Here is a 57,671-nt window from a genome sequence, read left to right on the forward strand (position 1 = left end):
TCGAACACCTTGGTGAACGGGATGACCTTGCCCCGTGGACAGATATAATGGTCTTCTTTCCCTATATATCGGAACCCATCGGGACCGCCCTTGTACGTGCCATGGGGCGGAATGAAGCTCTTTAAACTTGTTTTCTCCAAAAAGGCATAGTTCTCGCCACTGCTATACCCGGTGTCCGCTACGCAGTTCTCCCAGACCAGTCCCTGTTGCCACAATCTTCTTTGCAGGCGTTTTACGATGTCGGGCAACTGTTGGTTGTCCTTCCCGTCCGCATGGTACGCCCTGATATCGGTGATCACATGGTTCGCCGTATCGACGCTCAATTGGCTCAGGTAGTTCAGCTTTCTGGCCTTGCCAGGTTTTACGCTGATCCTCGCATCGGGGTCCGTGGGGCTGTAATGTGTTTTGTTGCTCGTATACTTGGACCCCTTGTTCTTCGCCCCCGGACGCTGGTCCTGGTCCTTCGCCCATTTTTTGTTCCTGCCCTTTATCGCCGCCAGTTCGTTCTTGCCCGCACTGACACTGCGCTGAGCTTTGTCCGACCTGTCGCCCTTGCTCTTGCGGTGCGGCTCCCCTTTGTCCATTGCGCTCAGGACACGTACCTTTCGCAGGTGTTCGTCCAGTTCCTCCTCCGGAACTTTCAGCTCCAAGGTGTCCATACTCGCATTGGCCTTAACAGGTGCGGAATCTATGGCCTGGGTATGGCCGCTCACCATGCCCTTCTCCACGCACATTCGTAAAACCTTGGTGAAGACTTCCTCGAATACACTTTCCGGGAAGAGCTGGCGCGTACGGCTTATCGTACTGTGCCAGGGAAGCTCCTCGTCTATATCGTAACCTATGAAATAAAGGATGTCCAACCGCAGGGAACAATGGGCCATGAGCTTGCGGTCGCTGATGATGTTCTCCAGGTAGCCCACAAGGCAAAGCTTAAAGAAGACCACAGGATCTATGCTCTTTTGGCCGCTGTTACCGTAATAGCCTTCGGTAAGACCGTAAAGGGACCGGAGTTCCAAAACCTCCTTTAACCGCCTGTAGAAATTGTTCCTCGGAATACGTTCGCTCAACTGGAAATGGGCGAACAGCTTTTCTTGATACTCCTTTTTTCCCTGCATACCTAAAGTTAACCGCACAACGTTAAGATCATGTTCTCCCTATGTGGTTTTTTCGTTAACTTGTGCAACAGGCACAATACCTATAGCAAATAGGGCATAAAGTGCTAAATTTAATAACTTGGTCGTGTTTACTAAGTCCGCCAAATCTTTTGATTTGGCTTTTGGAGAAACAAAGATAAAAACAAAATACAAAAGCTACGGCTACGGGCTTTGGGAAATGTTCGGTGCGTGTCCTCCGCCCTTCTTGCCATAGCCTAGACGTTGTAAACAATTATGAAGAAACTGGGAATTTTAGTATTTGGACTACTTCTTTTAACCAATTGTGTTAAAGAAAAAGATACTGTAAATAAAAAATTTAACCCATTCCAAAATAATGATGGACTCAAAAGTCAATTCTTCGACCTAGACACTATTGGATGGAAGGAGGTAGTTGGAAAAAAAGGGACTATAATTTATTACAATCGGGATTACTTTAATGTTGATTCGACCGACAAAATCACTTTGGAATTAAGAGAGTACTACGAGCTTTCAGATTTAATAAAAAGTAATATCCGAACTTTGACAAACGACAGTGAGTTGCTTGAATCTTTAGGTGTTGTATTTTTGGAATTCAAAAAGAATGGACAAAAAATTAACCTAAAAGACAACAATAACATTAGCATACGATTTCCTCTAGAGTTTTCTGGACAAGACAAAATGTTTACTGCCAAAATTGACTCTATTGGACAAATCTCATGGTCTGAAACTAAAAGTTTCTTCACTGTTATGTATTATAATCAAGAATACGGTATAGATATGCCTCGTGAAATCACAATGGATTCTTTACCACATTATCAGGAACTGTGGCGTAAACAAGATAGTATATATCAGGCAAAATACGGAGCGTACGATAGAATTAAAGAATCGGTGGGCAATTCCGTTTCTATAAACAACTTAGGCTGGTTAAACATAGACAGATATGTGGAAAACCCGTCTAAAATGGATTTTGAAATTAACAATCCAAAAGAGATAGATGGTATTATAATTTATTTTGTTTATGAGGATTATAATTCTTTTGCAAGCTTTGTACCTAACAATAAGGACCATATAACTTTAAAAAGAATTCCAATTGTTCCAAAGACTTCTATTGTTGTAGTGGGTATTAAAGGCGAACAACTTTTCGCAGAGAAATTATCGACAGAAAAGAAGCAACCTATCAAATTGAAATTAAAAAAAATCAGTAGGTCTGAATTAGTGAAATTATTTGAAAAATAACTGGCTACAACACTATTAACCGTTGCATGAACCATTGACAAGACAAAAAAACAGATTCATATAAGCCTCTTTACGGGGCTTTTTTTATGTCCGAACAGAAACGGAATTCTAATTTTGGATGCTTGCTAGAAGCGCTTAGTGAATATTGATACTAGCTCCTAATATATCCAGCTAGGAGATTACCCTTCTACGATTTGCAGACAGGGCATTTGGTTATTTGTGCGGTTTGAAGGTTTACAGAAAACGATAGTAAGACATCAGTTTCTATATTTTAAAAACGTATCCTTTATTTAGACTTTCAAAATTCTGTATACCCTAAAAGATTGCCCCCTTATAAAAGAACTATATTAGCCTATAGTAAAGAATGTCTGCAAATTACATATTCGTAAATTTGCCTGAACTGTTTATAGGTTATACCATCAAGAAACATGCATACCTCCAATAACCTTGGTTTTTTTCGCCTCTATAAACTTGCCATAGCACTGCTTTTTGGGCTACAGTTTTTGCACGCTCAAGAAACCCCACCAATCGTTAAATTTTCAGCTTCGGAATACGGAGGGGAAAACCAGAATTGGGACGTAACCCAGAATCTTCAGGGTTATATTTACGTGGCCAACAATGAAGGATTGTTAGAGTATGACGGCTCTAGGTGGACTCTATATCCCTCATTTAACAATACTGCAATTCGCTCATTATCTTCCTATAAGGATAAAGTTTATTCGGGCAGTTATATGGAGTTCGGTTACTGGACCAAAAACAATAAAGGGGCAATGATCTACCACTCTATCTCCGAGTCTATAAAAGAAAAGCTCTTTGAAGACGAAATCATATGGAAAATTGAGGGACTTGATAGATACGTAATTTTTCAGTCATATGACCGCCTTTATTTCTACGATACCGATTCAAAGCAACTAAACTTTTCTACGGACAAAGAAAACAACTACAGAATATTCAAGGTTGGTCAGAAAATTTACCTTCAGAAATACGACGGAAGAATTTTCAATCTTGAAAACGGAACAGAAAAATTGATTGCGACCATACCGGAAAACCTCAACGTAAAATTTCTACTTAACATGTTCTCCGTAAATAAGGGACTAGTAGTATTAACACGTACCAAAGGGCTGTACAAAATAGAAGACCGCACTCTTAAAAAATGGAGCATTCCCGCCGATACCCTGCTTCAAAATGCCCGTGTATTTAGAGGTATTCAGTTAAAGGACAAAAGCTTTATGCTGGGAACCATCTCAAAAGGCATTATTTCAATGTCCACTGATGGACAAATTACAGGGGTAATCAATCAAAAAAATGGTTTAAGCAACAACACCGTACTCAATTTGTTTGAAGATGCCGACGCCAATGTCTGGGCAGCCTTGGATAATGGCCTAGATTGTATCAACAGGCAGTCTTACATAAGAGAGTACAATGACCGAGATGGCACTTTTGGTACGACTTACGCCTCCATCATCCACAATGAAAAATTATATATCGGCACCAATCAAGGGCTATTCTATAAAAATCTAGGTTCTGATGAAAGTCTGAAATTTATAAAAGGGACAGAAGGCCAAGTTTGGTCTCTTTATTCCGAAAACGACCAGCTGCTATGCGGACACAATAATGGTGTCTTTAGCATTACTGGGAATACGGCATCATTGGTTGCCCATATTGATGGCGTCTGGAACTTTAAGCCCATACCCAATAGGCCCCACAAACTTCTCATTGGTCATTATTCAGGATTGGCCATATTGGGAAAAGATAAAGGCTCATGGAAACTAGATCACAAAATTAAAGGATTCGAAATTTCATCGCGTTTTGTTGAAATTCTAGATACACATGAAATATGGGTCAATCACGAAACTAAAGGAGTCTATCGCTTAATACTGAACAACGACTTATTGTCTTTTGATTCTGCCACCTTGCTTCCTGACGTTGAAAAAAGCAAAGCTTCTGGAATAGTAAAGGTTAATAATGATTTGCTCTACACAAATCAAAACGGAATTTTCAAACTTCAGCCACGCACAAATAAATTTATAAAGGACTCTATTTTAAGCCCACTCATTTCAAATGGGGAATACCTATCAGGAAAATTAGTGTTTGATCAAAGAGAACGGCTATGGAGTTTTAAACAGACCCATATTGGCTATACCCAAAAAGGTCCGTTGAACAATATGGTAGACTTCAATTCCATTCCCATTGGAAATAATTGGAGAAAAATGACTCTTAGCTTTGAAAATATCTCCCAAATAGACAACAACAAATACCTAATAGGCAAAACAAATGGGTACTTATTAATAGACCTTGATAAGGTTCCAAACAAGCCCCATCAATTAATGTTAGACAAAGTTGGTGTTACGAAAAGTGAAAAGGAGACCAAGTATGTCTCTATACTTAAAAAAGGCCAATTTTCTTACAAGGAATCAACACTTGATTTTCATTATAGCGTTCCTCAATACGGTAAGTACACCAATGTTAGCTACCAATATAGATTAGAAGGACTGGATGATTCGTGGAGCGAATGGAGTCCAAAACCATCAGTAACCTTTGAAAAATTGCCTTTTGGAGATTATGAATTTAGGGTCCAATCAAAAATAGGAAACCATGCTTCACTTAATACGGTACAATACAGTTTTGCTATCGCCCGGCCACTTTACCTCTCCAACTTAGCCCTCTTGGCATACGCCTTGCTCATATTTGGCCTTGGTTTAATAGTCCACAAGTCATATAAGACCTACTATCGTAGACAGAATAAAAAAAATATGCTCGAAAGTCAACGAGAATTGCAGTTGAAGTACATCAAAAGCGAACAGGAAACGACACGACTGACCAATGAAAAGCTTAACCAAGAAATAGAAAGCAAGAACAGAGAACTGGCCATTTCCACCATGAGTTTAGTAAAAAGAAACGAATTACTAAGAAGGGTTAAAAAAGAACTTAAAAAAAGTAACGATCTATTTAATAAGACACATCCGGTAATAAAACTAATAGATAAAAATCTGAACAGTTCAAAAGATCGGAAAATTTTTATGGAAGCCTTTAATAGTACGGATAGGGATTTTTTAACAAGGGCAAAAGAACTGCATCCTAACTTATCTTCCAATGACTTAAAATTCTGTGCTTATTTACGATTAAACCTATCGTCTAAGGAAATAGCACCGCTTCTTAATATTTCCGTTAAAAGTGTAGAAGTACGGCGTTCTAGGCTGCGAAAAAAACTCAATTTAAATAGAGAAACGAAGCTTACAGACTATATTTTATCCATTTAAAAGTTAAAACAAACAAAATTTCACCTCTACATTACCCCTACAAATTACCAAATTCCTTTCTTTTAAACTCATTTTTCTCTTAATTACCCAAACATATAAATCGCCACGAACACCATAAACAGTGGGACTCCCCTAGTGCAATGCAAGTTCGTTTCTATATGTATGTTTTTGTAGTGCCGTATTTCGCTTTTCAAAAGGTAAATCTCTATACATTGGTAACAGCAGAACTCAATGTTCTTGTTTACATAAATATATAACTAGCTAAAATTTCAACTCTTAATCTTGAACAAAACCAACATTCTATGATTATCAAACTATTTAATCCCAGAAAAAAGCTACTGTGTCTTTGGCTTAATGTATTTTCTGCTATAGTCCTCTATTCGCAAGACCAGCAAAAAATAACTGGGTCAGTTCTTGACCAAAATGGAATTCCCTTAGCGGGGGCTTCCATCGTTGCCAAAGGAACCACCCAGGGCACATCTACCGATTTTGACGGTAATTTCTCTTTGAACGCACCCCAAGAAGCCACTACCCTGATTGCATCCTACATTGGATACGCTACTACGGAAGTACCCATTTCAAAAGGCTCTATAACAATTACATTACAGGAAGATTCCAGCCAACTGGAAGAAGTTATTGTAGTTGGGTACGGTACGCAAAATAAAAGTGACGTTGTCAATGCAGTTGCCGTAACCGATGTTGAAAAAGCCCTATTGACCCCTACTTCTGATGTGAACGAAATGCTTAGAGGTAGAATAGCCGGACTTCAAGTAAATGTAGGAGGCGGAACCCTAAGACCAGGTGGCACTTCCGATATCATCTTTAGAGGACAAGGTTCCATTGAAGGTAGTATTAGTGCCATTTACGTTGTTGATGGCATCATTAGGGACGGAGGAATTGAAGATATAGACTCAGATGATATTGAGTCCGTTGAATTCTTAAAAGATGCTTCTGCACAGGCCATTTACGGCTCAAGAGGGGCCAATGGTGTTGTTTTAATTACTACTAAGCGAGGTAAAACCGGAAAAGTAAGCGTAAACTATCATGGTTTTGTAAGCTCAAAAACAATAGAGCGTAATTTTGACGTCTACAACGGACAAGAGTTTGCCCAATTAAGAAGGGAAGCTGCCCGATCTAACATTGCTGATGGCTCCTACCCCAATGAAGAGGATATTTTTTCCGAGCTAGAATTGGCCTCTATAGCCAATAACGAATTCATTGATTGGGAGGATGAATTGGTAAAGAACGGTTATGTTAACAGTCATGCCGTGAGCATTAGTGGCGGTTCAGAATTTACAAAGGTTTTTGGTAGTATAAATTACTTTAAGGAAGAAGGTATTATTCCAACTTCAAGTTATACAAGAAAAACGTTACGATTAAACGTCGATCAAAAAATTAGCAACAAGTTTTCAGTGAATTTTGACTTAAACATTTTGAACGATGATACTGAAAGAGCCGCTAACGTGAACGTAATTACTACTTCCCCACTGGGCAGAGCTTATGACGAAGATGGCAACCTCACCCAGTTTCCAAGCGGTGAGGAATTATCTGCCGTAAACCCCATCTGGAACCTAAGAGAACAAGACAATGATGAAAAAGGGAACGACTATGTAATCAACGTCACCCCCATTTGGCAAATCACTAAAGACCTACAGTATCAATTAAAGACCAACCTTACCAGAAGAACTTCGGAGAGAGGACAATACCAATCTTCACTAAGTTCCGCTGGCGACGATGTCAATGGTATCGCCCGAATAGACAACCGTTTGACAGAGTCTTACTTAATAGAAAACATATTGACCTATAATAAGGCCTTTAACGAGAACAACAAGCTTAACCTAACCCTGGTTCAATCTTCCCAAGAAAACAAATACAGTAGAACCTTTACCGAAGGGCAAGGTTTTTCAAATGAAAGTTTGGGCTATGACGGTATATCTAACGCCGTGGGGAACGTTACAGTAGAACGTGACAAAAACCAGCAAAGGCTGGCTTCCTTTATGGCCAGGGCCAGATACAACCTTAATAATAAGTATCTGCTCACTGCAACAGCTAGGACCGATGGAGCTTCGGTAAACTCGCAAGACAATAAATGGAGCTTTAACCCGGCCGCTTCCGCTGCTTGGAAACTGCATAACGAAAACTTTTTAAGGGATGTCAATGCCATTCAAGAGCTAAAACTCAGGGCTAGTTACGGTTCTTTGGTTAATGATCTTGGCCGTGCCTATACCTCCTTATTTACTGCGGATGGACAAAACTATACTTTTGACAGGGAATCCTTCTCAGGATACTCGCCATCAGTTATTCTCCCTAACACTGATTTGAAATTTGAACGGATAACGACCCTGAACTTGGGACTTGATTTTTCTTTGTTCAATAGAGTCTTAACAGGTAACGTCGATTATTACGATGCTCGAACAACCGACCTGTTACTTAGACGGGGAGTACCTTCCATCACAGGTTACCAATACACCTTTTTTAATGCCGGAGAACTACAAAATACCGGTGTAGAATTAAATCTAACAGCCAATATTATCAATACGGATAATTTTAAATGGTCGGTTTCAACCAATTGGTCAAAGAACAAAAACAAGTTGTTGGAACTTTATAATGATGGCAACGGTAACCCCATCACTGAAGATGACACCTATGGGTACTACGTGGGCCAGCCGGTTGGCGTAATTTACCAGTATGAATTTAACGGCATTTGGCAAGAAGGTGAAGATTTTGCCAACGCCCCACAGGCTAACCCTGAGTCGGCGCTTCCACAAGAAAATTTAAGAGCTGGTGACATCAAAATAAAAGATACCAATGGCGTAGATGAAAATGGCGTCGAAACCGGAATACCGGACGGAAAAATAACCCCCGAAGACCGGGTCTTTAAAAGCCCTAACCCCGACTGGTTCGGTTCATTGTCCACTTCCTTAGCGTACAAAGGCTTTGACCTGTTCGTAGATTTCTATGCGGTTGAAGGTACAGCTAAAGTGAATCCTTTTTTATCCGATTTTAATAACGGCGGAACGCTTTCTGGAAAGCTTAATGGTGTTAAAGTAGATTATTATACTCCCGAAAATCCTTCCACATCGTTTCCTAGACCTGATTTTGATAGTACTCCTCTTTATTTAAATGCCTTGGCAGTAAAAGATGCGTCTTACGTGAGATTAAGGACTGTTAGTTTAGGCTACACATTACCCGATGCCATAACCTCAGATCTAAGTTTAGAGCAGATTAGATTTTATGTTACTGGAACGAACCTTTTTACAGATACTGACTATATAGGCTATAGTCCCGAAGTAAATATTAGAAGTACCTTTTCTAATGCCGACACCGGCTATCCAGATGCAAGAAGTTTCACTTTTGGTGTAAGGGTTAAATTTTAAAAAAATAAGAAATTATGAATACCGAAAAACTATACCTAAAATTAAAGAAGATATTTGCCCTACTAAGCTTAGTCATAATAGCTGTATCGTGTGATGACTATTTAGAGGAGCAACCAAGTACCTTGATTGATTCGGATTATATATACACTACCGAAGATGGTTTAAAATCTGGCGTGGTAAGCTTATATAAGTTCAATAGGGATAGATATGACAACAGTACCGAAGATTTTATGGGCGGCGTGTTAATGTCTTCACGAAGTGATCTTGCCTTTAGTAGAACTGGCTATACCGGATTAATGGGAAGGTATGAAAGAGGTGTTTCCCCTGTAGACCAAGGTGCCAACTTTGTATCTTCTTTATTCTGGAAACACTTTTACAACATTGCCAATAAGGCCACGGAGATTATTAATGCGGCCGAGGGCTTAGAAGATATTGATGAGGAGGTAAGAACCCAAGTTTTGGCCGAGGCCAAGTTTTTTAGGTCAAACTCTTATTTCTATCTATATCGCATGTTCAACAATATCTACGTCACCACCAATACGGTTACAGTAGACAATGCTTTTGACGTTATCAATGACAAGTCATCAAAAGAAGAGATTTTTGCATTGCTGAACAGCGATTTGGATTTCGCCGTAGAGCATTTGGAATGGAACGATACCTTTGGTCGCGTAACAAAGGGTACAGCAAAGCATTTAAAAGCTAAAGTAGCCATGTGGGAAGGTAATTGGGAAGAAGCCAAATACCAAGCCGTTTCCCTTATAGAAGAAGGCCCCCATAGCCTCGTGTCTACAACAGAGGAAGTCTTTTCCGGAGATAAAAACCACGCAGAGGCCTTATTCGTAATACAGTCTCAAGACGATTTATTGGGCGGTGGTGACAATACCATGATCAATGCCAACTATGTTACCCAGTATTTTCAGATTTCTGGAATAGAAGCCAATATAGCACAATCAGGCAGAGGATTCTCAAGAATTCTTCCTAACAAATATTTGCTGGACCTTCTTGCTGAAGACCCCAATGATACCCGGGATGATGATACTTACTTTAGACTAAAATATTATTACACCTCTGGAGATAGCATAAACCAAGAAATAAAAATCTATAAGCCGATTACAGATTTGAACAATCCTAGTGACACCTATACTTCATACTACCAAAGACTTCATCCCTCTTGTATAAAGTTTGCCGAAGAAGACGACAACCCCAATTCCTACCTTCAAAGAAGCAATATAATGGTATACAGGTTGGCCGAAACCTACTTGATAGCGGCAGAGGCCATAATGCGCTCTAGTGGAGACCCCCTACCCTATATAAACGCAATAAGAACAAGGGCTGGAGCAGCTCCTTTGAGCACTGTAAATGAGCAGACCATATTGGACGAACGCGCCCGTGAACTTGCCTTTGAAGGAGAAAGATGGTTTACCTTAAAAAGAATGGGGCAAGAGGTCATTAATAGGCAAATCACGAACTATGCAGGTGATGGTGAATACTTTCCCGCTAACTTGGGAGAAAAAGACCCACGCACAAACTGGAAGCCTTACTACATCAATTTTCCCATAGCACAAATCGACCTTGATTTACTAGGCCCCGGTTACCCACAAAACGACGGATATAATTAAAAGTTCCCCCAAATAATTATTAATTGAGTTGAGTAATTTGGGCATAGGTCTTAAGACCTGTGCCCAAATATTAATGTTTAAAATGCAAAGTATGAGATGTGTTGTTCTATTAATGACAATGATTCTAGTGGGTTCGTGTTCAACCACAAAAAAGACCGTAGATTTTTCACAAAACAAAGTAGTGGCCCACAGAGGAGCATGGAAGGCTAAAAATTTACCGGAAAACTCCATAGCTTCCCTAAAGGAAGCCATCCGAATGCAATATGCAGGTACCGAATTTGACGTACGTATGACAGCAAACGATTCTTTGATAATTACCCATGACCCAGATTACGCAAACCTGGAAATTGAAGAAAGCTCTTATGAAGACCTAAGCAAATTTCCATTGAAGAACGGAGAGATATTGCCCACCCTAAGGCAGTACATTTTGACCGGCCTTGAAAACAATACAAAAACCCACCTTGTGTGTGAAATCAAACCTTCTAAAGATAAGGAAAGGGGGCTTATAATCGCTGAGAAAGTCTATAATATGATAAACGAGCTCAACGCACAACATATGGTGGTGTATATAAGCTTTAGCTATGATATTTTAAAGCGATTGGAAGAACTGAATCCTGAAGTACATACACAGTATCTAGACGGTAGCAAATCTCCAGAAATATTGAAGCGTGACGGCATCGATGGGGCCGATTATTACTTATCCGTGTTTAAAAACCATCCCGAATGGATCATAAGTGCCAAAAAGAACAAAATAGCCCTAAATGCTTGGACCGTAAATGAAGAGGAAGACATGGAATGGTTCTTGAAAAACGATTTTGATTTTATCACCACAAATGAACCCGAGCTCTTACTTAAAAAAACAGCACGACCCTAAAAAACGATATCTTCCCTGAACAACCTAGTTACAACCATTACCTTTTCCCGAAGTTTCTTATCTTGTATACATAACTAAAACCCATGCAAAAGTCCCTAATTTCAAAACAGCTAATACCTCTTATTTTTATTGGCCTTATTACCCTTGGTAGCTGTAATGACAACAACAAGAAAACCATCGATACCGAGGCGGAAGAGGAATCGCCTACAGGCTATACATTGGTATGGGCCGATGAATTTGACGGGAATGGCGAGCCAAATCCTGCCAATTGGGCCTATGAAATAGGTTTTATCAGGAACAACGAAGCACAATACTATGTTGATAATCCAAAAAACATTCGTGTTGAGGACGGCTTTCTTATTATTGAGGCCCATAAGGAAAAGGTAGAAAACGAGGCCTTCATTTCCGAAGAGGACGATAACTGGATGAAAAAGGAGGAGTATGGAAAATATACCTCGGCCAGTATAACCACCAAAGACCTAAACGAATGGAAATACGGCAAAGTGAGCGTTAGGGCCAAATTACCTAAGGGCACAGGAACATGGCCAGCCATTTGGATGCTGGGCAAAAACTGGAAAGAGGTAGGTTGGCCCCAATGCGGTGAAATAGACATCATGGAGCACGTTGGCTATCAAAGCGATTCGATTTTTGGTACGGTGCACACCGAAGCTTTCAACCACATCAAAAAAACCGAAGTAGGCAAATCTGTTTTTATAGAAAACCCTTATGACGATTTCCACGAGTATTCCATTGAATGGACTCCCGAAAAAATTATATTTCTGTTGGACGGTACTGCGTACCATCAGTTTGAAAACCTCCACAAAACCGATGCCGAATGGCCTTTTGACCAGCCTTTCCATTTAAAATTGAACTTGGCCATTGGTGGTAGTTGGGGAGGATTAAAAGGCATTGATGACAGTATCTTTCCTCAGAAAATGATAGTTGACTATGCTAGGGTATACCAAAAATAGCACGTTACGAGTTAAGTAAATCCATAAAAAGCCTCCCCCGAAACTTTCCACGAAAAGATTCTGCTTATATTATTTATTAAACCCTATCCCATTTTCACTGTCTACTGGTTTAGGCTAAAGAGAATATATGGGGAACGGGGAATTAGTAAATACTATTTTTCTATAATGATATTATTTCTAATTCTAATTATTTAGATTCTCTAAACTTTCTTTCCCCTGTATGATCTACACCTTGCTCACGTTCTAACTGTATCATTTCTTGAGGCCTAAAATTTAAAATTAAAGCTCGCCGTGGGCCTTTGGTGCTATTGCCTTTGCTAAAGTGAAGGGTAAAACCATCATGAAATGTGCACCCCCCTGCTTTTAGGGGTACAGGTTTACCATTTTTAGGCCTTATAGCTATTGATAGCGCACCACCCTCTTTACTATGAGTATGTTTGAATAAATGATTGTCATATCTGGGAACAAACCACATACACCCATTTTCTTCATATACGTCATCTAATGCAATCCAACAACTTACAGATCTTTTGTCCGGTAAATCTATCCAGTACGCCGCATCTTGGTGCCAAGGTGTTTCTGTATTTGTAAGGGGTGCCTTATTTATAAGCATGTCAAAATCCAAAGCCATATCGTCGCCTAACAAACTCTTTGCTAATGCTAAGGCCCTTTTATAGGCTTGTTTTTCCAAAAGTTGCGGTTCAATACGGCTGGGAAGCATAATTTGTGTGATTTTCTCAATAGACTCGCCCTGTGCGGTATGGCCTGACAAATCACTTCGTAAACCGGCAGTAAGCTTCTTATTTTCTAAAAGCTTATCGTACAGTTTTCTTATATCAAAAACTTCGTCAATAGGCAACAGCTCTTCTAAAGAAGTAAATCCATTATTTACAAAATCCTTTTTCAACATAGCAAGGTTAAATTTTATTTAAGGATACTTCTAAGGAATCACCCTCCTGTATTAAGGAACTCTTAAAGACATGTCCGTCATTTCCAACTACTCTAACACGAATCTTTTTCCCCTCTCTAAGAACTTTAATATGGAAATCAGCCTTAAAAGCTTTTATATGATTTAGTTCCATCTTATCCCATGTACTAGGTAATCTAGGAGTTAATCTAAAACTCTTTAGACCTATAGGTACAATACCGAACATACCTTCAGTAAAAACACGACAATACAAACCGCTCTCCGCTGATAGGTGCGCCATATTTCCCTCTGGAAAGGCCTCCACTACATAAGGTACTCTGTCTCCTAATAAGCGTTTTTCCGAAAACTCTTTCAATTTTTTCAGTGATTGATCAGTAGCCCCAGCAAGAAAAGTTCCTCTGAGTGCGTATAATGTTCCTCTATCCCAAAAGACTTTGGATATTTCTAAGTTTTTTTCGTTTTTCTCTACATGAACTCCATTATCCGTCCATAACTTTTCAAAAAGAGATTCTATAGTTCCTTCTTTTCTGTCAAAAATTTGCACAACCAACGGAAGACAAATCCAATGTCTTAGGTTTTCATGCTCTTTGTAATATTTGTAAGTTTCCAGACCATCAATAGTTTCCCCAAAATAAGATTCAATGTTCTTTCTTAATTTAACCGCAGCCTTTTTATATTCACGGATTTTACTATTAGATTTTCCTAATGAAAGCCCGAGGTCAACGGCTAGATTTAACGCTCCATAATATAAACAAGATGTAGATAAATTAGCATTACCTGTTTCAATCCTTCCTTCCATTTCATCGGACTCCGAAACTACCACGCCATTTTCATTTAGGTTTCTCCTATTATACTCCAAACACCATTCTATTAAAGGCCACAGCTTTCGAGCACCCTCTTTATCTCCCGATGCCAAGGCAAACTGTGCGGCACCATAGGCTATCATTGCCGCATCACCACGGTCCAAAGTACTGATAAGGGCATCACCTTCCATTTCAAATGAATATCTTATATTTTGATACTCCGGATTAATTTCCTTCGTATACAGGTTGTACATATTCATTGCCGCCCGATTGCCCAAATCATAACCTAGATACGGAAAAAAAGGATTTACGTATTCTGCTTGATCGTTAGCCCAAAAACCAACATAGTAACGCCCACCTCCCGGAGAATGAACCATGCCTAATTTTGATTCGAATATGCTCTCAGAAGCACGAATTTTAGAAAATTCAAATAATGTATTTAAAGTTGAATCTGGTGTTACAAGCTGCAACGAGCTTTTCATTTTATTCAAAAAAATTATACGCTGCTGATAATATTCATCCTTGTGAATAGTTAATTTTGGTTCGTCATTCATCCTTGCGGATACATATACTGAAAATAGATATGATTCCCCTCCAGCTATACGGATATCCTCTGTGAGATTGCTTGTGCCATTTATTTCATATTCTCCCTTCACCCCTCTTAAGTAACGAGTGTTTTGGGTGTTTCTCCCAACAAAATGTACCGTTGAATCAGTAGTATTAATAAGCTCCCATTGTTCAACGAATAGACGTTGGTCCGTTGACGGAAAAAATGTGCGAACCAAAGCTACTCCCTGTTCGGGCTCATGCTCTATTACCAGTGTTCCGTTAATTCTAACATTTCTGACCGCGCCTGGTGTATAAATTTTTTCTTTCAATATTAATGTAGGTAAAATATCATCAGAAAAAGTATGGGATAAATAAGCCCGGTAATGCTTCCAATCCGGGTCATTGGTTTTAATAAATGTCCTTAGTTGAGGAAAAAATACCTGCCTTGAAACCGACAACTGTTTTTCCTTATCTATACTATAGGAAACTATGGCCGATACACGTTTACCAGACATTTCAATATTATCGTCATACGGTATATTTTTTCCCTCGGAAAGATTTAACTTAATCTCATTCTTATTTTCTATTGTCCAATGTTGAGAAAATTGAGCAAACTGAAATTGAACAACGAGCAGAAAAACCAAGGTCACTAAATTATTATTCATCCTAACTATATTATCTATATTGAATTATTTTATTTCCAGTAACATCCAATTATTGTTTACCACCCCATCAAGTACATTTTCAATACATAAATTCCAACTAATAAAACCCACAATATTTCCGTCTTCACCAACATGGTCATCACTTGGAGCTAATGGTTGGCCAGTATCCGCATTATAGTTCTCATGGGTAGTTTTGTACTTTTTAATATCGGTCAATAACAAATTGCCCACCGTTTGTGCCAACCAAGCCACCTCATGGTCATATCCATAATTTTTTAATCCTATTGAATAGATATAATTGGCTATAGGCCATACAGGTCCTTGCCAGTTTGAAAAGGGTACAATAATATTCTTGTTGTTATAATCAGGGTCTTGTGCAGAAAGAGTTCTAAAGCCATACTTCGCCTTCATATGATTCTCATTTAACAAATAAGTCTCTATCATTTTGCTCGCGTTGGGTTTTGAAACAATGTTGGTCACCAATGGTAAAAAAGAGGAAAACGTAACCCTTTTATAGAAATCACCTGTTTCTCTATCTACCGTATAAAAAATTGAATCGTCTTCTGACCATAGGATTTTATTAATGGCCATCTTTAGTTCTGCAGCTTTTTGTTCATACAAAATAGCGTCTTCCTTAATCCCTAGCTTTTTTGCTATTGCAGACTGAGCCAAATATTCTTTGTATTGCCATGTGCTTGCATCCGGAGCCAAAAAAGAACGTTTATCTTCTATGAAATAATTAAGCGCCGGGTTATTGTCCGCTCCACTCTGCATGGCTATATCCCAGAAAAATAAACCGGTAACACTATCTCTCTGTGTTTTCTCTCTATACTCCAAAACCCTTTTAATCTGATTATAGTGAGGTTTTATCCATTCAAAGTCATTCAACTTTTTAGAGGCCAGGTAGACTCCTTGAGACAAAAAAGGTTTCATTGCAAACTTCCCAAATATAGGGCGAGGTCCGTTTATTGTTGCGCAGCCGGATACATAGCCCTCTTCATCAATTCCCTTTATTAAATTCAACGCCCAAAACTTTAGATATTCAGGTTTATCTTTACTAACAAAATAATTGCCCATAAAAAACCCATCCCAATCCCACATTTGTTTATAGAATCCGGCCGGTATCAGGTATGGATACTCTAAATAGCCTTCTGCTGGCTGTATGACCTTATTGCTTAAATGCTTGAAATTTTCATTTAAATGCGAATAGATATTCTTCAGTTCTTGCTCGTTAGAAGCAGATAATGCTATAGTTTCTTTTTGCGCTATATGCTTTTCGGGTTTTTCTCCACAACCGTTTAATAGTATTCCAAATACACAAAACATTACAAACAATGTGGAAGCATATATTCTTTGTTTGACCAAATCTGTCTTTCTATAGCGTACACTCATATTTATATCAACTTTATTTTAAAATTCTATCGAAACCTGTTTATTACAGCTTCTAAATTTTTCACAACTGCAGGATTTTCATCAGCTATATTTTTTGTTTCCGATACGTCATTATCAAGATTATACAACTCAATACTAGTTGAATCAGTCTTAGAATCTTGGATAGTTACCAGTTTATAACTTCCTGAACGAACTGCATGTCTTGAAATACTTGTCTTAAACTCCCAATACAAAAAAGGATGTTGTTTTTGTTGGTCAACATCACCCAACAAAGTAGGCAAATATGATATTCCATCCGTTGACATGGGTATCTCCTGCCCTGACAATTCACATGCAGTTGGCAAAAAATCCCAAAAAGTTGTTACCTGCCCCGTTTCTCCCGCCTTGATCTTTCCTGGCCACCTTGCTATAAACGGCACTCTAATGCCACCTTCGTATAAATCTCTTTTCATCCCCCTTAGTTGCCCATTACTGTCAAAAAAATTCAATCGCCAACCGCCCTCTTGGTGCGGTCCATTATCGGAAGTGAAAACGACAAGTGTATTTTCTTCAAGATTATTTTTCTTCAAGAATTTCAATATTTGTCCCACATAAGTATCCAACCTGGTTATCATTGCTGCTCCAGCTTTTTTTTCTGAAGGCCATGGTTCTTTATCGTAAATTCCAAAATCCGGTACTTCCATACCGTGCTCATCAATTAAAAAACTTTCATTGTTCGCATGGGGTATGGTGTAAGCGAGGTATAGAAAAAAGGGGGTATCCGCATCCTTTTTTATAAAATCCAAAGCCTTTTGAGTAAATAAATCATTAGAATACTCTTTCTTTTCTACAGCGGCATTACCAATACCTACAGCGTAATTGGTACTATCTGAAACATAAATCACCTTATTTTGTAAAGGGAACTTTTGGCCATTCTCCATAAGATAGTCCGGATAATAGTTATGTGCCCTAATCTGATCATAGTATCCAAAAGAGTAGTCAAATCCTTGTGCATTAGCATAACCAGTTGTACCTACATTGCCCAAACCCCATTTCCCTACTACTCCTGTTCGATAACCTGCATTCTTAAGTACCTCGGCTACGGTAAGATCATCATCTTTTATAGGCTTTTCCATAGATTTTATTGTTGTATTACCCATATGCTGACCAGTCATGAGACTATTTCTAGATGGTGCACATACCGTAGCACCTGCATAGTGTTGGGTAAAACGTAATCCTTGAGAAGCCATACGATCAATATTTGGTGTTACCATCGTTTCTTGACCGTAACATCCTAGATCTCCGTATCCCAAATCATCTGCAAGAATGAAGATAATATTAGGCTTTGACCCCTCTACTTGCCCGTACACAGAACTCGTAGTTTTGCTTGAACAAAGACAAGCCATAATCACTATGTATACAAGAATTATATTTTTCATACTAATTTTTTAAAGGAGCAACCAATTTTTCAAAAGGCAGAAAATCTTTCATTTTATCGGTTTTATATTTTACGTTCAATTGATTCTGAATCTTTCTATAATAGTATTCTATCTTCACAGTATGTTTACCTTTAGATAGCTTTATCTGAAAATCCTCAGCCACCTTACTTAACTCACTTCCTTTAGCTACGAGGTTGTCATCTATGAAAATATTGCAAAGACCATCATCTGTGGTAAGTCGCAAGGTGTAATTCTCATTCTCTGGAATATATATTTGTCCTTTAAGTCTTACCGCATAAGGATTGTAAAGTCCATAAAATCTAGTATCTATATGCCCATCTCTTTCTACTTTGGCAAAGAGTTCTCCATTTATTTTATCTAGACGATTACTACTCATAAAGCCTGTGACACCCTCTCTAACCACATTCAATCCCGAAAAATCTGGTACACTTTCCCAACCTTCCTTGGGAATGGGACTAAATACTTCATACGAATAGGCTGGCTCTATTTTTTGAAAGTACTCCTGCTGAGGATGCCCCAGTGGTGCTCCTGAACTAGTAAAGGCCTGCACGGTAAGAACTCCACTTTCTTTAAGTTCAATGGAATCTTTATATGACTTTGCTTCTCGCATTTTAGGCAGATTCCAAGAGTCCGAATAGTGCCATTTGAAATCCACTTTCTCCTTTGACTCAAACTTTATTGTGATTTTTTCGGTAAATCGTTGGTCTTCTTCATTTGCCAGACCACTTACTTTTGTTTTTACTGGATTAAAAAGACTAGAGTACAACTGATCTGTATTTTCAAGTGTTTTTAAAAAGTTATTGTAATTCGTATCTATATGCCCGTTCCAAAGATGAGCGGCCAATACTGGTACTCTCTTTCTTAAAACAGGAATAACCTTGAAGTGATTTTGCTCCCAGAAAGAGATCTGTCCTCCCATAATTCCTTCATCACTATCCACCTCAATATCTTCTATAGAATCATTCCAATGCGACCATTTTTTCAGATTCCAATCATATGCTTTTCTAATCGTTGGGGCAAAGTTCATAGCCCCTACCATATACCATGGCACCCATGTAGAGTTGACAATTTTATAACCGTTGTCCAATAAGTTTTGAGGATGATTATACGTAGTATTCCAAACGATAATCATAATATCCTTATCCACCGTAACATGTTTGGACCCCGTACCATGAAAACCTTCCCAAATAATAGTCTTTTTCCCCGTTGCCTTTACCATATGGTTCATTCGGTTTATAAAGTGGCAAAAAAGTTCGTTTGCATCCCCATTGGCCGCTTCCTTTAAGTTGTGTTTTAAGGTATACTCATCGTATTCCGGGACCTTTTTTAAGTTTTCCAAATACACCTCATCACCACCAACATGTATATATGGACTCGTATAAAACACCTCAGCAACTTCATTAATAATTTCGTTCATAGCCGTGTAAGTAGATTCTTTGGCCATATTAACCACATATAACGGTTTTGCCTCGTTAGTTTGCTCATCTACGCTTCCAAAAACTTCGGGATAAGTACTCCACAAAATACCGGAATGACCAGGAACCTCAATTTCAGGAATAACTGTTACTCCCCTATCCTTTGCATATTCCACTAGATCTTTCAGTTCTTCTTTGATATAGAACTCTCGACTACCATCCGAATTTGTTTTATTTACTTTTGAAAATTTTTCCAAAGGAAATGTAAACCGCTTGTTATCCGTTAAATGAAGACTTAGATACTTTATTTTATAAAGCCAAAGCAAATCTATGGTCTCTTTAATAGTTTCTATAGGATGCCAGAACCTAGCGAGATCTAACATTACAGACCTAAAGTCAGAATTGGGACTATCCGTAATAGAAACTCTTGGTATTACACTTCCACCCTTAGAAACCCTAACCAATTGTACTAAACTAGCAATAGCATTGGCCACCGCTTCATAATTTTGCCCTTCAACTTCAATTTTCCGGCCTATCCTAATCGTATGGGTGTTTTCATTTAGTTTCTTGTTAATGCGAAGAAATATCTTACTACTATTATCCGAGCCCGTTCCCAGTTTCAAGTCTGAATCAGAAATATGATTTACATAATTGACTAATATTTCAGCTAGTGGTTTTAATTCAGATTGATCAGCATGAACTAGAATTGGCCCGCTTAATTTAAAATAGCCCTTTGGTTTGGTAACTTCTTTAGGGCTAGGAACCAAATTCAAAATTTCATTATGTGAATTTGTCGTTTGAGCTTCTCCAAAAAGAGTCCCAAAGAGCAAAAAGAATAGACTTAAAAAGAATGTGTTTTTCAGTATCATGTTTTATTTTTTGAACAAGTGAGCATACTCTGTTTGTAACCTACGGGCTACATCTATAGTCTTACCCATAGGGGCAGTAGGGTATATTTGATGAGAACGAGTCCACTTATAATCCATCTTCCTTACTTCTGCGTCAAAGGCCTTAGAATCAAAATCCATACCCATGGTCAAGGATTTTTTTAAGTAGTTAACAAATAGCTCCCATCTAGGTTTATAGTACCCACTAAAAAGACCATTCCACTGTTTACCCGCATAATCCCTTAGTCCACCCTCTGGATAAGGCTGCCAAATTGTAATTATGGTTCTCGCATTCCATTCATAGTATGATTTCTCTTCAGAGGTAGCACCCCAACTTTTGGCATCTTCCAACCATGTTCCTAGTAAGAAGTTTTCATTAGTTCCGGTAATGGCCTCGAGATCATCCAATAACTTAAACAAGTGCAGAGCACTTTTGTTAAGCCTTTGCAGGTCCTTTTCTTGATAGGACACACTTAAATCATTGATATATTTATGCGTTAGACTAAATAGCAATTCTCTATATACATTGGTAACATCAAAATTATAAGTTTCAACAGCCTGTAGTTCATCTGCTGCATCAAGCAGAAAATTACCAGCCTTGGCCAATTTGTAGACATCAAAATCCCATGCAAATGGGTCTTCTTCAGTTATTTTAAAATCTTTTCGTACATGCCTAATATCTTCTTCACTACCTGCCTCAAAAATCATCAATCTTGGGGTAGTGATCAATGGAGACCACATAGTTCTGGTTCTTCCGTAAACCGACTCTTCCAAAAGTTTCCAGGCCTCTTTTATGGATTGATTTTTTGTTCCGTAACGGACTGCAGCATAATTCTCAACCCACTGTTTTACGTTAACCCTTTCAGTGTTCCAAGCCTTTTCAAAAATAAAATCCTGTACTATGGGGTTATAGCCCAAACCTTCTGGAATTACTCCAATACCCTTAAGATTGTTATCTATTTCCGATGTAAAAGCTACTTGAAACTGTCTCTGCATCTCTTCAAGATCACCGCTCATATTTACTTTCTGATCTTCATTACATATTACATTCCATATCCAAGGTTGCCCAAAAAAGGAATCGGTTTTGTTCCATGTTGGATTTTTTTCTCCATAAAGATCTAGTACCAAGGCCTTGTTTTTTGGAATTCCGTTTAAAAACGCCTCCCCTCTTTCTTTAGTCCAGAATTGTTGTCTGAAAAAAAAGAACCAACCTTGTAGAACCCATGTTGCTTTGGGATCAGCTTGGGCCATAGAGCTATAGACACTTTCGCTAACTTGTTTTAAGAATTCAGGATCTTTAGAAGGAGGATCTACCTCTATAAAACAATCTGCATCATACAGATGGTCTGTTCCATAAAATTCAGTCTGTTTCTTTATAAATGCTGTTCCTATTTTTTGAAAAAGTTCATCTGTTGGATCCAAGAAATAGGTTCCCTCCACACCGGCCCAGTCTTCAATTTGAAAAATATTGGCATCAGGATATAGTTCTTTTAGTGCCTGAGGAACGTGACCCGTAAATGCCTGAAGTACAGGTTTCATCCCAAGGGAACGCATTCTTTTCAATATTTTTAACTGCAACTGCTTTCGTTGCTCGATCCAATTTTGAGGTAAAGGCCCTCCCATACCATCAATGTTACCCATCCAACCCCATGGAAGGTGAGCAGGTCCTACAAAAAAGTCATCAATTTGTCTTTGCCCCATTCCAAGGTCTTTAAAAACTTCTTGCCAAACCGCTTCTTGCCCAATCATAGCCAAAGGCATATTTACACCCTTAAGAGCCATATAATCGATCATATCTTCCCACTTATCCCAATTCCACCATGGCATGGTATAGCCATAAGTGCAATAATTGAATAAATAGCGATAATCAAAGGGAGTCTCTTTTATAATTTTAGAGGTTAGTCTTGGAAGCCTTTCCGGTAAATTAAGTTGGTTGTAGTTTAACGAAATTTGGGCATGACAGTAATTTTTTAAATACCAGTCAAGACCAGATGCCATTGCCACTGCACTATTTCCAGAAATAATGATTTTGCCACTTGTTCCATTTTCTATTTCAAAAATATCTTTGTTTTCAGATGCAGTTATTTCCTTAAAAGCGAAAGATGTGATATGCTTGGGCAAAATGCGACTTAAAATACCATATGCGGCGTGTTCCGCATCTGAATTTCCAACTTGACCATAAGTAGTAATAGTAATTAACAGTAATAGTGCACTAACGAATTTTCTCATAAACTATAAAAACTTTAAAGCTATAGGCTTTGTAATAATGGCAATTTGGATACCCACAAACATTAAATCATTACAAAAGGCTCATTGACAGGCAACATAATATAAGTTGGGGAACCCCATGCAACAAGCCTTCTCAACTAACTAAACAAAAACACTAATAACTGAATAGAACAGGACCGTCTTGAATGGTCGGTTCCATTTTTACCGTAGGAGCATTCTTAGCAAACCACAATGGGTCTCCAAATACGTTATCAACTATATTCACTCCCTGAATAGCAGCTTCAAAATTGGCCTGATTGAAGTTTTGCATAGTCTCACGTGGATATCCGATTCGTACAGGGTACCCCTTTTCTTTGTTTATTCCTATGTCAAAAAAGTCCAATTTGGGAAACCCTGTTCTTCTAATCATTGAGAAGGTGTTTATACTTTGACCAAACTGAGCTATATATCGTTGGGTAATAATTTGCTCCAAAGCATTGGATGGATTAAAAATCACATCGGACGAAGTCAAATAAGTGTCAATCATAACTGGATCAATTTCTAGTTGTTCCATATGCGCCTTAATACCATCCTGATATGCCTGAGCTGCCGAAATCCCTGTCTCAATACCTTTACTGGCTGCCTCTGCCTTAATGAAGAGCAACTCAGAATAAGTCATAATAAATCTCTCTTGAGCTGTGGTATAGGTTTGGGATAATTGGCTTACCGAATCCAATGCAACCCTTGTATAACCACTAGGGTTCTCTTCATCAAAAGCGGGAGGAACGCCAGTGTATGTCTCACTGTCCGAATAACCCGGTGCCGGATCAAGAAACACCTTAATTCTTGGATCTTGAAGATTTCCAAGAGTATTGACAAAACCGGTAACAGCTATAGGTGAATTAGCGCTATTCTCGATATATTGAGCAAAAGGGTCTGAATAAGAACCAATAGTTGCCTCCCATGTCATACCAAAATTATCCTCGTTTCCTTCTAATAAAGGGTATTTTTGTGCATTCCCGAAAATGGTCTCCAATTTGGGTTTTGCAAAGCCGCTATCCACATCCGAAATTCTTAAAAGAATTCGAACTTGTAAAGAATTAGCGAATTTCTTCCATTTTAGTAAATCGCCGCCAGCATAAGCATCACTTTCTCCGTTTAGGGCTACACTAGCTTCACCGGACAAATCAAAGGTCTGGTTTGCTTCTTCTAAAAGACCCAATACCGATTTTAAAATTTCCTCTTGTGTATCAAACTTAGGCTTGTTATACCTTTCTTCCTCCGATATTTCACCGAATTGGGCATCTGAAAAGGGAATAGGGCCCCAAAGTTCGGTCATATTACCATATATCCATGCCTTAAGGGTCAACGCCACTGCCTTATAGTTAGGTTGCGGAGATTCTTCTGTATTATCAAGAATCCTTTCGATTAGAGGTATGGTCTGGGTAACCAAATTTTGGTAGACCCAAAAATCATTAATATCCTCTCTTGGATTAGAAGCTACAAAATCAGTAGGGGCCGTTGTATTGGTGTAATACTGTACCCATTTGGCCGCACCTTTGTTATTACTATTAATATTGTCTAACAATTCTCGAGCAGCAAGAATCTGGGCTCCCAATAATAAACTTTCGTTACTACCTACTACTTGTGCATTGGGGTTTGTATTTATTTCCTCGAAATCATCGGTACAGGCCTGCAGTAAAACCATTGTAAGACCGACCATCACTATATACTTTATATATTTCATATCGCTATATTTTAATTCTATTAGAAACTAACGGACAAATTCATTCCAAAACTCTTTGTGTTGGGCAAAGACCCCGTTTCAAAACCAGAGCCGTTATTGAGGCTTCCCATATTGGCCGTTTCAGAATCTATACCGTCTAAATTGTTCTTGATCAACCAAAGGTTTCTACCTATTAGGGAAATATTTACATCGGCCAATCCTAACTTTTTAGTAATCTTACTATCTAACCGGTACCCGATAGAAAGTTCTTTTAACTTAATGTTCGTAGCATCTCTCATTAAAGCCGATGTAGGATAATTAAAGTTGGCATAAAGGTCTTGTGTACTAATTGCCGTGGTATTTGGCTGACCGGTTTCTACATCTATTCCATCAAAAATAAAGCTTCCTCCATCATCTGTACTTTCTCTTACGGCTACACCATTAATGTTATCACCAGCACTATCCGGGTTTAATCCGTTCAAAGACATATACTGGTAAGTAGTAGAAATAATCTTTCCTCCATACCTGAAATCAAAAAGAAAATTAAGATTGAAGTTCTTGTAATTAAAACTGTTCCTGATACCTCCTGTCCAATCTAAAGGAGCCGAAACACCAAGGTCTCTAGTCCCTCTCCACTGGTTGTGCATAGGAAAGCCATTTCGGGTAAGCACCTTACCAGTTCCATAAATATTGTTCTCTGCACTATATCCGAAGTTATTGAAATCATCTGCCATGTTGGGAACATTGGCCAGAGCATCTTGGGTGTCCCTGAAATATTCAAACCCAACAATATGTCCATAGGGCTTACCATTTGTAGCCCGTATTTCTGGGCCGAACCAAGCGGCTATATGTTTAAAATCAACCAAGTCTTCGGGAAATCCTGAAACACTACCCCTGTTTCTTGACCAGTTCATGTTCAAGTCCCACCTAAAATCTTTGGTTTCAATTGGGGTTACATCCAATTTAACCTCTATACCCTTATTGGTAATAGTTCCTGCATTTATAAATGCGAATCTTGCCCCACGTTCCCATGCATTTTCTACTCGAATAAGCTGATTGCTAGATTCATTATTATAGTAAGCTACATCTAGCTTCACCCTAGAATCGAACAAATACAGTTCTCCTCCCACTTCAAAAGATGTTGATTCCTCCGGAATTAAAGTAGTAGCAGGTATTACATTATCTATACCTGCAACAGGTTGTCCATTAAAGGCATTGGAACTACGAGTAATAAACCTATCTAACGCATAAGGCTGCGTATCATTACCTACTTTTGCCCAGCTTGCCCGTAATTTACCATAACTAAGAATCTTATTCTTAATATTAAGGGCATCAGTAAAAATAAAACTGGTTGAAGCTGAGGGGTAAAAGAATGACCAATTATCCTTTGGCAAAGTAGAAGACCAATCATTTCTCCCCGTAAATGTTGCAAACCAATAATCATTAAAATTGAATTCTACCGAACTGAAAACACTATTGACTTCCTTTTCAGATTTTGCATTATTAACCGTAGCAGGTTTGGCCGAATTGCCCAAATTATAAATTTCTCGCACTAATAAGCCCCCATCTGTAGATGCGAATTTACTTTTACTCTTTTCATTTCTGGTGGCGGCCCCCATCATGACATTCACATTCAGGTTCTTTAGTACATCATGGTTTAAGTTTAACCTTAGGTCTGCGTTTACTTCTTTATTAAGGTCAAGTCCTTCTTGATAACTACCATTATTGAAAAGATGTTTGGCTTCTATTCTTTCATATTCAGTAGTATTGGTATCCTGAAATACATTGGCCTGAATAGATGCCCAATCAGTAACTGCATAATCCAACCCAACGTTAAAACTGAATCTTGTTCGTGTCAAAGGATTGACATTTTCATACAGGTCCCAATAAGGGTTAGGGCCATTTTGATAGAAACTTTTTTTATTGCCAAATTCATCCTTATAGTCCCTTAAATCTCTTATATCAATATTAGTAGGAATAAAAAGAGCCTGCCACATTCCCCCACTCCCAAAACCATAGTTGGTCCTGTTATCACTGTTCATTGTTGACCCTGTTGCTACAAAATTCAGACTAAGCTTCTCTCCCAATCTAAAGGTTGAATTAAAACTTCCGGTAATACGCTCAAGTCCCGTATTGGGAGTGATGCCCTTTATATCTTGGTGCCCCAAGGAAAGCCTTGCATTAGATGATTCAGTTACATGGGTAAGTGAAAGGTTTTGCTGATAGGTATGCCCCGTCTCAAAGAAATTATCCAGATTTTTTGCGCCATATGGCAACCAAGGCTTTACAACAGCCCCTCCTGTTTGTGGGTCCCATTGAGAAACAGGCTGACCAAGGTATTCCGGACCCCATAACCGAGTTTCAGATTCATTAATTCCAGCACCGTTTCCGTCAACATACGAATATTCGCCATTGTTACCCTGACCATATCGTAATTGAGGATCGGGTAAAATTAATGCAGACTGAAAGGTAGTTGTAGAACTTATGTTCACTCCCCAGCCCTTTTGACCCGATTTGCCCTTTTTGGTTGTAATCATAATAACCCCATTGGCTCCTCTTGCCCCATACAACGCAGTAGCACTTGCCCCTTTTAGAATACTGATATTTTCAATATCACTGGGATTAATATCTGATAATGGGTTTCCCAAATCTGATTGCCCGGTTGAAGATGTAAACAAACTTTCTGACAATGACCTATTGCTCAACAGCGGTAATCCATCCAGAACATATAAAGGTTGGTTATCCGAAGAAAGAGAGGTTACCCCCCTAATAAGAACTCTGGGAGATCCATCTACCCCATTAGAAGAACCAGAGACCTGAACCCCTGGTGCCTTAGCGGAAAGATTTAAAAGAACATTTGGTTCTCCTGTAGAATTTATCTCCTCTGCCGATATTGCATCTACTGCATAACCAATAGCTTTTTTTTCCTTTTTAATGCCAAGTGCCGTTACCACAACCTCGGACAACTCACTTGTATCGGGTTCCAAAGACACCGAAAGTTCCGTGCTGTTAGACACCGTTTTTTCAAGGTTGCTGTACCCTACATAGGAAAATACCAGAATCTGACCAGGCTTAACTTGTATAGCATACTTTCCATCCAAATCAGTTAATGTACCAGACTGTGTATTTTTAACATACACATTTACATAAGGCATGGGCATATCAAACTCATCTACTACCACACCTGTAACCTCTAATTTATCTGAGGCTTCTTCCTGCGCAAAAATGTTTTGCACAAAAATCAACTGGCAAAATATCAGTGCCAGCAAAAATTGTTTTTTGGTTTGTTTGTTCTTCATACTTGGTCTTATTTAAGTTATCTGTTAGTCATTTATAACCCGTTAATAAATGTTACCCATGTTTATTTATTGATTGAGCTTTTAGACGATCTGAAATTAAAATGAAGAAGTCTTTTGCACTGATAAACAAGTATCAAATACTGATAAAATCGTATCAAACAGCCTTATTACAAGATATTTACACAATCATTTCGTTAAAACTGTAAAAAAAGAAGAAGGAATTGATGTAGACTAACCTTTTCTATATACCCGAATTGAGAATAAAAACTAAATTGATTTGAAGAAAGAAATAATAAACTGTTTGTAAGCCTATTACCAAAACTAAGTTTGATATTAGAGTAGAATACCCTAAGTAAAAAGGTGACCTAATAACTTTAAGAACAAGAGACAATAGTAATCTTTACTTCTTTATTAGGATTGTAAATATTCCTTAGGGCTGCACCCATAGGTTTCCTTGAAACATCTAGAAAAATAACTGGGTTCTTTAAACCCACAAAGAAATGCCACTTCGGAAATTTGCAATTTGTTTTCTTCCAATAGCTGTACCGCAAATTTTAACCGTATAGATTTAATGAAATTATTAGGTGTTAAACCGGTGAGCGCTTTCATTTTTCTAAAAAGCTGAGCCCTACTCACCCCTATTTCAGTTGCCATGCGTTCTAAAGTAAGATTCTGGTCTTGAATATGCTCTTCTATATACTGTTTTAACTTTAACATAAGAGTTTCATCTACTGAGGTAACGGTAACTCTTGATGGCTCCAATATCTTTTCATTTTGAAAAACCAATCTTAGCTTTTCCCTGCCTTTAATCAGGTTTGCTATAGTAGCCAGAACAATATCCCGGTTAAACGGTTTGGTAAGATATACATCCGCACCAGATTGTAAACCGCTTACTTTTTGAGAATCAAAAGTTTTAGCGGTGAGCAATATTATTGGAATATGACTCGTATCAAAATTGTTCTTTACTTGTTTACAAAGTTCTAACCCACCCATTTCTGGCATAACCACATCGCTCAAAATTAAATCCGGTATCTCATCTTTAATCAGCTCAAAACCTTCAATACCATTGGTAGCCGTAAATACATTGTAATGTTGCTCTAAAATATCTTTTAGATACATTCGCAACTCGTCATTATCCTCAACAATTGCGACGCTATGTTTCTTATCGTTAACAATTGTATTTTCTGTGTCCCTCAGAATTAATGTACTTGGCTTTTCTAACTCCTTATCTTCAGTAGATATAGGTTGATTCCCAACTAAAGAAGTACTGTAAATATCCTCATTTTTAGGAAAAACTATAATGAATGAAGTTCCCTTATGCCGCCTACTTTTAATTAAAATTGTACCTGAGTGTAATTCGGTCAGCTGCTTTACCATATAGAGCCCTATTCCTGTTCCAGAATTTATAGTATTATCCTGGTAGAATCGAGTAAAAATTTCCTCAAGGTTACTTTCCCTTATCCCTGTACCGTTGTCCACTACTTTTATGTATATATGGTTTTGCAATTCTTCCAACTTATCAGTTCCGCATATAACCTTATACCTATTCAACTTTTTTGTTTTCTGAGGATTAAAACATCTTAAAGAAATTCTCACCGTTCCCCCTGCAGGAGTTGCTTTAAAAGCATTAGACAAAATATTGTAAACTATCTTTTCAATTTTATCCTGATCATAATACATTGGCAATTTACTGGATGGCAATTTTACCTTGAACCTTATCTTTTGTTGAACGGAATGAAAAGCAAAAGACGCCGTAATAGATTCGATTGTCTGAACTATATCCGCGTGAACTACCTTAAGTTCCAGTTTTCCATATTCATACTTTCTAAAGTCCATTATTTGATCAATCAATCTTTTTAGCCGATCTACATTGTTGTTCAAGACATTAAAGAGTTCGGGTTTTTTACTATAAATTTCCTTGTGTGACATCAAGGTTTTTATAGGATCTATTATCAAAGACAAAGGTGTTCTAAGTTCATGTGATAAATTGGTAAAAAACACTAGCTTAGATTCATAAAGATCTTGCAGATTTGCCTGTTCTATTTCTTTAATTTTTAATGCGTTGTTCTTATTATGATTCTTTATCAAAATACGAGTGAAAGAAGCTATAATAGTCAAAGTTAGCAGCACCCAAAATAACATCATATACCATGTATTATACCATGCCGGGAGTATCTCTAGGTCTATAGTAAGTGGAACTTTGTTCCAAACCCCATCATTGTTAGTGGCCATAAGTTGAAAGCTATAAATTCCTTTGGGCAAATTACCATAATTGATTGAACGCTTGTTTTTGAGTTCAATCCAATTATCATCAATCCCTACCAACTTGCATTTATAATGATTACTTAATGGATGTAATAAATGTAAAGACGCAAACTCAAAGCCTACTGTGTTCTGTTTTGAAGATAACGTTAGTGACCTAGTATAGGTAACTTCTTTATCTAAAACGTCATTGGCCACATTGTTATCCAACAATTTTCCGTTTACATATATTTTTGTTAAAACTATGTTAGGCTTAAAACTACTTTTTTCAAAATTTGAAGAAGGGTCGTAAATATTTAAACCATTGGCGCCTCCAAAATAGAGTTTCCCTTCGCTATCTTTATGAATAGCATTACCATTAAATTCTAATGATTGTAAACCATCTTTAATTCCAAAGTTCTCAATTCCTCCAGTATTAAAATCGTATGAGAACAAACCATTATTAGTACTTGCCCATAAATGGTCTTGAGTTCTATTATAAAGCAAACCATAAACGTAGCTATTGGCAAGGTTAGATGGGGCATTGATTCTATTTGCAGAAAAAAGAGGGGCTATTTGCTTTTTTTCTAAATCAATTTTACAAACTCCAAAGTTAGTGCCGGCGAGAATGGTACCATCAACAATTTCGGTAAGAGAATAGACCCCATAATTTTCAAAATATTCTTTGTAATCTGACGCTACTGTTATCCTTTGAAAATTTAAAGATTTACCTATATACTCGGAAAACAAGTATGGATTATCGTAATCATTTAAGTCCAAAAAAGCAACGGTCCCATTTAATGTTCCCATCCATATCCTTTCATTACTGTCCAACAACATTGAGTATACTATTCTCTTATCTAAGATAGTCTCAATGTTGGTATTAGTTATTTTTCTTAGATTTTGCTCGCCAGTATATATATAAAGACCGCTTGAAGTACTAATCCATACATTACCAACTTTATCCTCCAAAATATGATATACTTCTTCTTCATGAAGTAGAGAAGGTTTCACTTCATTGAAATATGCCTCAATATCTGAGGTTTTCATATTGTCTCCATCTAAAATATAAACCCCTTCTTGCGTTCCTACCCAAATATTGTCATTGGTATCCTCAATTATGGATCGAATTTGTCCCATCCGGCCATTTTCATCCGGATGAACATTTATGGAAAACTCATTTTCATTTACAAAAAGTCCATTCCCTCTTGTCCCTATCCAAAGTCTACCATTTTTATCTTTAAGTATAGAATGAACATTGGATACATCTTCTTTTTTGGTGGAACAAGTTAAGTTTTCAATCAATTGGAATCTGTTGCTTTCTGCAACTAACGTGTTTACCCCAGCATCGCTTCCAACCAATATCATACCGGATTCATCTTCACAAAGAGTTCTAATAAAATCGTTTTTTAAAACATTTTTTTGACCAATCTCAAACCTATAATTTTGCCATTGAGCAGTTCGCTTAACATATGAAAACACACCATTGCCCTCTGTCCCCAACCAAACAGTTCCTCTAGAGTCTTCCAAAACCACATTCACCCTTTTCGTTGGAGGCCAATTGTTATATAATTCTGCAATAGGACTTACAACAATTTCATGATTACCGTCAATTGATTGTACCTGTATATCTATAAAGAAAAAACCCCTTTTAGTAGATAAAAGAATATGCTTACTCTTGGTTACATATACAGAATATACATCAGTAAGCTCTTGATTTTCATAAGACAAGACGAACTTAACCGCTCGGTTTTCATTTTCCAAAAGCGAAAAAATCCCATATTCGGTGTTCACAATAACTCCTTGGGAAGAGTTGACTATATCGGTCACTCTTATTTTTTCTATTTTTCTCCCTTTTATGAATAAAGGAATTTCTCTAGCTTGAAATAAACTGTCCTTTTCTGTGAATAATAACCCGCCTCCGGTTCCAATCAACAACCTATTGCTGGAGAGTTTTAATAATGACGTAATATCATTACTTAACTCTTTATTTGTATTTGATGGAAAGAGCTGTTGAAATACACCTGTCCTCGTGTTCAAAAAATTAACGCCTCTTTTGGTTCCAATTACCAATTCGTGACCATATCTTATAATATCTGTTACCCATGGATTACTTAGCCCTTTATTATCGCTAGATGATGCTGAATAGACTTCTGCATCATATCCCGAATATCTAAACAAGCCATCCATTTTACCTATCCAAATAAAACCTAAACTGTCCTTGCAAATGGATGACACCACATTATCCGTAATGCCGTTTTGATCATTTAAAGTTCCTACTTCATAAGCAGGATTTTGACCATATGTAAACAAAGTGAAGAATAAAAAAAACGTAGTTAAACCTGTTTTTATCTTGTGCGAGTACTTTGTATATAGAATAAACCTGACCATTAATTTGCCAACAACATTTTTCAATTCCTTTATAAAAACACCAAAGCGCTATAATTCAAATGAAGAAAATCTACCAGAAGATTATGGTGTTGAAATTACGCTTTAAGTTTAATGTAGCAAAAACTGTCTGCAGAAACTATCTACTTGATGAAATTTGAAAAACTATTTGACAATTTTCATTTAGAGGCACTCTTATTCCCATTTTTAACAAAAAATGAATCCTATTTTATTGGCATTGAACTCAACAAAATTATTAGGAATACATAAAACTAGATATGATAAACCTATAAATGTGTAGAATCAAAATCGCCTTCTAGTTTTAGAGGAGGAAACAATTGTTTTAAACGACGTGATTGTTTACTTTAGGCTTGAAGAAAATTTAATATTAATACAGTAAACAGTCCGGTAAACGGTTTTAAAGTATATATCTAAAATAGTGCTAAAATTCGGGCATTTTTTCAAACTCATAACCCGAAGGTCGCTGGTTCGAGTCCAGTCCCGTTACTAAGTAAAAAGGCTTCTGATTTTTCAGAGGCCTTTTTTTATGCCTCGTATTTCTTTTTTTTATACGCTATGCGAACAAAAAACACCACCTACTAAGCGTTTGTAAAGGTATATTATACGTATAATAATTTCTTATTTTCCTATATACATTGGCAGTATCCAAGATTTGAGTAAATTACAGTTAAAAGAGATGTATAGCAACTAGTTGCTTTATACAATTGTTGTAGTGCATTTAACACCAATGAAAATACTGAAATACATATTTGGAATTTTATTAGTCATTTGGGGACTTTTAATTGCGTGGACTAAGTTATTTTCTGTTGGACTTCATTTTCCTTTTCTAACCGTTTTGACAATTGTAGCCATAATTTTAGGGATTAGTAAACACAGGAAACATAATCTGATTTTCTTTATTTCGGCTAGTCTCTGGATATTATTTAGTGCTGAAACAATTGGATTTGTCATATTCTTTGATTCGGGCAACTATGAAAGAATGATAATCGGAATTATTCCACTTGTTCTGGGAATTGGATTTATTATTTCAAGCCGACCAATGGAAAAATGGATTAAAAACCTGAACACAAGACTTCTAATAATTCCTGCTTTAATAATTATCGGAATATGTTCTTACGCATATAAGCCGAGTACTGATGAAGTAAATTGTTGGTATTATTTTGAAAACACGGAATCATACAATGTTCGGTTTGCTCAAGCACCTGATTACACATTTGAAGTAAGACTTTCTTCAGAAGAAGTGAAAGAAAAAGTAAAAAAAGATGGACTTCAATATGCGAGTACAGCTGGACATTATTGTCCTGAAACTAAAGTAAGTGTTGTGACGTGTTTTGGAAACGTTATCTCGGCAAAAGTAATGTCCTTTAGAAATAGCGAAATAGATAAAAAGGTTGTATTTAATAACCCAGCGAAAATACCATTGGATAAGGTTCAGGGTAAAATTGAAATTCTTAAACCGTTTATGTTGAGATTATGGAATTGAAAAAAACGCACTACAATCGAGTAGACGGCTCTCCTAATTAAAGGAGAGTGCGCCTCTCACACCACCGTACGTACGGGTCTCGTATACGGCGGTTCGTAAATCATCAAACCAAGGCTCTTTCCACCCTTGGCACTATCTTCTAATTTAGGCATAGGCTACAACCTGTGCTCCTATGCGAATTTCGAAGAGAATTACGTTCGGTCCTTCCTTACCTGTGAGATCTCTAGGGTAATGCCCTAGCTCATTGCCCGTAAGTACTATGACCTCTGCTGACTTCTCCATGTAGCTACACGTAGCTTTGGAGACCTCCCCAGGTAAGAACATCTTCTTTCGCTCAATAACCGCCGTATCTACATAATCATCCTTTTGGTTCTCTTGGGGCGTTACAATGATGTGCTTGCTTACCCAGATGAACATGCCTCTGTATACGGTTCCTGTTCGTCGGTACCGAGTTTTGCAGTCTCGCTTTCTTCAGATGTAACTTCGCAGTTACCACCCTTGCGACTTACTAATGCTTCCAGAAGTTACTCCAGCGCATAAGGGACTTACACCCTCTAAATAAATCCTTATATTGCTATAAGGTAAAGATGCCCATACTGGGCACACACAATACCTATAGCAAATAGGGCATAAAGTGTTAAATTTAATGGCTTGGGATTGTTTACTAAGTCCGCCAAATCTTTTGGATTTGGCAATTAAAAAAATAATTACAGAACAAAAAGCTCTGGCTCGCAGACCAGACGGAAACGAAAAGTTTCCTTGCCTGCCCTACTTGCCATAGTCTAGACATTGTGCATAAGCTGAAAAAACAAAACTGAATGACCGGCCAGAAAATTACACTCAAATATGTTCTTTATGGAATACTTGCCGTGTTCTTTACTTGGATTATTCACGAATTTGTTCATTGGGCGACAAGTCAATTATTGGGATACGAATCCATAATGAGAATAAATGGGGTCTCGCCCGCGGATGGAGAAAACCCATCTAATTTGGATAAAATCATTATTTCTGCTTCTGGACCAATAGTTACGATTTTACAAGGGTTAATTGTTTTTATTCTATTAGAATTTCGGAATTGGAATAAATATCTTTATCTGTTTTTGTTCACAGCGTTTTATATGAGATTTTTGGCTGGACTCATGAATTTTCTAAACCCAAATGACGAAGGTCGGATAAGTTCGTTTTTGGGAATTGGAACTTTTACCTTACCAATAATTGTAAGTGGACTTTTATTTTTAATGGTTTACAAAATCTCAAAAAAATATGACTTAAAATGGAAATTCCAACTTTGGACGACATTAATTGTAATGGTGGTAAGTTCAATATTGATTTTGGCCGACCAATTTTTAGGAATTAAAATACTATAATGAAATAATTGAAAAAAAAGCCTACACACAACACTAATAACCGTTGCATAAGCCGTTTACAAGACAAAAAAACGGATTCATATAAACCTATTTACGGGGCTTTTTTTATGTCCGAACAAAACGGAACTCTAATTTTGGATGCTTGGTAGAAGCGCTTAGTAAATATTGATGTCCAAATTTCTAAATCAAGCAAAAGCAAACTACTCTCTCAATACTTTACAGCTGTTTCTGTTCCATTTTCAGACACTCCCCATGGAGCCCAGAATTGGAAATGAGCAAAAAATTTCAAGGCAATTCTTTTCCCCTGCCACCAAAAGCCAACAACCTTTCATTAGTATTGCGTGAAGCCTATGTAGTTTTTCGTTAACTTGTGCATAGTGCTCCGTGTATAGAAATGAAAGAGATTGAAATACAAAATAACTCTAAAACATTATCAGCAACTTTATTTGATGATAACAACAGTGAAACCGTTTTAATCATTGCGTCGGCTACGGGGGTAAAGCAGGAGTACTATGGTAAATTCGCCAAACATGCTGAAGATAATGGAATTACCGTTGTCTCCTTTGATTATACCGGCATAGGTCGTTCTCTAAAAAGACCTATCAAAGAACTAAAAACCAACGCTGCAGATTGGGGCAGCAATGATTTGGAGAGCATAATACAATACGCTATAAATAATTATCCAAAATCAAAGAAAGTAATTCTTGGGCATAGCATTGGAGGGCAACTAATTGGGCTGGCTAAATCAGCTAACAAATTGGACAAAATAGTTTTAGTAGCAGCGCAATCCGGTTACTGGAAATACTGGAAAGGAATTGGAAGAATAAAAATGTGGTTCAATTGGCATGTTCTTTTTCCGTTTCTCATAGCTACTTTTGGCTATCTTAATTCCAAGAAAATTAGCGGAATGGAAAATCTTCCAAAAAACGTTGCCAATCAATGGCGAAATTGGGGAAAGAACCAAGATTACATTTTTAGCGATACATCTATCAATGAAACTTTCTATGAAACAGTAGAGACAAATGTAACCGCTTATAGTATAGATGATGATGATTTTGCACCTAAAGAGGCCGTGGATTGGATGACCATGAAATACAAGAATGCAAAAAGAAAATCAGTACATTTAGATCCAAATGATTTTCAAGTCGATAAAATCGGACATTTTGGAATATTTAAAGAACGTTTTAAAAATACAATTTGGACCCAACTTTTGAATGAAATAAAATAACAAGGTCTCAACCAAGTATATAAAATCACAGCTCACATTTGCCCCCTGCGTTTCATATACTAATCGTTCTACAACAGTACAAAACCTAACCATAATTGAACAATTCTATTTCTACACTAATGCAACTACCCAACCTCCTATTAATAATCCTTGCCCTATTTATTACCACCACTGCCTTTGCTCAAGAAACCCCTTATTTCAAACCCGGAGAGGACCCAAAACAGTCTCAGCAGGAGTGGAAATTAATTGATAACATGTCCGATGAATTTGATGGAAAAAAGATGGACGAAAAGAAATGGCAGATTTCGGGTCAGGGGTGGATAGGCCGCGCTCCGGGATTGTTCCTCGCTGAGAACATTTCCGTAAAAAACGGAAGCCTGCAGATAACCACAACTATGTTACCGGAACCTATAGTCAAAAACAACAAAACCTATACCCACGGCGGCGGTTACGTTGGCTCTAGAAATGGCATGACCTATGGCTATTACGAATGCGAAATGAAAGCCAACAAAACCTTTATGTCCTCTACGTTTTGGTTGATAAATGAAGGAAAAAACCTAAAAGGCTGTGATAAAAGAACAACGGAATTGGACATTCAGGAGTCCGTTGGACAAATAACCAACGATGCCGAATGGATGAAATACTTTGACCAGAGCATGAACTCCAATACCCACAGCAGAAATATCCCTGAAGGGTGTGAATACGAGAAAGGATCAAGCAAAGGTAAAGGAGAGTTAGGCGGAAAAGCCTATGAAGATTTCCATGTTTACGGTGTTTGGTGGAAATCCAAGGATGAGATTATATTTTTCTTGGACGGTAAAATGCAATCCAAAGTAACTCCCCCGGCCGATTTTGATATTGAAATGTACTTACGAATGGTTGTTGAAACCTACGATTGGAATCCGGTACCTAAAGACGGTGGCATGACAGGTTCAAAAAAAGACAGAACCACAACGTACAATTGGGTAAGGTCATGGGAATTGGTGGATGACAAAAATTAGTATCATCTTCACTAATCATACTAAAATTGGTTACAAGGCTACTGTTATAAACACGCCATCAAAACCTAGGTTTAAAACAGGTTATTTCCATCTCACCAAAGGCCCAATATAATTCTTTCCTCTATATTGCAATAAACAATTGCAATATAGAGGAACAAGGCAATAAATGTCACACGATTTACTTATAAAACATATAGAAAAGAATGCCCAACTTTCTAAGGCGGAACAGGAGGTTTTCTGTAGCTTCTTTCATACTAAATCCATAGAAAGAAAAGAGTTTTTATTGCAACAGGGGCAGGTCTGTAAATTTGAAGGTTTTGTAACGGAAGGTTGTTTTAGGGTTTTTACCTTGGATAAAAAAGGGAATGAGAACACCCTTTATTTTGCGGTAAAAGATTGGTGGCTGATGGATATTGATAGTTTTATGAACCAAATTCCATCCGATCTAAACATAGAGGCCATTGAGGACAGTAAAATACTCTTGATCAATAGACAGGACAAACTTGCTCTTTATAATTCTTTGCCCGTTGCAGAGAAAATTTTTAGGGTCATGTTCCAAAAAGGTTTGGTTTCGTGGCAAAGGAGATTGGTACGCAACCATTGTTTGACCGCCAAAGAACGTTATCTCCATTTTATCCAGACCTATCCTGAGATATCATCCAAACTCACGGACAAGCAAATAGCGGGTTATCTTGGTATTAGACATGAATTCTTGAGTAAAATTAAAAAGAGCGTCAAATAATTTTTTTTGAGTTGAACTAGTTCAACTCTTTTGCCAACTTCATTCAAGATATTTGCCTATCTAAAAATGTAAATAGCCATGGAGACCAAAGCTTTATTACCCAAAGGCATAAAAATTCTAGCCTTTCTCGTTCTTTTCAATACGGGTGTTGCCTCTTCTCAAACATCAACAGATATTTCAAACGAAAATGCCCTACAAGCTGTTTTAGCGGCCAAGGAAAAAGCTGAAGCTTTAGAGGTGCCGGTAAATATTGCCGTAGTAGATGCAGGTGCCAACCTAAAAGCCTTTATCCGTATGGACGATTCATTTCTAGGAAGCATAGATGTAGCGATTAAAAAGGCAAAAACGTCCCGTTATTTTAATATCAACACCGGAGACCTAGGTAAGCTTACCCAACCCGGGGGTATTATTTATAATATTGAACTCACAAACAACGGACTCGTTTCCTTTCCGGGCGGAATTCCTATTAAAAACGAACAAGGTAAAATTATAGGTGCCATAGGGGTTAGTGGCGGAACCATTGAACAGGACCATAAAATAGCCTCCGTGGGAGCCAACGCCATACTTGAATAATTTAAAAAACAGCATCATGAGCCGCTTAACACTATGTATAACTATCATCGCACTGTCCCTCTCACAACTGTGTATTTCGCAAAACACAAATGACCTCATGCCCTATCTGCAGGATTTCAAAAGTGTATCTGCGAACAATACGGTAACCATTACGAGCTATGAAAAAAACGGTGCTCATTTTGTATATGCCGGAGGTTTTGGGGGTATAGACATGTTTAGCTTGAACAAAGAGGGCAAGCTTAACCCAATAGGCACTCAAGAACTTTACAAAAAAGAAGGTCCAGCTAGAGGTATGGTGGCGGACAACATTAGCGGTACGGACTTTTTATTTGTAGCAAACAAGTTCGGTAATGCCATTGAGACTTTTAAGATTTTAGATGATGGTTCTTTAGAACGACTTAGCCTGACCATGGATACCGACGAAACGCACCTTGGGATTGCCATTACACTGCAGGTAGTTCATATGAATCAAGGGTCCTACCTGTTTATTGGTGGCTTGGAAGAAACACCTGGGTTGAGCAGTTTTAAAATCCATAAAGATGGCAAACTCACCCACGTGAAATCTATGAAAGATGATGAAAAAATTCATACAGACGGAATCATAGGGATGTTCACACACAAATTAAAAGGAAAAACATTTTTATACACTGGCGGGTTTCAAGACAATGGCGTGAGCAGCTTTAGAGTGTATGAAAACGGTTCTTTTAAAAACATAAATAATATTAGCGATAATACTACAGATAGATACTTAACAGGGGCCTATCCAGTAACCGGGGTAAAACTTGGAGACAATCATTATATCATAGTGGGCCACAGGCACCATAAATACTATAAAAGAAATGGCTTTATTAAAAACCCGGACTTTGTATATCATGGTGATGGGGTAAGTGTTTTTAAAGTGAATAGAAAAGGGGCTTTAGAGCCTCACTTTGTTCTAAAAGATGATGAAAACACTAAACTGCAAGGGCAAACAAGAATTGAGGTCGTTTCCGTAGATAACAATGAAGCTATTTTGGCCGTAGGAACTCGGGACGATGCCAGTATTCAACTTTGTATGTTAACCGAAGATGGGACACTCACACCTCTACATTATCTAGAAAATGGTTTTTCCATTTATTATGGTCTGCGGTCGCATCAAATAGATGATGTTAACTTATTAATAGCCGGCTCCAACAGATTTGACCTAAAGAAGATAGCAACGTATAAGATTGCCCCTAAGGTAGACAGAGACGATAAAGTCTTAAGGCACATCGTTAACCTGAAATACAAAAAAGAAGCTACCGAAGTAGAACTTAACGAAGCCGTGAATGCCTTCTTGAATCTTAAAAAAGAAATTCCTGAAATCGAGAACATAGAATGGGGTTTTAATGATAGTAAAGAAGGAGCTAGCAAAGGGTTTACCCATGCCTTTACGTTAACGTTCAAAGATGACCATGCTAGAGAAATATATTTATTTCACGAGGCACATATAGCCTTGGTAAATAAAATTGGACCTTTAATTGATGATGTTTTGGTTATGGATTACTGGACAAAACCCTAACTACAGGGTATTTTCAGGATTGTCCTATTTATAAGGCGGACGCAGTTCCGGTTCTTTAAAAAGTCGTTCTGCATTTTTGAGTCCGATAGTTTTAAATCGAAAAAATGATTACTTATGCAATCGGAAATCGAATACCCATTTCCATCACGCGTAGCGTTTAAAACGACTAGATTTTTTGATGCAAAATTTAAAGACCCATTTTCACCCCGAAGTAACAACCCTAGAAAATAAAACGGTTTTCACAAGATTGGCCACTAGAAGTATTGCCATAAAAGAGCAAAATATCCTCTTGCTCTATACAGAGAGATATGAAGATTATAGCCTCCCGGGTGGTGGTTTGGATACGGACGAGGACAAAATTACAGGAATGATGCGTGAGCTTTCAGAAGAAACCGGTGCTACGGACGTACAGAACATTCAACCTTTTGGCATCTACGAGGAGTACAGACCATGGCACAAATCAGATTTTGATGTTCAACACATGATTTCCTACTGCTACACTTGCGATATTAGCGAAGAACTAGGTACCCCAAACTTGGAGCACTACGAAACCAAAAACGGTATGAAAGCCGTTTGGATCAATATTCACGACGCAATACGCCACAACAAACAAACCATGGCCTCCAGTGATAAAAAAGGGATGTCTATTGAACGGGAAACTTTCTTGTTAGAACTAATTGCAAATAAAATTCAATAGCCCATACGAACATTATATGCGCTTGAAGTTGCCCACCCAGCTTAAATTCAATTCCATCAAAACATAACGCATATCGGTCAACAATTTGAAATCCGTAGCGGTAATTTTACTCAAAATTGCTCGCGTAGATCCTACGGTAGTTTCAAAAATATGACAGCTAACGAAACCGATAAAAAGTTTAAAATAAAACACTTGCCCAAGTTAATCGTAGACACCTACAAAGCTTGGGAAGCGGACGACCCTTTTAGGTTGAGTGCAATTGTGGCTTATTATGCCGTACTGTCCTTACCGGGACTTTTGGTCATTATCATTAATCTTGTGGGTTCGGTTTGGGGTACGGATATTGTTCAAGGTGAACTAACCCAAGAAATATCCAGTGCTCTTGGGCGTGATGCCGCCGAAGCCATACAGTCTATGATGATCGAAACGCAAAATGAGGACCGGAGTACCATTGCCAGTATTCTAGGTATTGGCACTCTTATTTTTGGTGCCACAGGGGTTTTTTATCACTTGCAGTTATCCCTTAACCAAATATGGCAAGTGCAGCCCAATCCGGATTCCAGTATTCTAAAAATGCTGATTGACAGGGCCAGAAGTTTTGCCTTTATTCTCGCAATCGGCTTTTTATTGTTAATCAGTTTTTTGGTAACCACCGCAATTTCGGCATTGAACGGATATATACGTAGCATTCTCCCGGATGTTATTGTTTACATCGCCTATTTCCTTGATTTTGCCGTTTCTGTGGGTATTATTACCGTTCTTTTTGCCTTAATTTTCCGTTACCTGCCCGATACTAAAATACGGTGGAAAACGGTATGGATCGGTGCGTTGATCACAGCCGTATTGTTCGTTCTGGGCAAGTCGCTCTTAGGTTATTATTTTGGTGAAGCAGATCCAGGTTCTACCTATGGTGCAGCAGGAACGATTGTCCTGATTCTTTTATGGGTCTCTTACTCTTGCCTCATTCTCTTTTTTGGAGCGGAATTCACATGGGTGTACGCTAAAAGATACGGACATGGAACACCGCTAAAATCTTCGGAAAACCTTATTAAATAGTTGGTTCCAAAGGAAAGCCCCCCTTATTCACCTTTCATTTTTCTAATAGCAATATGGTTATAGTCAATAATTATTTTGATGTGATTAAACCGTTTTACCAGTTATCCCAACCTTTGTTTCAATTAGAAATTTGATTTAAAAAAGAAATACTATGGACATAAAAGATAAAGTGATTATCATAACGGGAGCATCAAGTGGAATAGGCGAAGCCACAGCGCTTAAACTATCTAAAGAAGGTGCAAAAGTTGTACTTACCGCACGCCGTGAGGACCGCCTGAAAGATTTAAAGGAAAAGATTGAAAACAATGGTGGTGAAGCCTTGATCGTAACGGGAGATGTTACCAGCAAATCGGACTACGAGGAGCTGGTTAACAAAACGCTTGAAAAATTCAACACCATAGACGCCCTCATCAACAATGCAGGTTTAATGCCTTTATCCTACGTTGAAAAATTAAAGACCGATGAATGGGAAAAGATGGTAGATGTAAATATAAAAGGGGTACTTAACGGTGTGGCCGCCGTACTTCCTACCATGATTGAAAATAAAGGTGGTAACATTATAAATATCTCTTCTAGTGCCGCACATAATTATTTTCCTGGTGGAGCGGTATACTGTGCTACAAAATCTGCGGTAAAAATGTTTTCCGAGGGACTTAGGCAAGAATTAGCACCTAAATATGGTATTAACGTAACATCTATAGAACCTGGTGCTGTCTCCACGGAACTTACCGATACTATTACGGACGAGGATATTAAGGAAACGTTCAAAGAGATGCAAAAGATGACCTTTTTGGAAGCGGAAGACATTGCAGAAGCCATTCATTACGCCTTGGTTCAACCGGCCCGAGCTAATATTAACGATGTCTTTATAATGCCCACGGAACAGCAAAAATAAACCAGCACCCTTAAGAAATGTTGAATCTAAAATTTTACCAAAATGGATATACCAAGTGTAAAGAACGAAGAACAATATGAGGCGTTGCGAGACAAAGGATACAGTAAGGAAAAGTCTGCAAGAATAGCAAATTCGCCCAATTCGGGAAAGAAAGGTGGCAAAGCCAAACCGTATGAAGAATGGACCAAAGAGGAACTCTACGAGCAGGCTAAAAATGTGGATATTGAAGGAAGGTCAAAAATGACCAAGCAGGAGCTCATACACGCCCTAAGGAACAACTAGGCTGCCCTTCTTCCCTACTGAACATCATTTCAATTAAAATTCAAATAGCGCCATGAAAACTATAGACCCAAAAATTATCCGTCAGCTTTTTGTGCTATTGCTAATAGTGCTCATAGGAGGACTCATTTTTAAAGAAATGGCCCCGTATTTTTCGGGTGTTCTAGGAGCTATAACATTGTATGTTCTACTGAAAAAGCCAATGGCTAAGTTGGTAAATAAAGGCTGGAAGCCAGATTTGGCTGCCGGCCTTTTAATGTTCGCTTCGGTCATAATTATATTAATTCCGGTTTCCGGAGCGGTATTGATGTTGGGCAACAAAGTAAGTCAAGCCGTAAACAACTCGGAAAAGGTTACCAAAGCCGTAAAGGAACAGCTCCAAAATGTGGAGCAGTATGTGGGTTATGACCTATCTTCGGAAATTGACGTTTCCGCAGTTTCGGGCTGGTTATCAGATAACTTACAAGGCTTTGCGGGAAGTACATTTACTTCGGTAATCGCCATAGGCATTATGTATTTCTTCCTGTATTTTATGCTTACCAACAGGAAAGAACTACGGGAGTCACTCTATGAATACATCCCTATCAGCACCAATAACCTAGAAACTATTGGCAGCAAAATAAGACGTATGGTACGCGCCAATGCCCTTGGCATTCCTTTGGTTGCCATTGCCCAAGGTGTGGTTGCTTTGATCGGTTTTCTCATCTTTGGTATTCAGAACCCTTTTTTCTGGGCCGTAATCGTGGCCATTGGGTCTATGATTCCGTTTGTAGGGAATATGTTGGGTACATTGCCCGTATTTATTTTGACCCTCTCGACAGGAGATACTGTTCAGGCTTGGGGAATCTTAATCTACGGTATAGTCATAGTGGGGTCTACGGATAATATCATCAGATTGTACATTCTAAGAAAATTAGACGATGTACATCCTCTAATAACTTTGGTTGGTGTTCTCATAGGTATTCCCCTTTTTGGGTTTATAGGGCTTATTTTCGGTCCGTTGTTCGTTAGCCTTTTTCTAATTATTGTACAGATCTACAAACAGGAATATGGCAAACAAGATGGGGAGACCATGTAAACTTCACCGCTCCCCTTATCCCGAAACTAGGTTTTTCGTACCCAAAACCATCGGTATCCAGAATAATGATACCTCTATTCCATTAGCACTAATAATAGCTGCTTTTGGGTCAAGCCACCTCTGATCATTTGATTAATATCGTGTAAGCTTAGATTCCTATAGCGCAAACGCACCAGAAAAAGAAACTTTTTCATCTGGTATACTTTGATGTAAAAACGGAACAAGCTTTTAAACAGAATATAAATTGATTTTTTCGCTTAGGCGGATATCACATAAAAACACAGTTATGAAAATAGGAATTATAGGAAGTGGAAATATAGGAGGAAACTTAGGAAAGCATTGGGCAAAAGCAGGCCATGATGTATTGTTCAGTTCCCGCCATCCGGAAGAATTACAGAACTTGGTACACGAATCCGGCGATCACGCCAAAGCCGTTAGCGTAAAAGAGGCTTTTGAAGCCAATGCCGATGTATATCTCTTGGCCATGCCCTTTAAAGCAATAGATGATATTGCCAAAACATACGCTTCGGGCTATAGCAACAAACTAATAATTGATGCTACAAATCCTTATCCCGAAAGAGATGGAGAAATGGCGCAAGAGGTTAGAGATGCCAACTATTCAGCATCTGAATACACCGCTATGAAGTTCAGCACGGCAAAAACCGCCAAGGCGTTTAATTCCATTAAAGCGGAACATCTGCGTGACCGGGCCTTTAGAACCACTGATAAACTGACTATTCCATACGCAGCACAGGATATGGAAAGTAGGTATATAACTAAAAAGCTTATTGAGGATATGGGTTTTGACACGCTGTTTGTTGGCAACCTTGCCGATACCCAGATTATGGACCCTGACCAACCTATTTACGGAAAATCCTTAACGCATGACGAACTTAAAGAACTAGTAGATTCAACAAGGGCTTATTAAATGCCTGAATGCAACTATAAACAGAACCTAAAAAGAAAAGAATATGCAAATCATTTATGAATACCACGATGTAAGCGCAAGTGAACGTCTAGAGGCCATGGCCAAAGAAAAACTGGAAAATCTGAGTAAAAAGTACGACTTCGTACATAGGGCCGATGTGTTCTTTAAAACGGAAAATAGAAGTGACGAAGAGAATATGTTTTGTGACATCCGTTTAAGCATGCCCGGACCACGAATTTTTGCTTCATCTAACGCCGATAACTTTGAAGCGGCACTGAGCGAAACCATCCGTGATTTGGAACATCAGCTTAGAAAAGTAAAAGAAAAGTTGTCGGCTCACTAGCCGTCAACTTTTCAATATATCAACTTAAAAAAATCGTATGAAACCAACTTCAATAATCGGCATTGCCTCTGCATTGGCCGGCAGTAGAAAACTAAAGCTTGCCCTTGTAGGTATGCAATTTGCCTATCTAGGGTATAAACTCTTGCAAAACAACGATTCGGGAGAGAGCAAGAAGAAAAGAAAGAAACTAAAAAGATAACTAATAAGGCAATGTGCATTCATTTAAACACTACGCCACAGAAACAAAATGACTTGGGAAATAACTTTAATGTTTTGTGTATTACTGGTAACGGTAGTACTCTTTGTATTTGAAGTTTTTCCAGTTGACAAAATTGCCTTTCTAATCATAGTTTCACTAACCCTATTGGGGCTAGTGACACCCGAAGAGGCTATCAGCGGTTTTTCAAACAACGCCACTATTGCGGTGCTTGCCTTGATGATATTGGCCATAGCACTAGAAGAAAATGGAGTCATTAACTGGTTGGCCTCGGGTATGGGCCGGATAAAAGGGCTGCCCCTTTTTATAATGGCGCCTATATTCATGTTCGTAACCGCAGGAATTTCGGCATTTATAAGCACCACAGCGGTAGTTATTGTATTTATTAAAATCATAAATCAGCTATCGGAGCGATACAATATCTCACAGAGCAAATTGCTATTACCTATTTCCTTTGCTGGAATATTAGGTGGCTCCTGTACCTTGATGGGCACTTCCACCAATTTAATTGTGAATTCCGTGGCAACGGACTTAGGTGCGGAAAAACTGGGGTTCTTTGAGTTTTCAATTTTAGGGTTGATATTTCTGGGAATTTCAATTGTTTATCTAACCTTAACCTTGCGCTGGTTGCCTTGGGGCAAGGGAAAAAATCTAGATGAAGATTACAACCTGAACAACTACGTAACCAATGTCCATATAAATTCAGATTCCCAACTGGTAGGCAAAACGGTTCAAGAAAGTTTTCTTTTTGAGAACCCGGATATATCCCTGTTGAAACTTACACGAAACAATAGAATTCATAATTCGCCCGGTAAGTATGTAACATTTAAGGCCAACGATGAGCTTCTATTAATGTGCGATTTAGAAAATCTCACCCGCATTAATGAGTCCGAAAACCTTAGCCTTAACCAAGAAAATTATTTTGCTCCTGCACAGGAATCAGGACCAAAAAAAGACCAAATCATTAAGGAAGAAGGAGACTTGGACAAACGCGTATTTGTAGAATTCCTTATGCTTCCCGGAGCCCAGTTTTTAGGAAAAACACTGGGTAAGCTCCGAAGCTTGGTGATGCAGGACATCGTGCCCATTGCCATTAAAAAACGTAAGACACTTACTAAATTAAATAACCGTCTGGTACGTAGTAGCATGAACAAGCTTGTTCTTAAGGTAGGAGACCGTCTTCTTTTGGAGACCTCAAAAGAAAACCTGGAAAACCTCAGCAGAATGGAGAATGTACTCTTGCTGCAAGAGTTTGAAAATGTACGTTCTAATTCTAAATACAAACGTTATTTTTCGCTGTCCGTTCTACTGCTAGTGATAGGTTTGGCGGCTTCCGGTTTGTTATCAATAATGGTGAGCGCACTTACCGGTGTCTGCATTCTATTGCTCACGAAAAATTTGGACCTCACCACGGTCTATAAGAAAGTAAACTGGCAAATATTCTTTCTGCTGGCAGGCATGATTCCATTGGGAATCGCCATGCACAATACCGGTGCCGATGTTTTTATATCGGAAAAGTTGCTCGGTTTTCTATTTGACCAACCGGGTTTTATTGTCATAGGTACGTTGTTCTTTACTACTATGATTTTGAGTGCGGTCATTAGCAACAATGCTACGGCAATTATTATGACGCCCATAGCCATTTCAGTAGCACAGGGCATGCAGTTAGACTTTAAGCCCTTTATTCTGGCGGTAATGTTCGCTGCCAATTTTAGCTTTTTTACTCCGGTAGGGTATCAGACAAACACGTTGATCTATAGCCTTGGAAATTACCGGTTTAGTCACTTTTTAGGAATTGGAGGCCTTTTAAGTCTCATCCTAGCAACGGTGGCCACATTTTTATTAACCAATATGTTATAACACTATTAAATATGGAAAGTAAATTCTCAATAGAAGACGCATTAAGTAAATTATGGAACAAATTAGACGGATGGTTAGATGCCATTATTCTAAAGCTCCCGAACATAGTTATGGCCATTTTAATTATGGTCCTGTTCTATTTCATTGCCCGTGGTATTCGCAAGCTATTACGAAAATTCTTGCTCAACCGCATTAGCCAGCAATCTATTCAAGATATTATTGCACGGTTTGTATTCTTGGCGGTTATCTTGATCGGGTTCTTTGTTGCCCTAGGGGTTCTTGAACTGGATAAGGTACTTACCAGTATTCTTGCTGGAGCAGGGGTGGTAGGTTTAGCCATTGGTCTTGCCCTACAAGGTACTCTGAGCAACACTTTTGGCGGACTTATCCTCTCCTTCATGCCCAAAATAAATATTGATGATTTTATTGAAAGTGATGGTATAAAAGGATTTGTTTCGGAGATAAGCCTGCGCAATGTAGTTGTGCGCCAACCAGATAACAATTACGTGGTCATACCCAACTCCAAGTTCATAGACGGGCCATTTAAAAATTACTCGATCAGTGATCGAAGCCGTATTGTGGTAAACTGTGGCGTAGGATATGAAAGTAGCCTGCAGCAAGTAGAGGATTTGGTCGTAAAAATAATTGGGAAAAACTTCCCTCAGAAAAAAAGTGAAGAGGTAGAATTTTTCTTCACCGAATTTGGTGATAGCTCCATCAACTTTATGGTTCGTTTTTGGATAGACATGAAAGGCGCCAAACAAGAACATGCTGCAAGACATGAAGCCGTAAAATTAATCAAGTCTCATTTTGATGAGAAAGACATTAACATTCCTTTCCCGATCCGTACTTTGGATTTTGGCAAGAATACCCTAAACATGAACACTTTTAAAGGGGAGTCTTAATCTTTTACCAACCTAAAACCAACCCTATGAAATCAACCGAAATAGCCAATGGAATCCTAAAAGCGATTGCCGCCGTGTGCGGCATCGTTTTACTTTTATACATCATCTATGAACTGCAATCCATAGTAGCGTACCTGATTATCTCTGCTATAGTAGCGTTAATAGGCAGGCCCATTGTTACGCTTTTGAGGAAGAATTTAAGGATACCCAATATTTTGGCCGTTGCTATGACCATGCTTGTCATAGCGGCCCTATTTGGTGGTATTATTATGTTAATCGTACCCCTATTGACCGAACAGGGGAAAAACCTATACCTGTTCGATTTTGGTATAATTCAAAATGAGTTTGATAAATTATATGTTATGCTCTCCGAATATTTTGGCACTACAAAAAAAGTGGTAGAAGATTTGGTAGAAGATGCCACTTTAAATAAAACAGCGGTAAACGGATTGGGGAGAGATTTGGTTCCATCCTTTATAAAATCCATCTTACAGGTACTGGACAACATTGGTATTGGCCTGTTCTCCGTTCTATTCATTTCATTCTTTTTCCTGAAGGATAGCAATATCATCCAACGGTCTATTTTAACCTCTGTACCGGATAGCCATAGAATGAAAACCATGCGTTCTTTGGCAAAAATAAAGAATCTGTTGTCCCGCTATTTTGTGGGGCTTTTGTTCCAAATATTCATTCTGTTCTCCCTTTATGCCATAACCTTAATTTTGGTGGGTGTAGAAAATGCGGTACTGATAGCGTTCATGTGTGCCCTATTCAATATCATTCCGTATTTAGGCCCTATGATCGGTGCGGTAATCATGGTCATGTTTACTATTACGAGCCATCCTGGCGTAGATTTCAGCACTATTATCCTTCCCAAAGTAGGTTATGTATTACTGGGAGTAACTATTGGCCAACTTATAGACAACTTTTTCTCGCAACCTATCATCTTCAGTAATAGTGTAAAATCCCATCCGTTGGAAATTTTCTTGGTAATATTGGGTGCAGGCTTGTTATTCGGTATCGTGGGCATGATGTTGGCCGTTCCCGGATATACCGTATTAAAGGTGATTTTAAAGCAATTTGTTTCCAAAAACAAAATAGTTACAGCCCTAACCAAAGGACTGTAACTATTTAATTTAAGTTTAAAGAATTTTCTATTTTAGAAAACCACACCGGAAGCAACAAGTGCCACTATCAAAACCACCAAAAAGGCTATAATAATAAAAAATCCTTTTTTGGTAATCCCGCTCTTTTGAAAGATATACTCTTGTTTAGGGTCATGGGATTCCTTGACAAACTCGGTTTCTTCGTTTTTAATTTTTTCGTCTTCTACTGTATTGTTCATAATCGTTTTGTTTTATCTGTTTTATCAAATGATTTCACCGCTCTATTTAACCCCAAAAAATTGGAGAATAAGAAGTGGGTTTATGTCAATATACACTCATTTTTTACTTATTCCAGTCCATCCATCAAAACGGTCAATCTAATAATCGATAGAGCTCAAACCCATTGCTATATAGGAGATATCTTTAACCTCATCCCTTTTCCACACAAAAAAATCAACTAAAAACAGATGACACGGAAGAACCTTTTAAGTCAGTTATTAAAAGCCCCGGAATTGGCGATAGAAAACTTAAATCTAGTATATGTAGACAATGGCAAAATGCCCATTTCCAGACACCGAAAAGGAAAAAGTTTTGTGTATACCTACAAACAGAAGCCCCTAAAAGATAAGAACGAATTAGAACGAATTACCAGCTTGGTCTTACCACCCGCCTGGGAAGATGTAAAGATCACCCATTTGCAAAACGGACACCTCCAAGCCGTGGGAAAAGACCTTAAGAACAGAAAACAATATAGATACCATCCTACTTGGGTAAAGATTAGAAACCAGACCAAGTTTTATAAAATGAGCCTATTTGGCAAAAAGTTACCTGTGATTAGGGAGCAAGTAGAAAAGGACCTTGCACAAAAGCAATGGTCTAAAAGCAAAGTGGTAGCCCTCATTATAAAGCTCATGGACGAGACCCATATTCGTATTGGAAACGAGCAATACGCCAAGCGCAATAAATCTTACGGACTCTCTACCCTAAGAAAAAAACATGTTGAAATCTTTAAGAACAACATAAAGTTTGAGTTTGTAGGCAAAAAAGGAAAGAAACATTCGGTTACGGTACGCAATAAAAAACTCATTCGTCTTATAAGCCGATGCGAGGACATTCCCGGCTGGGAACTATTTCAATATTATGATGAAGATGGTGACAAGCAATCCGTAGATAGTTCTATGGTAAATGAGTACCTGCATGAGATAAGTGGTGAGTTTTTTACCGCCAAGGATTTTAGAACATGGGCGGCATCCATTGTGTTTTTTGATACGCTTTTAGACCTAGGCACCGCAGATACCCAAAAAGAAACCAAACAAAACTTACTAGAAGGTTTTGATGCTGCAGCGGCCGCTTTGGGGAATACCCGCAATGTTTGTCGCAAATATTATGTGCACCCGGTTCTAGTCTCCAAATATGAGGATGGCTCCATAGAAAAGTGGTTTGACAAGGCACAGAAAACCGACTCCAAACAGGAACATTTTTCCACTTCGGAAATGGTCATACTAGACCTTTTTGAGCAATACACTCCAAAGTTTTAACACGGTCTTTTGTTTTATTTCACACTGAAAAACAAATAGATACCTTTTAAATCCGAATATCTTGGATTGCATCAATAATTGATTTTTTCAGATAAAGACCAACGCATCTATTGCTCTAATTTTACAAATAGAAAGCAAGATGTTATACGGCAAGCATCAATTTTTACAAAGTTGCCGTTCATTAAAATTTAAATTAAGATGAGCACATATAGCGAAGAAGTACAAACTAAATTGAACAATATATTAGAAAAAACGTACGATGCAGAGAAGGGCTTTAAAAAAGCTGCCGAGCATGCCAAAAGCACAGATTTGAAAACATTTTTTAAACGTAAGGCCGATGAGCGCTACACTTTTGGACATGACTTAAAGTCGGAAATTGTACGCTACGGACAGGATTTTGAAAAAGGCGGAAGCGCCACAGGAGCAATGCACCGTGGTTGGATGGACGTTAAAGCGTGGTTTAGCGCAGATAATGACGAGTCTATGTTAGAGGAAGCCATTACTGGAGAAAAAGCAGCGGTGGAAGAGTACAAAGCAGTATTGAACGAGGTTACATTACCTACCACAACAACGACACTGCTTACTCAGCAAATGAATAAAATCAGTACCGATCTCAATAGCATCAAAAGATTGGAAGACGTACTATAAGGATAGTAAAGACCAAAAATAAAAGGGATGCATTTGTATCCCTTTTTTACATTTTACTAACTATTTATACCATTAATTATGTTTAACAAATTATCTATTCGGGCAGCAAGAGAGCAGATTGAAGACAGATATGACGCCATCTTTGAATTTCCCGATATATACAGACCTAGAGAAATTATAAACGGACTAGAAGAAAGTACCGTTCCTATCATAACCTCAAAACAGCAAAGAACTATCACTACATCTATTTGGGGTATTCTTCCCAAAAAATTTGAAGGAGATTGGGGCACGTTTCAAAAACACGTAAATACCTTAACCGTACCTATACAATCCTTAAAAGAACGGCCTTGGTTTATTCAATCTGAAGAAACGGAAAGATGCTTGGTTATTGTAACCGGTTTTTACACCACATTTATTGCGGACGGAGAGTTACTCTTCTTTCATATGACCCAAGAATCCGGTGAACCGTTTGCCCTAGCAGCTATTTGCAATGAGCTAGAAGATGGTTTTATGACCTGCGCATTAGTTACGCAACAGGCCAATAAAACTTTTGCCGAAGTTCATAATGCCGGTAACCAGATGCCGCTTATATTACCTGAACATCAACAACAAGATTGGCTAGATTACAAAATTCCCGTTACCGGAATACATACAGAAGAAACATCACGCTCCCTGACTGCAGAGGCCATTTCAGAAGATTTTTTTGAAAATAATATGTCGGATGCCTTTAACGAATTATCCGTTTTGGGCGAGTCTGATTTTCTCCCTACTCCCCTACACGACCTACTGTTCCACAATAGTATAGACTTAAGTAATTCCTAACCTCAACCGAGGTCTCCTTTTAAGCAATCTCATTGAAATTCAAATTGTTTAAAGGCAAAATCAAAATTTTTAGTGTCAATGGAAACGGCACACAAGCTTCATCTTTGTAGTATAGAAGTCGGATAAGTACGACACTAAAAATTTACTAATCTAAAACCATATATTATGTTACGCTGGACAGTCACTTTTGTAATACTGGCAATTATTGCCGCAATATTTGGATTTGGTGGAATAGCAGCCGGCGCTGCAAGTATAGCCAAAGTCCTATTTTTCATATTCCTAATTCTTTTCGTGATTTCATTATTCACCGGAAAGAAAGCGGTCTAACACATTATTAATCTATAAAACCTAAATACTATGAAACGCACACTATATGTAATGTTATTTGTCTTAATGACCGCATCCTTTACTACACTTACGAGTTGTAGGGAACAAAATAAAGATACGGGAGACAAGATAGAAGACGCAATTGACGATACAGGCGATGCCATTGAAGAAGGCGCCGAAGATGTTGAAGACGGAATTGAAGATGCTGTAGACGACAATTAAGAGAATAGTTTGGTTGGTTGTTAAAGCGGGAGTTTCCATTAGGAAGCTTCCGCTTTTTTGCTACCTATGGTTTTAAATACATAGCACGCATTCATATCTGCTAAATGACAAATATTTTACACCTAACTTTAATCTAGTTTAACTTTTCTATCGTATCTATTCACAATGCTTTATTTTAAAAATAAAACGCATATCTTTCATCTTAGGAAAATACAGCTCTATATAGCATATGGTACTCTTTGTAAAATACGATTTTAATAAGGCATGTGAGACGCTTTTAAAAGAACATCTAGATGCTTATGACATTTCGTATACACTGGGCAGTCTGGGCGAAGTACGCATAAAAGGCAACCTACCCGAAGACCAAAAACAATCTCTTACCAATTCCTTAAGAAGGTATGGAATTGAAATTTTGGATGACCAAAAAATAACCCTTGTTGAGCGCATAAAAAATGCAATAGACGATTTTTTAAAGAACAAAGAATTGAGTTCCTTAAAATTTTCCACCTACTTGTCCGACAGTCTCCACTATTCGTATGCACATTTGTCATCTGTATTTTCGGAGAGCACCTATACATCTATTGAAAACTATATTATTTTACGTAAAGTAGATTTGGCAAAGGAACTCATTTGTAATACGGATATGACACTTACGGAAATTGCTTTTCAGCTAAATTATAGTAGTGTAGCACATTTGTCCGGACAATTTAAAAAGACAACCGGACTTACCCCGAGTACTTTCCAGAGAATTATGAAGAAGAAAATCAATCATACCGCTAACCCCAACTAATACTTACCTATGAACACTAAATTGCTGAACATTGCACTTGCAGATGATGATGATGATGACAGAATGCTCTTCAGTGAAGCTATAGAAGAAATCAGCATTAAGACCAAATTGTCTCTTTTTAATCATGGCCAAGAACTTATGGACTACCTCTCCGCTCCGGGTGTTGTCTTACCGGACCTTATTTTTCTGGATTTGAACATGCCCATAAAAAATGGCATGGAGTGCTTAAAAGAAATACGACAAAATTCAAATTTAAAGGACCTTTGCATTGCCATTTATTCTACCTCCTCCTCAGAGAAGGATATAGAAGAAACATTTTTAAATGGAGCAAATATTTATCTTAATAAGCCCAATAACTTTGTTAAATTGCAAAGTTCCGTAGAGCGGATTTTACAATTAAATTGGCAGTATCACACGTCTAACCTTAACAAAGACACCTTTCTATTTCGCATATAGACCTTATGGATTTTAAACGAATATATACCTCTTCCAAGACCTACATAGTTTTATTGTTCGTTGCTTTTGTAATTATCCTATTCACGGCAAGCATGGCGTATTACCAGATTATGCGCATGCAAGATTTAGCCGAGAAAGTAGCCCATACGCTGCAAGTAAACAATGCTATTAGCGAACTATCCGCGCACTCTACACAAGCAGAATCGGAAGAATTCAGGAACCAACTCCAAAGGTCAGAAGGAAATAACACCATTTTTGACGATTATGTAAAAGAGGGAGAAACCATATTAAAGACGCTTAAGGACCTTACGCGTGATAATACCTCACAGCAAATTCGTTTGGCGCCAATGCAAGCATTATTGGATTCTTTACACGAAGAACTCAAAATTCTTGGAGACCACCCAGCTCAGGACTCAATCGTTCTTAATGAATCCGAAAACGAAAAGAAAAGCGATATTAATTTTACGCTCTACCGTATTAGGAATATCAGAAACCAGATGCTGGCGGAAGAGCGCCTATCTATCAAAAAGACCAGGGAAGAATACGAATCCAATAAATACCTTGCCCCCCTTACATCTCTACTACTTGCTTTTTTTGCCCTTCTTGTCTTTGTACTTGCCTTTTTAAAGATATACAGGAACAAATTAAGAATTCGTAGTTCAGAAAATTTTCTCAGAAGTGTGCTCGCCACTACGGATAACATTGTAAACTATTACGAACCTATTTACGATAGGAATAAGGAGAAAATTATAGACTTTAAGATTGTATTTGCCAATGAATGTAACCGTGATTATCTAGGGCTAGACCCCGATGAAATAACCGGGCAACCTATATCCAATGTATTTCCATTTTTAATGCTGAACGGAGAATTTGAACAATTGGTGAACTGTTTTGAGCAAAAGGAAAAAATAAGTTTTGACCGACAAATTTCCGTAGAAGGCGAAAAATTATGGTTCAAATCACTCGTAACGCCTTTAGCAGAAGGAATTATGGTAACCGCACGAAATTCTACGGCAGAAGAAAAAGCCAAAGAAGAACAACTATTCCTTAACCAGCGGCTAGAGGACCAAAATCTTAAATTACTGGACAACCGTGCTTTTTTGAACAACATCTTTAAAAGCATTCCGCATACCATTATGAATTTTGAAGCTATTAGGGATAAAAAAGGTAATATCTCAGACTTTAAAATTTTATTCATTAACGATAAGATTACACCCATTACGGGAGACCTTCCAGAGGAAATAATCAACAAAAACGTATCCGAAGTTTTTCCTGTAATTTTTGAAACCGAAATTTTCGGTTATTTAAAAGATGTGGTTCAAACAGGCAAACCCAAATCTTACGAAGTTCCTTATGAAGTAGATGGCATGCCCAAATGGTTCAGTGCCCGAGCCGTAAAATTAGGAGACGGTGTTACACTCACTTCTAGGGAAATAACGGAAGAAAAAGAAAGGACCGAACAACTTGTACAGCTCAATACGCAATTAGAGACTCAGAACTCCATTTTTATTGATGCGGAAAACGTAGCTAACATAGGCAGCTATATTTGGTACTTGGATAATGGCGAAGCTACAATTTCCGATAATTTTTATAGGATTTTGGGGTACGAGCCCAATGCGATTAAAATAACTTTTGAAAGCTACCGCAAATTTGTTCATCCAGAAGATCTAGAAGCTTATGACCTCTTAGGTGCCGAAACAGTTGAATTTGGTAAATCAAAAGTGAACGGATACCGCATTATAACCAAACAAGGAGATGTAAAATATATAGAACTTAATGGGCGCGCGCTTATTCGTAATGGCAGAAGGGCCTCTGTGGGCGTAGTAGTAGACGTTACCGAAGAAAAGCAGAATTCCGATCGTGTTATAGAACTCAATCAAGAACTCTCCATACAAAACTCTATTCTTACAGATGCGGAACGATTGGCGAAAATTGGAAGTTTCATCTGGTACGTGGGTACGGATATGATTGAACTTTCAGATAATTTTTATCGCATGTTAGGCTTTGAACCCAAAGGATTTGAATCCTCTTTGAAGAAATTTGGTGAATTTGTTCACCCGGAAGATTTAAAGACCTACCAGCAAAGCATTGAAAAATCTACCCATGAGCTGAGCGTTAATGAACACCGCTACCGTATCATTACCAAAACAGGAGAAGTTAAGCACCTCAAAGTAAATGGTCAGTTTATTCAGAAAGACAATAAACAAATCATGTCCGGGGTGGCACAGGATATCTCATTGAGTATTGCGGCGGAGGAAAAATTACGGGCCAGTAATTTGGAACTACAACAAAGTAACGCAGAACTGGAATCTTTTAACCGGGTGGCCAGTCATGATTTACAGGAACCGCTTAGAAAGACCCAAATGTTCATCTCCCGATTGGAGAGTACGGAGACCGAAAACCTATCGGATAAAGGCCGGGTCTATTTTCAAAAGGTTGTTAATGCCGCCTCCCGTATGCAGGCATTGGTATTGAACCTGCTCACTTATTCTAGAATCGATTCCAAACATGAAGATTTTGAGCTCATAGATTTGAATCAGGTACTATTAAAGGTTAAAGAGGACCTTTCTTCAAGCATTGAGAACACGGGTGCTATTATAAAGAGTGAAGACCTCCCTACACTCCGCGGGGTATCTTACCAGCTAGAGCAACTGTTCAACAACTTAATTGGAAACGCATTAAAGTATAAAGTAGCGGATGCAACACCTTCCGTTACCATTCAAGCAGAAAAGGTACATGGCAAGCAAATTCCCGAAGACTTCTTCAAGACGGCCAATACCTATTATAAGATTACTATTATAGATAATGGCATTGGTTTTTCAACGGAGTACTCCGATAAAATATTTGAAGTATTTCAACGCTTACACCAAAAATCCGAATATTCAGGTACAGGTATAGGTTTAGCTATCTGTAAAAAGATTGTAGAAAACCATCACGGTTTCATTTATGCCACTAGTGAACTTGGCAAAGGTTCTGCCTTCATCTTCTATTTACCAGCTTAATTCAACTTTTGGAAAGACCTTCTTAGAGTTATACAATTTTAGCATACAAAGCTAGAACAAACTTTGTTTTGCTTTATTTCACCCCATTTTAAGGACTTTTTAACCGCTTTTTAGCTCAAAACCCACAATTCTATAAC

The 57,671-nt window shown here is 38.1% G+C and carries 44 protein-coding genes; 32 read left to right on the forward strand and 12 right to left on the reverse strand.

Annotated features, from left to right (window positions below; genetic code table 11):
• Window positions 1-1,115 (reverse strand): transposase (locus Q4597_RS00005; protein ID WP_303404281.1); only part of this gene is annotated, 1,115 nt, incomplete at its 3' end.
• Window positions 1,116-1,388: 273 nt separating this feature from the next.
• Here Q4597_RS00005 and Q4597_RS00010 point away from each other — a divergent pair.
• The 6 genes from Q4597_RS00010 to Q4597_RS00035 all read left to right on the forward strand — a co-directional run bounded on the left by Q4597_RS00010 (window position 1,389) and on the right by Q4597_RS00035 (window position 12,470).
• Entirely contained in the window at window positions 1,389-2,369 is a 981-nt protein-coding gene (locus tag Q4597_RS00010; protein ID WP_303404282.1) for a hypothetical protein, read from the forward strand.
• Window positions 2,370-2,797: 428 nt separating this feature from the next.
• Entirely contained in the window at window positions 2,798-5,629 is a 2,832-nt protein-coding gene (locus Q4597_RS00015; RefSeq protein ID WP_303404283.1) for a triple tyrosine motif-containing protein, read from the forward strand.
• Window positions 5,630-5,931: 302 nt separating this feature from the next.
• Complete coding sequence (locus Q4597_RS00020; protein WP_303404284.1) at window positions 5,932-9,006, forward strand: TonB-dependent receptor; 3,075 nt, start codon at window positions 5,932-5,934, stop codon at window positions 9,004-9,006.
• Between the two features lie 14 nt (window positions 9,007-9,020).
• A complete protein-coding gene (locus tag Q4597_RS00025) occupies window positions 9,021-10,625 on the forward strand; it encodes a RagB/SusD family nutrient uptake outer membrane protein (protein ID WP_303404285.1) in 1,605 nt (534 codons plus the stop codon).
• A 91-nt stretch (window positions 10,626-10,716) separates the two neighbouring features.
• On the forward strand, window positions 10,717-11,499 hold the full coding sequence (locus Q4597_RS00030; RefSeq protein WP_303404286.1) for a glycerophosphodiester phosphodiesterase family protein: 783 nt from the start codon (window positions 10,717-10,719) through the stop codon (window positions 11,497-11,499).
• Window positions 11,500-11,582: 83 nt separating this feature from the next.
• Window positions 11,583-12,470, forward strand: a complete 888-nt coding sequence (locus Q4597_RS00035; RefSeq protein ID WP_303404287.1) for a glycoside hydrolase family 16 protein — start codon at window positions 11,583-11,585, stop codon at window positions 12,468-12,470.
• 187 nt (window positions 12,471-12,657) lie between these two features.
• Here the strand turns inward: Q4597_RS00035 and Q4597_RS00040 are convergent, their stop codons facing one another.
• The 9 genes from Q4597_RS00040 to Q4597_RS00080 all read right to left on the reverse strand — a co-directional run bounded on the left by Q4597_RS00040 (window position 12,658) and on the right by Q4597_RS00080 (window position 32,335).
• Window positions 12,658-13,380 (reverse strand): phytanoyl-CoA dioxygenase family protein, encoded by a 723-nt coding sequence (locus tag Q4597_RS00040; RefSeq protein WP_303404288.1) that lies wholly within the window; start codon window positions 13,378-13,380, stop codon window positions 12,658-12,660.
• A 7-nt stretch (window positions 13,381-13,387) separates the two neighbouring features.
• Window positions 13,388-15,415 carry a six-hairpin glycosidase-like protein gene (locus Q4597_RS00045; protein WP_303404289.1) on the reverse strand — a complete coding sequence of 676 codons (2,028 nt, stop codon included), beginning with the start codon at window positions 15,413-15,415 and terminating at the stop codon, window positions 13,388-13,390.
• A gap of 24 nt (window positions 15,416-15,439) precedes the next feature.
• Complete coding sequence (locus tag Q4597_RS00050; RefSeq protein WP_303404290.1) at window positions 15,440-16,807, reverse strand: MGH1-like glycoside hydrolase domain-containing protein; 1,368 nt, start codon at window positions 16,805-16,807, stop codon at window positions 15,440-15,442.
• 26 nt (window positions 16,808-16,833) lie between these two features.
• Window positions 16,834-18,225, reverse strand: a complete 1,392-nt coding sequence (locus Q4597_RS00055; protein WP_303404291.1) for an arylsulfatase — start codon at window positions 18,223-18,225, stop codon at window positions 16,834-16,836.
• A 1-nt stretch (window position 18,226) separates the two neighbouring features.
• Window positions 18,227-20,530, reverse strand: a complete 2,304-nt coding sequence (locus Q4597_RS00060; RefSeq protein ID WP_303404292.1) for a family 20 glycosylhydrolase — start codon at window positions 20,528-20,530, stop codon at window positions 18,227-18,229.
• Window positions 20,531-20,533: 3 nt separating this feature from the next.
• Window positions 20,534-22,777, reverse strand: a complete 2,244-nt coding sequence (locus Q4597_RS00065; RefSeq protein WP_303404293.1) for an alpha-N-acetylglucosaminidase — start codon at window positions 22,775-22,777, stop codon at window positions 20,534-20,536.
• Between the two features lie 154 nt (window positions 22,778-22,931).
• The gene (locus Q4597_RS00070) at window positions 22,932-24,503 is read right to left on the reverse strand and encodes a SusD/RagB family nutrient-binding outer membrane lipoprotein (RefSeq protein ID WP_303404294.1); all 1,572 of its coding nucleotides are present in this window, start codon (window positions 24,501-24,503) and stop codon (window positions 22,932-22,934) included.
• 20 nt (window positions 24,504-24,523) lie between these two features.
• Window positions 24,524-27,781 (reverse strand): SusC/RagA family TonB-linked outer membrane protein, encoded by a 3,258-nt coding sequence (locus Q4597_RS00075; protein ID WP_303404295.1) that lies wholly within the window; start codon window positions 27,779-27,781, stop codon window positions 24,524-24,526.
• Window positions 27,782-28,192: 411 nt separating this feature from the next.
• Window positions 28,193-32,335, reverse strand: a complete 4,143-nt coding sequence (locus tag Q4597_RS00080; RefSeq protein WP_303404296.1) for a hybrid sensor histidine kinase/response regulator transcription factor — start codon at window positions 32,333-32,335, stop codon at window positions 28,193-28,195.
• Window positions 32,336-33,158: 823 nt separating this feature from the next.
• Between Q4597_RS00080 and Q4597_RS00085 the strand changes: the two genes are divergently transcribed.
• A complete protein-coding gene (locus Q4597_RS00085) occupies window positions 33,159-33,914 on the forward strand; it encodes a hypothetical protein (RefSeq protein WP_303404297.1) in 756 nt (251 codons plus the stop codon).
• A 144-nt stretch (window positions 33,915-34,058) separates the two neighbouring features.
• Here the strand turns inward: Q4597_RS00085 and Q4597_RS00090 are convergent, their stop codons facing one another.
• The gene (locus tag Q4597_RS00090; protein ID WP_303404298.1) at window positions 34,059-34,331 is read right to left on the reverse strand and encodes a hypothetical protein; all 273 of its coding nucleotides are present in this window, start codon (window positions 34,329-34,331) and stop codon (window positions 34,059-34,061) included.
• A 401-nt stretch (window positions 34,332-34,732) separates the two neighbouring features.
• On the opposite strand from Q4597_RS00090, the gene Q4597_RS00095 reads away from it, so the two are divergent.
• The 17 genes from Q4597_RS00095 (at window position 34,733) to Q4597_RS00175 (ending at window position 49,750) form a co-directional block, all read left to right on the forward strand.
• The gene (locus tag Q4597_RS00095; RefSeq protein WP_303404299.1) at window positions 34,733-35,281 is read left to right on the forward strand and encodes a hypothetical protein; all 549 of its coding nucleotides are present in this window, start codon (window positions 34,733-34,735) and stop codon (window positions 35,279-35,281) included.
• 394 nt (window positions 35,282-35,675) lie between these two features.
• Entirely contained in the window at window positions 35,676-36,509 is an 834-nt protein-coding gene (locus tag Q4597_RS00100; protein ID WP_303404300.1) for an alpha/beta fold hydrolase, read from the forward strand.
• Between the two features lie 95 nt (window positions 36,510-36,604).
• Complete coding sequence (locus Q4597_RS00105) at window positions 36,605-37,510, forward strand: family 16 glycosylhydrolase (RefSeq protein WP_303404301.1); 906 nt, start codon at window positions 36,605-36,607, stop codon at window positions 37,508-37,510.
• A gap of 166 nt (window positions 37,511-37,676) precedes the next feature.
• Window positions 37,677-38,252, forward strand: a complete 576-nt coding sequence (locus tag Q4597_RS00110; RefSeq protein WP_303404302.1) for a Crp/Fnr family transcriptional regulator — start codon at window positions 37,677-37,679, stop codon at window positions 38,250-38,252.
• Between the two features lie 78 nt (window positions 38,253-38,330).
• Window positions 38,331-38,825 (forward strand): heme-binding protein, encoded by a 495-nt coding sequence (locus Q4597_RS00115; protein WP_303404303.1) that lies wholly within the window; start codon window positions 38,331-38,333, stop codon window positions 38,823-38,825.
• Between the two features lie 97 nt (window positions 38,826-38,922).
• Window positions 38,923-40,365: a Dabb family protein gene (locus tag Q4597_RS00120; RefSeq protein WP_303404304.1), complete on the forward strand. Its 1,443-nt coding sequence runs from the start codon at window positions 38,923-38,925 to the stop codon at window positions 40,363-40,365.
• Window positions 40,366-40,543: 178 nt separating this feature from the next.
• The gene (locus Q4597_RS00125) at window positions 40,544-41,062 is read left to right on the forward strand and encodes an NUDIX hydrolase (protein ID WP_289061049.1); all 519 of its coding nucleotides are present in this window, start codon (window positions 40,544-40,546) and stop codon (window positions 41,060-41,062) included.
• Between the two features lie 150 nt (window positions 41,063-41,212).
• Window positions 41,213-42,118: a YihY/virulence factor BrkB family protein gene (locus Q4597_RS00130; protein ID WP_289036932.1), complete on the forward strand. Its 906-nt coding sequence runs from the start codon at window positions 41,213-41,215 to the stop codon at window positions 42,116-42,118.
• A 151-nt stretch (window positions 42,119-42,269) separates the two neighbouring features.
• On the forward strand, window positions 42,270-43,013 hold the full coding sequence (locus Q4597_RS00135) for an SDR family oxidoreductase (protein WP_289036934.1): 744 nt from the start codon (window positions 42,270-42,272) through the stop codon (window positions 43,011-43,013).
• 42 nt (window positions 43,014-43,055) lie between these two features.
• Entirely contained in the window at window positions 43,056-43,295 is a 240-nt protein-coding gene (locus Q4597_RS00140; RefSeq protein WP_289061046.1) for a Rho termination factor N-terminal domain-containing protein, read from the forward strand.
• Window positions 43,296-43,347: 52 nt separating this feature from the next.
• The gene (locus Q4597_RS00145; protein WP_303404305.1) at window positions 43,348-44,370 is read left to right on the forward strand and encodes an AI-2E family transporter; all 1,023 of its coding nucleotides are present in this window, start codon (window positions 43,348-43,350) and stop codon (window positions 44,368-44,370) included.
• A 286-nt stretch (window positions 44,371-44,656) separates the two neighbouring features.
• Window positions 44,657-45,298, forward strand: coding sequence for an NADPH-dependent F420 reductase (locus Q4597_RS00150; protein WP_368506668.1), 642 nt, complete (start codon window positions 44,657-44,659; stop codon window positions 45,296-45,298).
• 43 nt (window positions 45,299-45,341) lie between these two features.
• Window positions 45,342-45,641 (forward strand): ribosome hibernation-promoting factor, HPF/YfiA family, encoded by a 300-nt coding sequence (gene hpf / locus Q4597_RS00155; RefSeq protein ID WP_289061042.1) that lies wholly within the window; start codon window positions 45,342-45,344, stop codon window positions 45,639-45,641.
• A gap of 37 nt (window positions 45,642-45,678) precedes the next feature.
• Window positions 45,679-45,840 (forward strand): hypothetical protein, encoded by a 162-nt coding sequence (locus tag Q4597_RS00160; RefSeq protein ID WP_303404307.1) that lies wholly within the window; start codon window positions 45,679-45,681, stop codon window positions 45,838-45,840.
• Window positions 45,841-45,888: 48 nt separating this feature from the next.
• Window positions 45,889-47,718, forward strand: coding sequence for an SLC13 family permease (locus tag Q4597_RS00165; protein WP_303404308.1), 1,830 nt, complete (start codon window positions 45,889-45,891; stop codon window positions 47,716-47,718).
• An 11-nt stretch (window positions 47,719-47,729) separates the two neighbouring features.
• The gene (locus Q4597_RS00170) at window positions 47,730-48,623 is read left to right on the forward strand and encodes a mechanosensitive ion channel family protein (RefSeq protein ID WP_303404309.1); all 894 of its coding nucleotides are present in this window, start codon (window positions 47,730-47,732) and stop codon (window positions 48,621-48,623) included.
• A gap of 26 nt (window positions 48,624-48,649) precedes the next feature.
• On the forward strand, window positions 48,650-49,750 hold the full coding sequence (locus Q4597_RS00175) for an AI-2E family transporter (RefSeq protein ID WP_303404310.1): 1,101 nt from the start codon (window positions 48,650-48,652) through the stop codon (window positions 49,748-49,750).
• 32 nt (window positions 49,751-49,782) lie between these two features.
• Here the strand turns inward: Q4597_RS00175 and Q4597_RS00180 are convergent, their stop codons facing one another.
• Window positions 49,783-49,968: a hypothetical protein gene (locus tag Q4597_RS00180; protein WP_215438020.1), complete on the reverse strand. Its 186-nt coding sequence runs from the start codon at window positions 49,966-49,968 to the stop codon at window positions 49,783-49,785.
• A 228-nt stretch (window positions 49,969-50,196) separates the two neighbouring features.
• On the opposite strand from Q4597_RS00180, the gene Q4597_RS00185 reads away from it, so the two are divergent.
• From Q4597_RS00185 to Q4597_RS00220, 8 genes are all read left to right on the forward strand, one after another.
• Complete coding sequence (locus tag Q4597_RS00185) at window positions 50,197-51,267, forward strand: DNA topoisomerase IB (protein WP_303404311.1); 1,071 nt, start codon at window positions 50,197-50,199, stop codon at window positions 51,265-51,267.
• Window positions 51,268-51,465: 198 nt separating this feature from the next.
• Window positions 51,466-51,915 (forward strand): PA2169 family four-helix-bundle protein, encoded by a 450-nt coding sequence (locus Q4597_RS00190; RefSeq protein ID WP_303404312.1) that lies wholly within the window; start codon window positions 51,466-51,468, stop codon window positions 51,913-51,915.
• 78 nt (window positions 51,916-51,993) lie between these two features.
• Complete coding sequence (locus Q4597_RS00195) at window positions 51,994-52,737, forward strand: SOS response-associated peptidase family protein (protein WP_303404313.1); 744 nt, start codon at window positions 51,994-51,996, stop codon at window positions 52,735-52,737.
• Window positions 52,738-52,902: 165 nt separating this feature from the next.
• Window positions 52,903-53,064, forward strand: a complete 162-nt coding sequence (locus Q4597_RS00200; protein WP_215438016.1) for a DUF1328 family protein — start codon at window positions 52,903-52,905, stop codon at window positions 53,062-53,064.
• A gap of 30 nt (window positions 53,065-53,094) precedes the next feature.
• Complete coding sequence (locus tag Q4597_RS00205; RefSeq protein WP_215438015.1) at window positions 53,095-53,286, forward strand: hypothetical protein; 192 nt, start codon at window positions 53,095-53,097, stop codon at window positions 53,284-53,286.
• A 229-nt stretch (window positions 53,287-53,515) separates the two neighbouring features.
• Window positions 53,516-54,076, forward strand: a complete 561-nt coding sequence (locus Q4597_RS00210; RefSeq protein WP_215913894.1) for an AraC family transcriptional regulator — start codon at window positions 53,516-53,518, stop codon at window positions 54,074-54,076.
• Between the two features lie 9 nt (window positions 54,077-54,085).
• Complete coding sequence (locus tag Q4597_RS00215) at window positions 54,086-54,532, forward strand: response regulator (RefSeq protein WP_215438013.1); 447 nt, start codon at window positions 54,086-54,088, stop codon at window positions 54,530-54,532.
• Window positions 54,533-54,537: 5 nt separating this feature from the next.
• On the forward strand, window positions 54,538-57,534 hold the full coding sequence (locus Q4597_RS00220) for a PAS domain-containing protein (RefSeq protein ID WP_303404314.1): 2,997 nt from the start codon (window positions 54,538-54,540) through the stop codon (window positions 57,532-57,534).
• The last annotated feature ends 137 nt before the right edge of the window (window positions 57,535-57,671 follow it).

The sequence above is a fragment of the Zobellia sp. 1_MG-2023 genome (assembly GCF_030549125.1).
Lineage (GTDB): Bacteria > Bacteroidota > Bacteroidia > Flavobacteriales > Flavobacteriaceae > Zobellia > Zobellia russellii.

Bases quoted from the DNA above. Each gene is read 5' to 3' on its own strand.
- Q4597_RS00010 (WP_303404282.1), top strand. From the start codon at position 1,389: ATGAAGAAACTGGGAATTTTAGTATTTGGACTACTTCTTTTAACCAAT.
- Q4597_RS00015 (WP_303404283.1), top strand. From the start codon at position 2,798: ATGCATACCTCCAATAACCTTGGTTTTTTTCGCCTCTATAAACTTGCC.
- Q4597_RS00020 (WP_303404284.1), top strand. From the start codon at position 5,932: ATGATTATCAAACTATTTAATCCCAGAAAAAAGCTACTGTGTCTTTGG.
- Q4597_RS00025 (WP_303404285.1), top strand. From the start codon at position 9,021: ATGAATACCGAAAAACTATACCTAAAATTAAAGAAGATATTTGCCCTA.
- Q4597_RS00030 (WP_303404286.1), top strand. From the start codon at position 10,717: ATGAGATGTGTTGTTCTATTAATGACAATGATTCTAGTGGGTTCGTGT.
- Q4597_RS00035 (WP_303404287.1), top strand. From the start codon at position 11,583: ATGCAAAAGTCCCTAATTTCAAAACAGCTAATACCTCTTATTTTTATT.
- Q4597_RS00040 (WP_303404288.1), bottom strand. From the start codon at position 13,380: ATGTTGAAAAAGGATTTTGTAAATAATGGATTTACTTCTTTAGAAGAG.
- Q4597_RS00045 (WP_303404289.1), bottom strand. From the start codon at position 15,415: ATGAATAATAATTTAGTGACCTTGGTTTTTCTGCTCGTTGTTCAATTT.
- Q4597_RS00050 (WP_303404290.1), bottom strand. From the start codon at position 16,807: ATGAGTGTACGCTATAGAAAGACAGATTTGGTCAAACAAAGAATATAT.
- Q4597_RS00055 (WP_303404291.1), bottom strand. From the start codon at position 18,225: ATGAAAAATATAATTCTTGTATACATAGTGATTATGGCTTGTCTTTGT.
- Q4597_RS00060 (WP_303404292.1), bottom strand. From the start codon at position 20,530: ATGATACTGAAAAACACATTCTTTTTAAGTCTATTCTTTTTGCTCTTT.
- Q4597_RS00065 (WP_303404293.1), bottom strand. From the start codon at position 22,777: ATGAGAAAATTCGTTAGTGCACTATTACTGTTAATTACTATTACTACT.
- Q4597_RS00070 (WP_303404294.1), bottom strand. From the start codon at position 24,503: ATGAAATATATAAAGTATATAGTGATGGTCGGTCTTACAATGGTTTTA.
- Q4597_RS00075 (WP_303404295.1), bottom strand. From the start codon at position 27,781: ATGAAGAACAAACAAACCAAAAAACAATTTTTGCTGGCACTGATATTT.
- Q4597_RS00085 (WP_303404297.1), top strand. From the start codon at position 33,159: ATGAAAATACTGAAATACATATTTGGAATTTTATTAGTCATTTGGGGA.
- Q4597_RS00090 (WP_303404298.1), bottom strand. From the start codon at position 34,331: ATGTTCATCTGGGTAAGCAAGCACATCATTGTAACGCCCCAAGAGAAC.
- Q4597_RS00095 (WP_303404299.1), top strand. From the start codon at position 34,733: ATGACCGGCCAGAAAATTACACTCAAATATGTTCTTTATGGAATACTT.
- Q4597_RS00100 (WP_303404300.1), top strand. From the start codon at position 35,676: ATGAAAGAGATTGAAATACAAAATAACTCTAAAACATTATCAGCAACT.
- Q4597_RS00110 (WP_303404302.1), top strand. From the start codon at position 37,677: ATGTCACACGATTTACTTATAAAACATATAGAAAAGAATGCCCAACTT.
- Q4597_RS00115 (WP_303404303.1), top strand. From the start codon at position 38,331: ATGGAGACCAAAGCTTTATTACCCAAAGGCATAAAAATTCTAGCCTTT.
- Q4597_RS00120 (WP_303404304.1), top strand. From the start codon at position 38,923: ATGCCCTATCTGCAGGATTTCAAAAGTGTATCTGCGAACAATACGGTA.
- Q4597_RS00125 (WP_289061049.1), top strand. From the start codon at position 40,544: ATGCAAAATTTAAAGACCCATTTTCACCCCGAAGTAACAACCCTAGAA.
- Q4597_RS00130 (WP_289036932.1), top strand. From the start codon at position 41,213: ATGACAGCTAACGAAACCGATAAAAAGTTTAAAATAAAACACTTGCCC.
- Q4597_RS00135 (WP_289036934.1), top strand. From the start codon at position 42,270: ATGGACATAAAAGATAAAGTGATTATCATAACGGGAGCATCAAGTGGA.
- Q4597_RS00140 (WP_289061046.1), top strand. From the start codon at position 43,056: ATGGATATACCAAGTGTAAAGAACGAAGAACAATATGAGGCGTTGCGA.
- Q4597_RS00145 (WP_303404305.1), top strand. From the start codon at position 43,348: ATGAAAACTATAGACCCAAAAATTATCCGTCAGCTTTTTGTGCTATTG.
- Q4597_RS00150 (WP_368506668.1), top strand. From the start codon at position 44,657: ATGAAAATAGGAATTATAGGAAGTGGAAATATAGGAGGAAACTTAGGA.
- hpf (WP_289061042.1), top strand. From the start codon at position 45,342: ATGCAAATCATTTATGAATACCACGATGTAAGCGCAAGTGAACGTCTA.
- Q4597_RS00160 (WP_303404307.1), top strand. From the start codon at position 45,679: ATGAAACCAACTTCAATAATCGGCATTGCCTCTGCATTGGCCGGCAGT.
- Q4597_RS00165 (WP_303404308.1), top strand. From the start codon at position 45,889: ATGACTTGGGAAATAACTTTAATGTTTTGTGTATTACTGGTAACGGTA.
- Q4597_RS00170 (WP_303404309.1), top strand. From the start codon at position 47,730: ATGGAAAGTAAATTCTCAATAGAAGACGCATTAAGTAAATTATGGAAC.
- Q4597_RS00175 (WP_303404310.1), top strand. From the start codon at position 48,650: ATGAAATCAACCGAAATAGCCAATGGAATCCTAAAAGCGATTGCCGCC.
- Q4597_RS00180 (WP_215438020.1), bottom strand. From the start codon at position 49,968: ATGAACAATACAGTAGAAGACGAAAAAATTAAAAACGAAGAAACCGAG.
- Q4597_RS00185 (WP_303404311.1), top strand. From the start codon at position 50,197: ATGACACGGAAGAACCTTTTAAGTCAGTTATTAAAAGCCCCGGAATTG.
- Q4597_RS00190 (WP_303404312.1), top strand. From the start codon at position 51,466: ATGAGCACATATAGCGAAGAAGTACAAACTAAATTGAACAATATATTA.
- Q4597_RS00195 (WP_303404313.1), top strand. From the start codon at position 51,994: ATGTTTAACAAATTATCTATTCGGGCAGCAAGAGAGCAGATTGAAGAC.
- Q4597_RS00200 (WP_215438016.1), top strand. From the start codon at position 52,903: ATGTTACGCTGGACAGTCACTTTTGTAATACTGGCAATTATTGCCGCA.
- Q4597_RS00205 (WP_215438015.1), top strand. From the start codon at position 53,095: ATGAAACGCACACTATATGTAATGTTATTTGTCTTAATGACCGCATCC.
- Q4597_RS00210 (WP_215913894.1), top strand. From the start codon at position 53,516: ATGGTACTCTTTGTAAAATACGATTTTAATAAGGCATGTGAGACGCTT.
- Q4597_RS00215 (WP_215438013.1), top strand. From the start codon at position 54,086: ATGAACACTAAATTGCTGAACATTGCACTTGCAGATGATGATGATGAT.
- Q4597_RS00220 (WP_303404314.1), top strand. From the start codon at position 54,538: ATGGATTTTAAACGAATATATACCTCTTCCAAGACCTACATAGTTTTA.